54 protein-coding genes (1 of these 54 cut by a window edge) are annotated in these 57,671 nt (G+C 53.9%); 24 read left to right on the top strand and 30 right to left on the bottom strand.

What is annotated here, in order from left to right:
- The first annotated feature begins 168 nt into the window (after positions 1 to 168).
- Complete coding sequence (locus CWS43_RS19420; RefSeq protein WP_198555876.1) at positions 169 to 738, top strand: VOC family protein; 570 nt, start codon at positions 169 to 171, stop codon at positions 736 to 738.
- Here the strand turns inward: CWS43_RS19420 and CWS43_RS19415 are convergent.
- Positions 735 to 1,883: a MalY/PatB family protein gene (locus CWS43_RS19415; protein ID WP_101078721.1), complete on the bottom strand. Its 1,149-nt coding sequence runs from the start codon at positions 1,881 to 1,883 to the stop codon at positions 735 to 737. The two genes, CWS43_RS19420 and CWS43_RS19415, sit on opposite strands and share 4 nt — an antisense overlap.
- A gap of 112 nt (positions 1,884 to 1,995) precedes the next feature.
- Here CWS43_RS19415 and cutC point away from each other — a divergent pair, with 112 nt between their 5' ends.
- Positions 1,996 to 2,754, top strand: coding sequence for a copper homeostasis protein CutC (gene cutC / locus CWS43_RS19410; RefSeq protein WP_101078720.1), 759 nt, complete (start codon positions 1,996 to 1,998; stop codon positions 2,752 to 2,754).
- 121 nt (positions 2,755 to 2,875) lie between these two features.
- Here cutC and CWS43_RS19405 read toward each other — a convergent pair whose 3' ends face one another.
- The 7 genes from CWS43_RS19405 to CWS43_RS19375 all read right to left on the bottom strand — a co-directional run bounded on the left by CWS43_RS19405 (position 2,876) and on the right by CWS43_RS19375 (position 7,729).
- Complete coding sequence (locus tag CWS43_RS19405) at positions 2,876 to 3,121, bottom strand: hypothetical protein (RefSeq protein WP_101078719.1); 246 nt, start codon at positions 3,119 to 3,121, stop codon at positions 2,876 to 2,878.
- A gap of 426 nt (positions 3,122 to 3,547) precedes the next feature.
- A complete protein-coding gene (locus CWS43_RS19400) occupies positions 3,548 to 3,751 on the bottom strand; it encodes a hypothetical protein (protein ID WP_101078718.1) in 204 nt (67 codons plus the stop codon).
- A 167-nt stretch (positions 3,752 to 3,918) separates the two neighbouring features.
- Positions 3,919 to 4,890: a tRNA 5-methoxyuridine(34)/uridine 5-oxyacetic acid(34) synthase CmoB gene (gene cmoB / locus CWS43_RS19395; RefSeq protein WP_101078717.1), complete on the bottom strand. Its 972-nt coding sequence runs from the start codon at positions 4,888 to 4,890 to the stop codon at positions 3,919 to 3,921.
- A complete protein-coding gene (gene cmoA / locus CWS43_RS19390; protein WP_101078716.1) occupies positions 4,887 to 5,630 on the bottom strand; it encodes a carboxy-S-adenosyl-L-methionine synthase CmoA in 744 nt (247 codons plus the stop codon). Before cmoA ends, cmoB begins: the two co-directional genes overlap by 4 nt.
- Positions 5,631 to 5,756: 126 nt before the next feature.
- Positions 5,757 to 6,152 carry an MAPEG family protein gene (locus CWS43_RS19385; RefSeq protein ID WP_101078715.1) on the bottom strand — a complete coding sequence of 132 codons (396 nt, stop codon included), beginning with the start codon at positions 6,150 to 6,152 and terminating at the stop codon, positions 5,757 to 5,759.
- Positions 6,153 to 6,260: 108 nt separating this feature from the next.
- A complete protein-coding gene (locus tag CWS43_RS19380; protein WP_101078714.1) occupies positions 6,261 to 7,079 on the bottom strand; it encodes a DUF72 domain-containing protein in 819 nt (272 codons plus the stop codon).
- 74 nt (positions 7,080 to 7,153) lie between these two features.
- Entirely contained in the window at positions 7,154 to 7,729 is a 576-nt protein-coding gene (locus CWS43_RS19375) for a hydrolase (RefSeq protein WP_101078713.1), read from the bottom strand.
- Positions 7,730 to 8,068: 339 nt separating this feature from the next.
- Between CWS43_RS19375 and aspS the strand changes: the two genes are divergently transcribed.
- The 6 genes from aspS to ruvB all read left to right on the top strand — a co-directional run bounded on the left by aspS (position 8,069) and on the right by ruvB (position 13,429).
- Positions 8,069 to 9,865: an aspartate--tRNA ligase gene (gene aspS / locus CWS43_RS19370; RefSeq protein WP_101078712.1), complete on the top strand. Its 1,797-nt coding sequence runs from the start codon at positions 8,069 to 8,071 to the stop codon at positions 9,863 to 9,865.
- Positions 9,865 to 10,311: a dihydroneopterin triphosphate diphosphatase gene (nudB, locus tag CWS43_RS19365; protein ID WP_101078711.1), complete on the top strand. Its 447-nt coding sequence runs from the start codon at positions 9,865 to 9,867 to the stop codon at positions 10,309 to 10,311. Before aspS ends, nudB begins: the two co-directional genes overlap by 1 nt.
- A 25-nt stretch (positions 10,312 to 10,336) precedes the next feature.
- The gene (locus CWS43_RS19360; RefSeq protein WP_101078710.1) at positions 10,337 to 11,080 is read left to right on the top strand and encodes a YebC/PmpR family DNA-binding transcriptional regulator; all 744 of its coding nucleotides are present in this window, start codon (positions 10,337 to 10,339) and stop codon (positions 11,078 to 11,080) included.
- A gap of 109 nt (positions 11,081 to 11,189) precedes the next feature.
- Entirely contained in the window at positions 11,190 to 11,711 is a 522-nt protein-coding gene (gene ruvC, locus CWS43_RS19355) for a crossover junction endodeoxyribonuclease RuvC (protein ID WP_015696865.1), read from the top strand.
- A gap of 87 nt (positions 11,712 to 11,798) precedes the next feature.
- Positions 11,799 to 12,413 carry a Holliday junction branch migration protein RuvA gene (gene ruvA, locus CWS43_RS19350; protein ID WP_101078788.1) on the top strand — a complete coding sequence of 205 codons (615 nt, stop codon included), beginning with the start codon at positions 11,799 to 11,801 and terminating at the stop codon, positions 12,411 to 12,413.
- Between the two features lie 8 nt (positions 12,414 to 12,421).
- Positions 12,422 to 13,429, top strand: coding sequence for a Holliday junction branch migration DNA helicase RuvB (gene ruvB / locus CWS43_RS19345; RefSeq protein WP_101078709.1), 1,008 nt, complete (start codon positions 12,422 to 12,424; stop codon positions 13,427 to 13,429).
- Positions 13,430 to 13,493: 64 nt separating this feature from the next.
- Here the strand turns inward: ruvB and CWS43_RS19340 are convergent, their stop codons facing one another.
- Positions 13,494 to 15,872, bottom strand: a complete 2,379-nt coding sequence (locus CWS43_RS19340; protein WP_101078708.1) for a glycoside hydrolase family 3 N-terminal domain-containing protein — start codon at positions 15,870 to 15,872, stop codon at positions 13,494 to 13,496.
- Positions 15,873 to 16,150: 278 nt separating this feature from the next.
- Between CWS43_RS19340 and CWS43_RS19335 the strand changes: the two genes are divergently transcribed.
- On the top strand, positions 16,151 to 16,666 hold the full coding sequence (locus tag CWS43_RS19335) for an Rrf2 family transcriptional regulator (RefSeq protein WP_101078707.1): 516 nt from the start codon (positions 16,151 to 16,153) through the stop codon (positions 16,664 to 16,666).
- Between the two features lie 129 nt (positions 16,667 to 16,795).
- On the top strand, positions 16,796 to 17,452 hold the full coding sequence (locus tag CWS43_RS19330; RefSeq protein WP_101078706.1) for an FMN-dependent NADH-azoreductase: 657 nt from the start codon (positions 16,796 to 16,798) through the stop codon (positions 17,450 to 17,452).
- On the opposite strand, the gene CWS43_RS19325 is transcribed toward CWS43_RS19330, so the two are convergent.
- Complete coding sequence (locus CWS43_RS19325; RefSeq protein ID WP_198555875.1) at positions 17,446 to 18,351, bottom strand: LysR family transcriptional regulator; 906 nt, start codon at positions 18,349 to 18,351, stop codon at positions 17,446 to 17,448. The genes CWS43_RS19330 and CWS43_RS19325 overlap by 7 nt on opposite strands.
- 116 nt (positions 18,352 to 18,467) lie before the next feature.
- On the opposite strand from CWS43_RS19325, the gene CWS43_RS19320 reads away from it, so the two are divergent.
- The 5 genes from CWS43_RS19320 (at position 18,468) to ansP (ending at position 25,529) form a co-directional block, all read left to right on the top strand.
- Positions 18,468 to 19,262, top strand: a complete 795-nt coding sequence (locus tag CWS43_RS19320) for an SDR family NAD(P)-dependent oxidoreductase (protein ID WP_101078704.1) — start codon at positions 18,468 to 18,470, stop codon at positions 19,260 to 19,262.
- A gap of 296 nt (positions 19,263 to 19,558) precedes the next feature.
- A complete protein-coding gene (gene bglF / locus CWS43_RS19315) occupies positions 19,559 to 21,436 on the top strand; it encodes a PTS beta-glucoside transporter subunit IIABC (protein WP_101078703.1) in 1,878 nt (625 codons plus the stop codon).
- A 22-nt stretch (positions 21,437 to 21,458) separates the two neighbouring features.
- Positions 21,459 to 22,862 (top strand): glycoside hydrolase family 1 protein, encoded by a 1,404-nt coding sequence (locus CWS43_RS19310; protein WP_101078702.1) that lies wholly within the window; start codon positions 21,459 to 21,461, stop codon positions 22,860 to 22,862.
- Between the two features lie 104 nt (positions 22,863 to 22,966).
- Entirely contained in the window at positions 22,967 to 23,815 is an 849-nt protein-coding gene (gene bglG, locus CWS43_RS19305) for a transcriptional antiterminator BglG (protein WP_101078701.1), read from the top strand.
- 232 nt (positions 23,816 to 24,047) lie between these two features.
- Entirely contained in the window at positions 24,048 to 25,529 is a 1,482-nt protein-coding gene (gene ansP / locus CWS43_RS19300; RefSeq protein WP_101078700.1) for an L-asparagine permease, read from the top strand.
- Positions 25,530 to 25,602: 73 nt separating this feature from the next.
- Here the strand turns inward: ansP and CWS43_RS19295 are convergent, their stop codons facing one another.
- From CWS43_RS19295 to CWS43_RS19285, 3 genes are all read right to left on the bottom strand, one after another.
- Positions 25,603 to 26,292, bottom strand: coding sequence for a fumarylacetoacetate hydrolase family protein (locus tag CWS43_RS19295; RefSeq protein WP_101078699.1), 690 nt, complete (start codon positions 26,290 to 26,292; stop codon positions 25,603 to 25,605).
- 111 nt (positions 26,293 to 26,403) lie between these two features.
- Positions 26,404 to 27,306, bottom strand: a complete 903-nt coding sequence (locus CWS43_RS19290; protein WP_101078698.1) for an AraC family transcriptional regulator — start codon at positions 27,304 to 27,306, stop codon at positions 26,404 to 26,406.
- A 92-nt stretch (positions 27,307 to 27,398) separates the two neighbouring features.
- Positions 27,399 to 28,193, bottom strand: a complete 795-nt coding sequence (locus CWS43_RS19285) for an SDR family oxidoreductase (RefSeq protein ID WP_101078697.1) — start codon at positions 28,191 to 28,193, stop codon at positions 27,399 to 27,401.
- 130 nt (positions 28,194 to 28,323) lie between these two features.
- Between CWS43_RS19285 and CWS43_RS19280 the strand changes: the two genes are divergently transcribed.
- On the top strand, positions 28,324 to 28,770 hold the full coding sequence (locus tag CWS43_RS19280) for a helix-turn-helix domain-containing protein (protein WP_101078696.1): 447 nt from the start codon (positions 28,324 to 28,326) through the stop codon (positions 28,768 to 28,770).
- Between the two features lies 1 nt (position 28,771).
- On the opposite strand, the gene CWS43_RS19275 is transcribed toward CWS43_RS19280, so the two are convergent.
- The 6 genes from CWS43_RS19275 to CWS43_RS19250 all read right to left on the bottom strand — a co-directional run bounded on the left by CWS43_RS19275 (position 28,772) and on the right by CWS43_RS19250 (position 36,917).
- Complete coding sequence (locus CWS43_RS19275) at positions 28,772 to 29,719, bottom strand: hypothetical protein (RefSeq protein ID WP_101078695.1); 948 nt, start codon at positions 29,717 to 29,719, stop codon at positions 28,772 to 28,774.
- A 163-nt stretch (positions 29,720 to 29,882) separates the two neighbouring features.
- A complete protein-coding gene (locus tag CWS43_RS19270) occupies positions 29,883 to 31,910 on the bottom strand; it encodes a CocE/NonD family hydrolase (protein WP_101078694.1) in 2,028 nt (675 codons plus the stop codon).
- Entirely contained in the window at positions 31,907 to 33,550 is a 1,644-nt protein-coding gene (locus CWS43_RS19265; protein WP_101078693.1) for an ABC transporter ATP-binding protein, read from the bottom strand. The genes CWS43_RS19270 and CWS43_RS19265 overlap by 4 nt, the downstream gene beginning before the upstream one ends.
- Entirely contained in the window at positions 33,547 to 34,374 is an 828-nt protein-coding gene (locus tag CWS43_RS19260) for an ABC transporter permease (RefSeq protein WP_101078692.1), read from the bottom strand. Before CWS43_RS19260 ends, CWS43_RS19265 begins: the two co-directional genes overlap by 4 nt.
- Positions 34,375 to 34,386: 12 nt before the next feature.
- Positions 34,387 to 35,334 (bottom strand): ABC transporter permease, encoded by a 948-nt coding sequence (locus tag CWS43_RS19255; protein WP_101078691.1) that lies wholly within the window; start codon positions 35,332 to 35,334, stop codon positions 34,387 to 34,389.
- Complete coding sequence (locus CWS43_RS19250; protein WP_101078690.1) at positions 35,334 to 36,917, bottom strand: ABC transporter substrate-binding protein; 1,584 nt, start codon at positions 36,915 to 36,917, stop codon at positions 35,334 to 35,336. Before CWS43_RS19250 ends, CWS43_RS19255 begins: the two co-directional genes overlap by 1 nt.
- 218 nt (positions 36,918 to 37,135) lie before the next feature.
- Here CWS43_RS19250 and CWS43_RS19245 point away from each other — a divergent pair, with 218 nt between their 5' ends.
- Positions 37,136 to 37,417: a cyclic nucleotide-binding protein gene (locus tag CWS43_RS19245; protein WP_101078689.1), complete on the top strand. Its 282-nt coding sequence runs from the start codon at positions 37,136 to 37,138 to the stop codon at positions 37,415 to 37,417.
- A 118-nt stretch (positions 37,418 to 37,535) separates the two neighbouring features.
- On the opposite strand, the gene CWS43_RS19240 is transcribed toward CWS43_RS19245, so the two are convergent.
- A complete protein-coding gene (locus CWS43_RS19240) occupies positions 37,536 to 38,426 on the bottom strand; it encodes a LysR substrate-binding domain-containing protein (protein ID WP_101078688.1) in 891 nt (296 codons plus the stop codon).
- Between the two features lie 24 nt (positions 38,427 to 38,450).
- The gene (locus tag CWS43_RS19235) at positions 38,451 to 39,869 is read right to left on the bottom strand and encodes a PLP-dependent aminotransferase family protein (RefSeq protein ID WP_101078687.1); all 1,419 of its coding nucleotides are present in this window, start codon (positions 39,867 to 39,869) and stop codon (positions 38,451 to 38,453) included.
- A gap of 168 nt (positions 39,870 to 40,037) precedes the next feature.
- Between CWS43_RS19235 and CWS43_RS19230 the strand changes: the two genes are divergently transcribed.
- Positions 40,038 to 40,301, top strand: coding sequence for a DUF1127 domain-containing protein (locus tag CWS43_RS19230; protein WP_101078686.1), 264 nt, complete (start codon positions 40,038 to 40,040; stop codon positions 40,299 to 40,301).
- A gap of 65 nt (positions 40,302 to 40,366) precedes the next feature.
- Here the strand turns inward: CWS43_RS19230 and CWS43_RS19225 are convergent, their stop codons facing one another.
- Positions 40,367 to 41,521, bottom strand: a complete 1,155-nt coding sequence (locus tag CWS43_RS19225; RefSeq protein ID WP_101078685.1) for an iron-containing alcohol dehydrogenase — start codon at positions 41,519 to 41,521, stop codon at positions 40,367 to 40,369.
- Between the two features lie 64 nt (positions 41,522 to 41,585).
- Positions 41,586 to 43,658: a methionine--tRNA ligase gene (metG, locus tag CWS43_RS19220; protein WP_255414163.1), complete on the bottom strand. Its 2,073-nt coding sequence runs from the start codon at positions 43,656 to 43,658 to the stop codon at positions 41,586 to 41,588.
- 110 nt (positions 43,659 to 43,768) lie between these two features.
- Between metG and apbC the strand changes: the two genes are divergently transcribed.
- The 4 genes from apbC (at position 43,769) to asmA (ending at position 48,186) form a co-directional block, all read left to right on the top strand.
- Positions 43,769 to 44,881 (top strand): iron-sulfur cluster carrier protein ApbC, encoded by a 1,113-nt coding sequence (gene apbC / locus CWS43_RS19215; protein WP_101078683.1) that lies wholly within the window; start codon positions 43,769 to 43,771, stop codon positions 44,879 to 44,881.
- Between the two features lie 144 nt (positions 44,882 to 45,025).
- Positions 45,026 to 45,667 carry a uridine kinase gene (gene udk, locus CWS43_RS19210; RefSeq protein ID WP_101078682.1) on the top strand — a complete coding sequence of 214 codons (642 nt, stop codon included), beginning with the start codon at positions 45,026 to 45,028 and terminating at the stop codon, positions 45,665 to 45,667.
- A gap of 38 nt (positions 45,668 to 45,705) precedes the next feature.
- Positions 45,706 to 46,287, top strand: a complete 582-nt coding sequence (gene dcd / locus CWS43_RS19205) for a dCTP deaminase (RefSeq protein WP_101078681.1) — start codon at positions 45,706 to 45,708, stop codon at positions 46,285 to 46,287.
- Between the two features lie 45 nt (positions 46,288 to 46,332).
- Positions 46,333 to 48,186, top strand: a complete 1,854-nt coding sequence (asmA, locus tag CWS43_RS19200; RefSeq protein WP_101078680.1) for an outer membrane assembly protein AsmA — start codon at positions 46,333 to 46,335, stop codon at positions 48,184 to 48,186.
- Positions 48,187 to 48,262: 76 nt separating this feature from the next.
- On the opposite strand, the gene CWS43_RS19195 is transcribed toward asmA, so the two are convergent.
- A complete protein-coding gene (locus CWS43_RS19195; protein WP_101078787.1) occupies positions 48,263 to 49,852 on the bottom strand; it encodes a TerC family protein in 1,590 nt (529 codons plus the stop codon).
- A 464-nt stretch (positions 49,853 to 50,316) separates the two neighbouring features.
- Here CWS43_RS19195 and galU point away from each other — a divergent pair, with 464 nt between their 5' ends.
- Complete coding sequence (galU, locus tag CWS43_RS19190) at positions 50,317 to 51,210, top strand: UTP--glucose-1-phosphate uridylyltransferase GalU (RefSeq protein ID WP_101078679.1); 894 nt, start codon at positions 50,317 to 50,319, stop codon at positions 51,208 to 51,210.
- A 316-nt stretch (positions 51,211 to 51,526) separates the two neighbouring features.
- Complete coding sequence (gene gndA, locus CWS43_RS19185) at positions 51,527 to 52,936, top strand: NADP-dependent phosphogluconate dehydrogenase (RefSeq protein WP_101078678.1); 1,410 nt, start codon at positions 51,527 to 51,529, stop codon at positions 52,934 to 52,936.
- A 100-nt stretch (positions 52,937 to 53,036) separates the two neighbouring features.
- Here gndA and hisIE read toward each other — a convergent pair whose 3' ends face one another.
- The 6 genes in view from hisIE to hisC are tightly spaced (at most 23 nt apart) and all read right to left on the bottom strand, a layout consistent with a single transcriptional unit that may run on beyond the window.
- A complete protein-coding gene (gene hisIE / locus CWS43_RS19180) occupies positions 53,037 to 53,651 on the bottom strand; it encodes a bifunctional phosphoribosyl-AMP cyclohydrolase/phosphoribosyl-ATP diphosphatase HisIE (RefSeq protein WP_101078786.1) in 615 nt (204 codons plus the stop codon).
- Positions 53,652 to 53,674: 23 nt separating this feature from the next.
- A complete protein-coding gene (hisF, locus tag CWS43_RS19175; protein ID WP_101078677.1) occupies positions 53,675 to 54,448 on the bottom strand; it encodes an imidazole glycerol phosphate synthase subunit HisF in 774 nt (257 codons plus the stop codon).
- Positions 54,430 to 55,167, bottom strand: a complete 738-nt coding sequence (hisA, locus tag CWS43_RS19170; RefSeq protein WP_101078676.1) for a 1-(5-phosphoribosyl)-5-[(5-phosphoribosylamino)methylideneamino]imidazole-4-carboxamide isomerase — start codon at positions 55,165 to 55,167, stop codon at positions 54,430 to 54,432. Before hisA ends, hisF begins: the two co-directional genes overlap by 19 nt.
- Before the next feature lie 5 nt (positions 55,168 to 55,172).
- Positions 55,173 to 55,763 carry an imidazole glycerol phosphate synthase subunit HisH gene (hisH, locus tag CWS43_RS19165; protein WP_101078675.1) on the bottom strand — a complete coding sequence of 197 codons (591 nt, stop codon included), beginning with the start codon at positions 55,761 to 55,763 and terminating at the stop codon, positions 55,173 to 55,175.
- Positions 55,763 to 56,845 (bottom strand): bifunctional histidinol-phosphatase/imidazoleglycerol-phosphate dehydratase HisB, encoded by a 1,083-nt coding sequence (hisB, locus tag CWS43_RS19160; RefSeq protein WP_101078674.1) that lies wholly within the window; start codon positions 56,843 to 56,845, stop codon positions 55,763 to 55,765. Before hisB ends, hisH begins: the two co-directional genes overlap by 1 nt.
- On the bottom strand, positions 56,842 to 57,671 hold the 3' portion of the coding sequence (hisC, locus tag CWS43_RS19155; RefSeq protein ID WP_101078673.1) for a histidinol-phosphate transaminase. 304 nt of this gene lie beyond the right edge of the window; 830 of the gene's 1,134 nt are visible here — the last part of the coding sequence; its start codon lies beyond the right edge, outside the window; the stop codon is at positions 56,842 to 56,844. The genes hisB and hisC overlap by 4 nt, the downstream gene beginning before the upstream one ends.

Genomic DNA, 57,671 nt, shown 5'->3' with positions numbered 1-57,671 from the left:
GATTAACCGAAAATGATGCGTGTTTATATCATATTAGCCTTGCGGAGTCAGTATTGCCGCACGTCCGGGCAGCATGAAAGCGCGATTCTGCGGCATGTCTCTGGCAACCGGATGAAAGGCTGTGTAAATTACCCGCCCCGGAAGATCAGCAAACGAAAAAGAGATAGGATGCCTGCTATGAACCATGTGCCTGAGTTACAGGATTTAGTCGAGGATATGTCGCGTTTTGTCAGCGTTTTGAAGGCATTCGCGGCAAAGTTGCAGATCAATCTGGGCGAATTTCATGCTGATCACATTTCAGTGCGCTGCCATCAAAATACAACGGCAGATCGCTGGAGATCCGGGCTGGAAAAATGTGGCAGCCTGCTCAATGAAACCCTGATTAACGGGCGGCCAATCTGCCTCTTTACGCTTGATGAACCGCTGACTGTCGGGCCACTGAGCATTGACCTGGTTGAATTGCCTTATCCGGGGGATAAGCGCTATCCGCACGAAGGCTGGGAACATATTGAGATTGTGCTGCCGGGCGTTGAAGAAGAACTGTATACGCGGGCGCTGGCTTTGATTGCCGATGAAGCGCTGATGACGCCCGGAATAAAATTGAAACAAAGTTCGCCGAAGGGGGAAAATGAGCGTTTGCCTAACCCTACGCTGGCCATCACCGACGGAGCGGTCACCATCAAATTCCACCCGCACAGCTTGCGGGAAATTGTCGCCAGCGAAAGGGAAGAGGGTTAACGCCGGAATTTTTCCAGCGCGGCGTCCATCCGGTCCAGCGCTTTTTCCAGCAGGCTGCGCTGACAGCCGAAATTGATGCGCACGCACATCGGTGCGCCAAACTCGGCCCCGCCGGAGAAGCCCACACCGGCTTCGACAAAGAAACGGTAGGGATCTTCCACCGGCAATGCGCTGGCATCAATCCAGCCGAGATAAGTGCCTTCCGGTGCCAGCATGCGCAGACCTGGCATGGCGTTAATTCGAGAAGTTGCTAAGTTGCGATTTTCGCGCAAATAGCCGAGCTGTGCGTTTAGCCACGCTTCGCCGTCACGATAGGCCGCGGTCGCCGCGACGTATGCCAGAATATTGACGTGTGGCACAATGCCTTTGCTGGTGTCTAAAAATTTTCGGCGCAGTGACGGGTTCGGTATGATCGCCAGCGATGCGCCCAGACCGGCAAGGTTAAAGGTTTTCGAAGGCGAGATGAGAGTGATGGAACGTTGTTCTGCGTCAGCATTCAGTGAGGCAAACGGAATATGCTGCAGGCCGGGTTCGAGGATCAGATCACAATGAATTTCGTCTGAACACACCACCAGACCGTGGCGTTTGGCGAATGCCAGCTGTTCCCGTAATTCTTCGCGGCGATAGACCGTTCCGCCCGGATTATAAGGGTTACAGAGCATCAGCAGCTTTTCGTTGCCATCAAGACGACTTTCGGCGGCGGCAAAATCTGCCACCCAGCGTTGATGTCGTTTGACGACCGGAACGGATTTAAATTGCCGGCCTTCGGATTGTGCGGCCTGCATGAAAGGGGGGTAAATGGGCACCGGCATCAGGCTGCTTTCGTGAGGGGCAACGTTGGCGCACACGGCCACATTCAGCCCGCAGACCAGGCCCGGAAGCCAGACAATCCATTGCGGCTGAATCGCCCAGCCATAACGGTCAGCCATCCGTTTTACCACCAAATCAATCAGCTCCGGTGGCGTAATACCGTAACCAAAGACGCCTTCGGCCACGCGTTGTTGCAGTTCATTAATCACCTGGGGTGGAGACTTGAAGTCGGTATCGGCTACCCAAAGTGGAATGACATCCTGATTATTGTATTTATTCCACTTAACGCTATCACTGTGACTGCGGTCTACCCGCAAATCAAAATTGAGTGCCATAGTTAGCTTTCCTAAGCAGGCAGTTGGGCGGGAATGCTCATGTCAAAGCCTACGCGACATGGCCGGTTACAGACAAGTGTTGTAGCATAATGCCGTTATCAGGAGAGGTCACATGACTAAATTAGAAGTGTGCTGTTACAGCGTGGACTGTGCGTTAACAGCAGAGCAAGCCGGGGCAGATCGCGTTGAATTATGCGCAAGCCAGGCCGATGGCGGCATTACGCCGAGTTACGGCACCCTAAAACTGGCGAGGGAAAAAGTGACGATCCCTGTACACCCGATTGTACGTCCGAGGGGGGGTGACTTTTGCTATAGCCAGAGTGAATTTGACGTTCTGAAAAGCGATATTGCCTGTATTCGTGACATGGGATTTCCGGGGCTGGTTGTCGGCATGCTGGACGCGGAAGGGCACATTGATATGCCACGGATGTGGGAAATCATGGCGCTGTGTACGGATATGGACGTGACATTCCACCGTGCTTTCGACATGTGTCTGAACCCGAAGATTGCGTTAGAGCAGTTGACTCAGTTAGGGGTGGCGCGCATTCTGACCTCAGGGCAACAGCAAAATGCAGAAGTCGGTTTGCCGATGCTTCGGGAACTGAATCAACTGACGCGTGGTCCTATTATTATGGCGGGCGCGGGAGTGCGTCTGACGAACCTGCAAAAATTCGTGGATATCGGTCTGACCGAATTACACAGCTCGGCAGGGCGTCAGGTTAAATCTGCCATGCGTTACCGCAAAGCAGGTGTCACCATGAGTTCTGACACTGACTTTGATGAATTCAGTCGTTATTGCGTGGACGGCGATATTGTTGCCGCAATGAAAAGTACATTGCAGTTTGACGATGAAATATCCCGTACGGCGTGATAATCCAAATCGAAACGTCCTGAAAACAGTTTCAGGTTCAGACAGATTTAACCGGGTCACACGACCCTTATTGCGTCGCCCTGCGCAAGTACCAGGCCCCGTCACATTGGCGGGGCTTTTTTTATTCTACATTGCGGTTTTCAGAGGGTTTTGATGCTGTTTCAATCAGCGTGACCAGGTGTTCAATGGCGTCATTAGCCGGGGTCGGGTTATCGCTTCCGACTACATTGCGGCGTAAAGACTCGACAACTTCATTTTTTACATCGGGAAGACTGACTGAAATAGACGCGATGCTGAATGCAATTGCGGCTTCCAGGGCCTGTGCCGTGCGCAGAAGAACGTCCGGATTGTCGTGGGAATCAGACATTTTATAACCTTGTCATTAGTGTGGTTATAAAGAGTAGCATTTCTTTTACATTAAAAAAGGGTTTGGTGATTAAAAAACAGACAGGTGTGATGATTTAGTCAGAAAATCGTCAGCCCCAGGTAAGCAATGCGACGCCAAACATGCCCGCTTTTACCACCAGACACATCACAAAAAGACCTAAAACAATCACTGCACGATCAAAAAGAAATCGGATTCTTCGGCGCATACTTTTCTCCGCGACAGGTTCGCGTTCTGATGAATAAGTTTGGCCAAATTTATACACGAAATGCTATGAATCAATCCAACGATAACGCATGAAAACAGGAAGCTTTACAAAGGCCTGATGCGTTCAGGCCTCAGCCCGGACGAGAAGGGCTAAAAAGGTGAATAAATTCGGGAGGGGTATGTGAGTCAGAAGTGCGCTGGCTACTTTTCGTAGAAGTTTTTAATTTTGATGGCAACATCAATGTTGGCCCAGTGTAATTCATCTTCTCTATGCAGACTGCTGCTGCCATCTTCCCAGGAAACGTAATATGAGACGATTTCCTTGTCGGATTCAAACGTATTCATCACGGTGCCTTTGATATCGCCGGATCTGTGTTGAACGATACTACCTTTAGGGAATTTCATACATCCTCCCAAAACGTTAACCACGATCTCTGTCAGAACAAACAGATAGCCATTTCGAAAGGTTAGACCTTTTTAATCCCGAATGTACAGAGTGGCGGGGCAGAAAACCGGAGAAAAATGCAGCAGAAGGTTTCCGCCAGGCCGTGCGCCCGGCGGAGGAGACAGGCCTAAGGCTTGCGTGCGATAAGCAAGGCACGGCGCGGTGCCGGATACCCTTCAATGGTTTTGGTCGGATCGTTGGGATCGAGGAATTCGGCCAGAGATTCGCTGGTCATCCAGTCCGTACGGCGCTGCTCTTCCAGCGTAGTCACACTGACATCAGCAATCCGGACATCCACAAAACCACATTTAATCAGCCAGTCTTTCAACGCTTCGGCGGAAGGAATGAAGTAGATATTCCCCATCTGTGCGTAACGGTCACCCGGCACCAGCACCTGCTGACTGTCACCTTCGACAACCAGCGTTTCCAACACCAGCTCACCTTCGCTGACCAGTTGATTTTTCAGCTGATAAAGATGGTCCAGCGGCGAACGGCGGTGATAAAGCACGCCCATCGAGAATACGGTGTCAAAGGCGTTCAGCTCAGGGAGTTGTTCGATGCCCAGTGGCAGCAGATGCGCGCGCTGGTCGCCGCCCAGTAATTTACGCACGGCTTCGAACTGGCACAGGAAAAGTTGCATCGGATCGATACCGACGGCCAGATGCGCGCCCGCGCCAATCATGCGCCACATGTGGTAACCGCTGCCGCAACCGACGTCTAAGATCGTACGGCCCGCCAGAGAAGAAATGTGTGGAAGTACGCGATCCCATTTCCAGTCCGAGCGCCATTCGGTATTTATTTCAACGTCATACAGCGAAAACGGCCCTTTACGCCACGGCATCATATTGCGCAGCAGATTTTCAATGCCTTCTCGCTGACCAGCGGGCAGGGGAATTTCCATATTGGCGGAAACGCTGTGCAATAAATCCAGACGTTCAGGCTGTAACAGCGGCAGGCGGTCAACCGAGTTAAACCATAGTTTGAATTTACCGTGCAGCGACTCTTTCTGCCATGCAGTGAGTTGTGAAGGCAAAGTGTTAAGCCACGGGCTCAGTGGCCCTTTGGCAATCACACGGTAAAAATCACCAAAATCAATCATTCGGCTTCCCCGGCTTTCACGGCAATCAGTGAGCCGAAGTTAAAACACTGGAACCACAGTTCTGTATGCTGGAAACCGGCCTGATGCAGGCGTGCTTTGTGGGTTTCGACAGAATCGGTCAGCATGACATTTTCAAGCATGCTCCGCTTCTGGCTGATTTCCAGCTCGCTGTAGCCGTTTGCGCGTTTGAAATCATGGTGCATATTGAAAAGCAGTTCGCCGACATCTTTATCTTCGAAACTGAATTTTTCCGACAACACCAGCGCCGCGCCCGGACGCATCCCCTGATAGACCTGATTTAACAAGCGCTGGCGATCGGCCGGTTCGAGGAATTGCAGCGTAAAGTTCAGCACAACCATTGAGGCATTTTTCAGCTCAATATCCAGAATGTCAGATTCAATGACGTTTACCGGCGTCTCGGCGCGAAACGCATCGATATGACGGCGGCAGCGTTCCACCATGGCAGGAGAGTTATCGACCGCAATAATTTCACAACCCTGAACCTTAATGTTGCGGCGCATAGATAATGTGGCGGCACCCAGCGAACAACCCAGGTCATAAACATTTGTACCGGGCTGAACGAACCGCTCAGCGAGCATGCCAATCATCGAAATAATGTTGGAATAACCCGGAACAGAACGCTGGATCATGTCGGGGAAAACTTCAGCGACGCGCTCATCGAACGTCCAGTCGCCGAGCTTATCTATAGGTGCAGAAAAAAGCGTATCGTGGTTTGCCATAGTGGTGAGTCAGGCCAAAAAAAAGTGTAGGTAAAAAGTTGAGGGCAGATTTTAGCAGATACTGGCGCAGGCAGATACCTGCGCGGGAATGTTAACTGTAAACGACCGGAGGGAAACGCGGGGCGATCAGTCAAAGGCCAGAAATTGCGACCATGGCAGGTAGATAATATTGATGATAACCATCAGAACAAGCGAGATATACGTGGCGGCCATGCCATTGCGACGCCAGGTAAATTCGCGGTTTTTCAAACCATAATAATGGAATAACCGGCCCAGGATCAGCAGTGAACCACAGGCGTGTACTGTCCAGATTGCGGCACCGTTCATTTCCATAAACAGCAATAATAAACAACCGATAGGCAAATATTCTACGGCGTTGCCGTGTACACGGATGGCGGTTTGTAATTCGTAAGAACCGCCGTCGCCGGTCGCAATGCGGTATTGCATCCGCAGGCGGACAACATCGAAAGAGAGCTTAATTAAAAGTATGGCGGCAAGCACGACGTATAACGCGCTAATCATGGTGACTTCCTTGGTTATTCCCTGTGATCCGGCGGAACCGGGTTTTTCCGCTGCGCCGCTATGATAACGGGATGCCGTAAAACTGTCGTCAGGAAATCATGAAAATTCTCAGAACAAGGTGTCCTGCTCCGGCCAGTCTGGCTCAGGCTGAACGGTCGGGATTTTCGCCTGCAGCAGGGGCCACAGACTGCGAGCCTGCTGTGGTGCGTCGGTGCAATCTGGCGTGTGGATAAACAAATAAGGAGAAAGCCCCTGTGTTTCCCACGCCGCAAGTTTGTCTGCCCACTGTGAGAATAATGGCCGGTTATCGTCCAGAATATCACCGCCGATAAAACGCACGATAGGGCGCGTTGCAGTCACGACGGCGTGCAGCGGCAGGATCGGTTTTTTACGTTTTGCGTCAAGCACCGCTTCGGTCCGTGATTTTGAGCTGTGAACAGGGCGGCTGTCGAGAATGGTGCGGTTAATTCCGCGCTGATGTAATCCCTGATTCAGCGCCCGTTCGGCATCACCTTTAGCGAAAAAATCCTTATGACGCACTTCAACGCCGTAATCAAAACCGGCGGGCAGGGCATCCAGAAATTGCCATAAACGCTCGAGATGCACGGGAGCAAAGGTCGCCGGAAGCTGCAGCCAGAGCTGGCCGATGCGTTCGCCCAGCGGTTCCAGCGTGCGGTAAAACGTATCCACATCTTCCTGGCAGTTTGCCAGCGCCGCTTTATGGCTGATGGATGACGGGAATTTGAAACAGAACCGGAAGGATTCGGGCGTCATATCGCGCCAGCGCATCACGACGTCCTGTTTCGGCAACGCATAAAACGTGGTGTTGCCTTCGACACAATTGAAATACCGGGCGTAATCAGCCAGATCGCGAAGCCCGATGCGGGCCCACGCGTTGTGGTGCCATTGCGGTAAGCCAATATACATGCCGTGCTTCCTCTGATTTTTCCATAAAAAACGCCGCCCGGGAGGCGGCGTCAGGGATATCCGGCAGGGTAACGTTACTGCGGCAGTGCGGCAAGCACTTCGGCGGTTGAACGTACGCGGCTGATACGCGGGAAGATAAACTGCACGCTGGACTGATGATGGTCGTTGTTGTGCGCGCTGCACGCATCTTCGGCGATCACCAGCTCATAGCCGTGTTCCCAGGCGTTACGGGCTGTGGATTCCACACCGATATTGGTGGAAATACCGGCCAGCACGATGCTTTTAATCCCACGGCGGCGCAGCTGTAAATCCAGATCTGTGCCATAGAACGCGCCCCACTGGCGTTTTATGACCAGCAGATCTTTGTCAGTGACGCCCAGCTGTTCCGGGAATTCCCACCAGCTAGCGGGCAGGCCGCCTTCCGGTGCGGCTGCCGGGATATCAACCGGCTGTTTCAGCGCTTCGTCAAAAGAGTCAGACCAGCCCACGCGAACCATCACCACCGGAGAGCCCAGCTTACGGAAACGGTTTGCCAGCTCAGTGGCGTTGTCCAGAACCTGCTGCGCGGTGTGCGGGCCGCCGGCAAATGGCAGAATGCCTTTCTGTAAATCGATCAGCACTAATGCGGTCGTTTTAGGGTCGAGTTTCATGGTGTTTAGCTCCCGGTTATCAAAAGGGGTAAATAGAGGCAGGAATAATGAACTGCGTGTACAAAGGGGATAGCCGGAGTCTATGCTAACGCGTGGATCGAAATGGGGATAATTTTGTTAAATTATGTGTAGCAAGCAACAGGTGTGAATTTCCGCGCCAGCCTTGATGCGTTCGCACTTATCCTGCGGCGGAAATTCCTTTATAATAGCCGCCTTTTTTCGACCCGAATAAAACCCATTCCGCGCGCTGCACAGTTTTGCGGCGGGCGACCAGAGTGAATAACCGTTTCTGTACCTGTGTGCCATTAGGCCGGGTAGTGGGATCAAAAGGATACCGTTATGCGTACTGTATATTGTGGAAAGCTGAATGCGTCCAATGTGGGCCAGGAAGTGACATTGTGTGGCTGGGTTAACCGTCGCCGCGATTTGGGTGGTTTGATTTTCATCGATATGCGTGACCGCGAAGGTATCGTTCAGGTCTTCTTCGACCCGGACCAGGCAGAAGCTTACAAACTGGCTTCTGAACTGCGTAACGAGTTTTGTATTCAGTTAACCGGTACCGTGCGTGCACGTCCTGAAAGCCAGTTCAACAAAGACATGGCGACCGGTGAAGTGGAAGTATTCGCAAATCAGCTGAACATCATCAACCGTTCAGAAGCGCTGCCGCTGGACTCCAACCACGTCAACACCGAAGAAGCGCGTCTGAAATACCGCTATCTGGACCTGCGCCGCCCTGAGATGGCTAACCGCCTGAAAGCGCGTGCAAAAATCACCAGTTTCGTGCGTCGTTTCATGGACAGCCATGACTTCCTCGACATCGAAACCCCGATGCTGACCAAAGCCACGCCGGAAGGCGCGCGTGACTATCTGGTGCCAAGCCGTGTGCATAAAGGCAAGTTCTACGCATTGCCGCAATCCCCGCAGCTGTTCAAACAGTTGCTGATGATGTCCGGTTTCGACCGTTACTATCAGATTGTAAAATGCTTCCGTGACGAAGATTTACGTGCTGACCGTCAGCCAGAATTTACCCAGATCGACGTGGAAACCTCTTTCATGAGCGCTGAGCAAGTGCGCGAAGTGATGGAGAAACTGGCCCGCGAACTGTGGCAGGAAATCAAAGGCGTGGATCTGGGCGATTTCCCGATCATGACCTTTGCAGAAGCCATGCGTCGTTTCGGTTCAGACAAACCTGACCTGCGTAACCCGATGGAAATGGTTGATGTTGCTGACCTGATGAAAAACATCGAGTTCAAAGTGTTCGCCGATCCGGCTAACGACCCGAAAGGTCGCGTGGCGGCATTGCGCGTACCGGGCGGCGCACAGCTGAGCCGTAAGCAAATCGACGAGTACGCGAAATTCATCGAAATCTACGGTGCGAAAGGCCTGGCTTATATCAAAGTCAACGAAGTTGCCAAAGGTCTGGAAGGCATTCAGAGCCCGGTTGCGAAGTTCCTCAATGCAGATTTGTTGTCTGCTCTGATTGAACGTACCGGTGCGCAAGACGGAGACATGATCTTCTTCGGCGCAGCCAGCGCGAAAATTGTGACTGACGCAATCGGCGCACTGCGTCTGAAAGTGGGTCGCGACCTGAAAATCACCAACGAAGATATGTGGGCTCCGCTGTGGGTTATCGACTTCCCGATGTTTGAAGACACCGACGAAGGCGGTCTGAGCGCTATGCACCACCCGTTCACCGCACCGAAAGAAATGACGGCGCAGGAACTGGCGGCGAACCCGGTTTCTGCAATTGCGAACGCGTACGACATGGTCATCAACGGCTACGAAGTGGGCGGCGGTTCCGTGCGTATTCACCGCAGCGAAATGCAGCAGACCGTGTTCAGCATTCTGGGCATTAACGAACACGAACAGCGCGAGAAATTCGGCTTCCTGCTCGACGCCCTGAAATACGGCACACCGCCACATGCCGGTCTGGCATTTGGTCTGGATCGCCTGGTCATGCTCCTGACCGGTACGGATAACATCCGTGACGTTATCGCCTTCCCGAAAACTACGGCAGCGGCCTGTCTGATGACCGAAGCACCAAGCTTCGCGAATCCGGCCTCTTTGCTGGAACTCGGTATTGCGGTGGTCGCGAAAAAAGAAGTGACACCAGACACAAATACAGAGAATAACTAATGAGCTATAAGCGTCCTGAGTCGATACTGTGCGTCATCTACGCCAGAAACACCGGCAGGGTGCTGATGCTCCAACGAAAGGATGACCCGAATTTCTGGCAGTCGGTGACCGGCAGTCTGGAAGGCGAGGAATCCCCGAATCAAACCGCGCAGCGTGAAGTGATGGAAGAGGTCGGCATCGACATCGCAGGTGAAAACCTGCCTCTTCAGGATTGCGACCGCTGCGAGGACTTTGAAATATTTGCGCATTTGCGCCATCGCTATGCTCCCGGCGTAACCCGTAATAAAGAACATTGGTTCTGTCTGGCGTTACCCGACGAGCGTGATGTGGTTCTTACCGAACATCATGCGTTCCGGTGGCTCGGAAAAACGGAAGCGGCAGCGCTGACCGTCTCCCCGAGCAACCAGCAGGCGATTGAAGAATTTGTAAACTATTCGGTCTGTTAAGACTTTAGACTTTTTGGAGATATTTATGGCAGGTCACAGTAAGTGGGCCAACACCAAGCACCGCAAAGCGGCGCAAGATTCTAAACGTGGCAAAATCTTCACCAAAATCATTCGTGAGCTGGTTACCGCTGCACGTCTGGGCGGCGGCGATGCGGGGTCAAACCCACGTCTGCGTGCTGCAATTGATAAAGCACTGTCCAACAACATGACCCGCGATACCCTGAACCGTGCCATTGCGCGTGGCGTCGGGGGTGACGACGACACCAACATGGAAACCATCATTTATGAAGGTTACGGTCCGGGTGGTTCGGCGATCATGGTGGAATGTCTGAGTGACAACCGCAACCGTACCGTGGCTGAAGTGCGTCATGCCTTCACCAAAACTGGCGGTAATCTGGGCACTGACGGTTCCGTTGCGTATCTGTTCTCCAAGAAAGGCGTGATTTCTTTCGCACCGGGTCTGGATGAAGATGTGCTGATGGAAGCCGCGCTGGAAGCGGGCGCAGAAGATATCCAGTCTTACGACGATGGCGCCATCGACGTATTCACTGCCTGGGAAAATCTGGGCGAAGTGAAAGATGCACTGGAAGCTGCCGGTTTCAAAGCAGATTCCGCAGAAGTCACCATGATCCCATCGACCAAAGCCGACATGGATGCAGAAACTGCACCAAAACTGTTGCGCCTGATCGACATGCTGGAAGATTGTGACGACGTACAAGAGGTTTACCACAACGGTGAAATCTCCGACGAGATCGCAGAAACTCTGTAATCTCACCGCAGCCGGTGGTCTCCACCGGCTGGCTATTCTGAAATCCCTCAGCAGTTTATACTGTCCCCAACTTTCTCAAAAAAACGACAACACAAGGCGTTGAGCGGCTATGGCTATTATTCTGGGGATCGACCCCGGTTCACGCATCACCGGCTATGGCATTATCCGCCAGACAGGGCGTCAGCTAAGCTATCTGGGCAGCGGTTGTATCCGTACCGTCGTTGACGATATGCCGGGGCGTTTGAAATTAATTTATGCCGGCGTTTCGGAAATTATTACGCAGTTTCAGCCTGACTTTTTTGCCATCGAATCGGTGTTTATGGCGAAAAATGCGGACTCCGCGTTAAAGCTCGGCCAGGCGCGCGGCGCGGCGATTGTGGCCGCCGTGAATCAGGATTTACCGGTGTTCGAATACGCCGCGCGGCAGGTGAAACAAACGGTTGTCGGCACCGGCGCTGCCGAAAAATCGCAGGTTCAGCACATGGTGCGTTCTATCCTGAAACTGCCTGCCAATCCGCAGGCCGATGCCGCCGATGCGCTGGCGATTGCGATTACGCATTGCCACATGAGCCAGAATGCGATCCGGCTAAGTTCTGATAAATTGCAGATGGCGCGCGGACGTATGCGATAGACGCCGCAAGTCCATTAGGCTGGATATTCATCCAGCCTTTTTTATGATATAAACACTGCTGCTTTTGACCTGATAAGGAAAATGAACGTGATAGGCAGACTTCGAGGCATTATTCTGGAAAAACAGCCACCTCTGGTGCTGCTGGAAACCAACGGCGTGGGCTATGAAGTCCATATGCCGATGACCTGTTTTTACGAATTGCCCGAACTGGGTCAGGAAGCCATCCTCTTCACGCAATTTATCGTTCGCGAAGATGCCCAACTGCTCTACGGGTTCAATGATAAACAAGAGCGCGCGCTGTTCCGTGAACTGATCAAAGTGAACGGCGTCGGGCCAAAGCTGGCGCTGGCTATTCTGTCAGGCATGTCGGCACAACAGTTTGTCAGCGCAGTGGAAAAGGAAGAAATCACTGCCTTAATTAAATTACCTGGCGTCGGTAAGAAAACCGCAGAACGCCTGGTCGTGGAAATGAAAGACCGGTTTAAAGGATTAAACGGTGATCTATTTAACAATCATACTGATATCACGCTACCTGCATCGGCGTCGAAAACGAAAGAATCTGATGCCGAAGGTGAAGCAGTAGCCGCCCTGATATCCCTCGGATATAAACCGCCGGAAGCCAGCCGCATGATCAGCAAAGTGGCGAAGCCGGGTGCAGAATCCGAAACGTTGATTAGAGAAGCGCTGCGCGCGGCGCTGTGAGGTAAACGATGATTGAAGCTGACCGCCTGATTTCTTCTGAAGTGTTTAGTGAAGAAGAAGTCATTGACCGTGCGATCCGCCCGAAGCTGCTTAACGAATACGTCGGGCAGCCCCACGTGCGCTCGCAGATGGAAATCTTTATTCAGGCGGCCAGGCAACGCAAAGACGCACTCGATCACCTGCTTATTTTCGGGCCGCCGGGGCTGGGTAAAACCACGCTGGCGAACATCGTTGCTAACGAAATGGGCGTGAATTTGCGGACCACCTCCGGGCCTGTGCTGGAGAAAGCTGGCGATCTGGCCGCGATGCTGACCAATCTCGAACCTCATGACGTGCTGTTTATCGATGAAATCCACCGCCTCTCGCCGGTTGTCGAAGAAATTTTGTATCCGGCGATGGAAGATTATCAGCTGGATATCATGATTGGTGAAGGCCCGGCGGCGCGTTCTATCAAGCTTGATTTACCCCCGTTCACCCTGATTGGTGCCACGACGCGCGCCGGTTCCCTGACGTCTCCGCTGCGTGACCGTTTCGGTATTGTGCAGCGTCTGGAGTTCTACCAGGTCGCCGATTTGCAGCACATCGTCGGGCGCAGTGCGTCCTGCCTCGGGCTGGAATTGTCGGAAGAAGGGGCACATCAGATTGCCCGCCGCTCACGTGGCACGCCGCGTATTGCCAACCGCCTGCTGCGCCGCGTACGTGACTTTGCCGAAGTGAAAGGCGACGGCACGATCAACGGGGATGTGGCAAATGGCGCGCTGGATATGCTGGACGTTGATGCGGAAGGCTTCGATTATATGGACCGCAAACTGCTGCTGGCGATTATCGATAAGTTCACCGGCGGGCCGGTGGGGCTGGATAACTTAGCCGCCGCGATTGGCGAAGAACGTGAAACGATTGAAGACGTGATCGAACCGTTCCTGATCCAGCAGGGCTTTATCCAGCGCACCCCGCGCGGACGTATGGCGACTAACCATGCGTATAAGCATTTCGGTATTACGCGGGAAACTGAATAACAGCCTATCTGAACCCTGTAAAAACGGACGCTGATGCGTCCGTTTTGCTGTATGCCGTTAATCTTTACTGATTCACCTCGCACCGGCTGACCATGCGCCACTTGCCAGGCAGTTCGCGGGCTTCGCCTGCCAGAATCACTTTTCCCTGCGCATGGATATCCGCGCTGTTTGAACCGACCTGAACTTCAACAAATCCCGGTTCAACGATCCTTTTATGTGCATTGTTGGTGAAATTCAGCATGTCGGTTGGAATACTGAAATTCAGCGTGGCGGTTTCTCCGGCGTTCAGCTCAACGCGCTGAAACGCTTTCAGTTCGTGTACCGGCCGCACCAGAGAAGCCACGCAGTCGCGCAGATAAACCTGAATCACTTCGCTGCCTGCCCGCGGGCCGGTATTGGTCACCTGAATCTGCACGGAAATTTCGCCGTTTTCGATGGCAACCGGCTGCTGATTTAGCTGCAAATCGTGGTACCGGAACGTGGTGCCGCTTAGCCCGTAACCGAACGGGTATTTCGCGCCGAAGTGGAACGCAATCGGTGTTCCGCCACTTTTTAGTTTGTGATTGTAGTAATACGGCATCGCGCCCGCGCTTTTCGGCACGGAAACCACCAGCCGCCCGGATGGGGCTTCTTTGCCACTCAGAACATCGGCAATCGCCCGTCCGCCTTCCTGACCGGGCGCAAACGCCATCAGGAATCCGGCTACTTTTTCCTCTAAACCGCCCAGCGAATAAGGGCGCCCGCCGGTCATGACGACAATGGTCGGTTTGCCGGTTGCGACAACCTGCTCGAGCAGTTTTTGCTGAACGCCGGGTAACTGAAGGCTGTCGGTGTCAGAACCTTCGCCGACGGTACCGCTCTGGAACAATCCGGCCAGATCGCCGACAAACACCAGCGCCACGTCACTTTCCTGCGCCGCTTTGACCGCAGCGGCGATCTGCGCGGTGTCCTGAGAAACGGGTGAACTTTGCATTGGCTTACCGGCATCACCGGGGAAGACCGGCGCACCCGCTGTTCGTTTTTCGAGAATATGGCAGCCTTTCGCGTAACGAATATTCTGCTCGCCGTAGGCCGAACGCAATGCCTGAAGCGGCGTGGTGACCTGCCCGGTCTGCGCTTCCATCTCGCTGATAATCAGATGTACCGGGAAACTGTAACCGCTGAGTAATGCCAGCGGGTCGTCTGCCGTCGGGCCGATCACGGCGATTTTCTGATTAGAGGCAGGTTTCAGCGGCAGAATACCGTCGTTCTCCAGCAGTGTGATGGAGCGAACGGCCGCTTCCCATGCCAGTTCACGCGTGGCGATTTGCTGCATTTTGGGCTGTGATTCTGGCGCATACGGCTGCTCGAAAAGCCCGAGGCGGAATTTTTCCGTCAGAACACGGGCGACGATTTCATCGATTTTAGCCATATCAATCAGCCCGCGAGCAACTGCGTCGGCCAGATGCCGGGCGCAATCGCCTTTCGGTAATTCAATATCCAGACCGGCGTTGAATGCCAGCGCCGCCGATTCGGCATCATCGTGGCTGACGCCGTGATGCTGATGCAGCAGACTGACGCCGCCGTAATCCGCCACAATCAGGCCGTCAAAGCCCCATTGTTCGCGCAAAATTTCCGTCAGCAGGAAGTGATCGCTGTGGCACGGTTGCCCGTCGATATCGTGATAAGCGGGCATAACGGAACCGGCGTTTGCCAGCTTCACCGCCATTTCGAATGGTAACAGGAAGGTATCGTTGAGCTCGCGGAACCCCAGATGCACCGGGGCGTGATTGCGTGCGCCTTCGCTGAAAGAGTGGCCGACGTAATGTTTCAGCGTGGCGAGTAAATCACGATTTTCGCCCTGCAAACCGCGTACGTAGGCTGTCGCCATCATTCCGACCAGATACGGATCTTCACCGAAGGTTTCTTCCGTTCGCCCCCAGCGCACATCGCGCGAAACATCCAGAACCGGCGCTAAACCCTGATGGCAACCTATGCTTTGCGCCTCCTGCCGTATGGCGGCGGCGACCTTTTCCATCAGCTCAGGATCCCACGTCGACGCGTAGCTGAGTGAAGAGGGGAACAGCGTGGCATCCTTGCACAGTAAACCGACCAGACATTCCTCATGGAACATCGCCGGAATACCCAGCCGCGTTTCTTCGACCAGCGTTTTTTGCAGGCGGTTGAGTGCCCGGACGCCTTCTTCCGGGCTGACAACGTGCGTGCCCAGCGGGCGGGTGATTTGCCCCGCGCCATATGACAGCTGTTGCTCCAGGGCAATGCCCTGCTTATGTCCGGAAAAATCGTCGCTCAGATCGGTGCGTTCTTTGTGTTTACCATCGCTGTCGAGGATGAGCCAGAAAGCATGCATTTGGGCAAATTTTTCTGCGGGTGTCATCCGGGCCAGAAGGTCGGCAACGCGGGCAGAAACAGGCTGTGAAGCATCCTGATAAAGATGAGTCATCTCAGATCTCCTTGATTAAGCGAAGGGTTAGCAGCGCCAGAACAACGTATGAAAAGGTAAAGCATGGGCCAAAGTATTGTGAATGGGGCGCAGGTAAACAATTGAGGAAACGAATATACAATTTACGTTTTTTAATTTTGTTCTCTGTTTGTGAACAGGATCGAATTGTGGCTGAGTGTGGCGATAACGCGGGTGAAAAACCCAGTTTATATGTCAATTACGCATTATCTGGTGTTTAATTAGGAGTAATTCTGTCTTAGTTTGGAGCCGCACGTCGTATGTCCCATATCAGCGCTGGCGTTGAATACGCACTACATTGTTTGTTGTTTATTGCTAATCCGCAGGGAGATGTGACCGAGGCCAGTGTCCGGGATTTATCCGAGCTTCAGGGCGTTCCGTTTGACTACGTGGCAAAACTGTTCACGAAATTGCATAAGGCCCGGCTGATTATTGCTACGGAAGGTGCGAAGGGCGGGATCCGCCTGGCGAAACCGCCGCATGAAATCACCGTGCTGGAGGTTTTGGACGCTATCGACGGGCACAAAAAAATGTTCGACTGTAAGGAAATTCGCAACCGTTGCGCAGTGTTTGAAAACGATCCTCCTTCGTGGGCAAGTTCAGGCCTGTGTGCCATACATTCGCTGATGATCGACGCCGATAACAGCATGCGAGCGGTTTTAGCTGCACAAACACTTGCCGGATTAGCATCGCAGTTTGGTCGAAAATCTCCGCCAGAGTTCGGCCAGCAGGTTACCCGTTGGCTGGGCGATCGCGGTTCACGTCGTATTCTTTAATTCATCCTGCCTGAAGTTTTTTCTCAGTTACCTCTTGCCAGCGGGCCAGGGATCCGCGTATTTTTAACTACGACAAAGTTGGTCTTAGTTTTGATTGCAGTACTCTGTTAACACCAAAAAGGAAAAAACATGAAAGTATTACACGTTGATGCCAGCTCTAAATTTCACCAGTGGTCAAACTCCCGTGCGCTGGGGCGTTATTTTATTGAACAACTCCAGCACAACGGCGTTGATGTTGAAATTGACTATCTGGATGTCACGGAGGAAGTGCAGCCCCACGTTTCCGCTGAATTTGTGCAGGCCACCTATACGCCGCAGGCGCAGCGTACTGACCGGATGCGGGAAGTCCTGGCAGAATCCGATGCACTTTGTCAGCGCGTGATGGAAGCGGATGCTCTGGTTTGTGCGATGCCGATGTATAACTGGACGATTCCGTCCACATTCAAAACATTTATCGACAACATTATCCGTACGAATATTACTTACGACCTGCACGCAGACGGCAGCATTACCGGCAATCTCGGCGATAAAAAAGTGTTGTTTATCACCACGCGTGGTGCCGATCTCAGCGAAGGTAGCCCGTTTGCAAACATGGATGCGATGACGCCGGTGCTGAAGAATGCGTTCGGTTTTATCGGGGTAGAAAACCCGTGGTTTGTTGACGCTCAGCCCCTGCAGTTCTCCGATGAGGCCGCCCGCGAGGCCGGGCTGGCTAAAGCACGCAGCGAGCTGGATGCCGTCTCTTGTGAATGGGCTGAAAGCGTTGCAGTCACTGCGGATCACTGACCGGGCTGCGGCAAACGGAAGCTGTCGATCACCGCTTTCAATGCCGCAGGGAGTTGCCGGTGCCCGGGATAATAGAGAAAGAAACCCGGAAACGTGACAGCCCAGTCTTCCAGCACACGGACGAGTAATCCCTGTCCGACCAGTGCGTCATGCTCCGGGCTGCGGGCGGTGTAGACCAGCCCGATGCCGTCGAGGGCGATGCGCGTCATCATCGTTACGCTGTCGACAATGAGCGGGCCACTGACCGGCACCGCGATTTGTTTGCCTTCCTTTTCAAATTCCCAGCGGTACAAGGCACCTCCGGTGATCTCCCGGCGACCAATGCAGGCGTGATGTTGCAGGTCGGCAGGCGAAAGTGGTTTGGGATACCGGTTGAAATACTCCGGAGAGCCGTAAACCGCCGAATGAAAATCGTGCGTCAGCCGGACCGCGTTCATGTCTTGCTGAACGTCGCCACGGATACGGACTCCGGCATCAAACCCTTCACTGATGATATCCACGAAACCATCGTTAGTGGCCAGCTCCAGCTGAATGTCCGGGAATGCCTGATTAAATTGTTTCAGCCGTGGCATAAAGACGAGCTCTGCGGCAATGCGTGGCGTATTGATACGTACTGTCCCTTGCGGGATTTCTCTGTAGGTATTCACTTTCTCAACAGCACTGGCTATCGCAGAAAAAGCGGGTGCGATTTCGGCCAGCAAAGCCATGCCTGCTTGTGTCGGTGAGACGGTGCGTGTGGTGCGGTTCAGCAAGCGTACGCCCAGCCGCTCTTCCAGTGTGCGCAGGGAATGGCTGAGGGTTGATGCGGTTAAATTCAACCGTGCCGCCGCTTTACGGAAACTTTTCTCTTCTGCCACGGCGACAAAGGCGGTGAGTTCACCAAATTCGTTAGTCCGCATAACTTTCCCTATTGATGAATATGAACCAGTAAATCATGCGATATAAGGTGGCTTATCGGCAACAATTAATCCTCTTATAGTCAGGTCCTGGCCAACACATTTCATCAGAGGTTTATATGTCGCAGGAACTACATCCACAAAAACAATTACTTCGCCTGCATAACCGCGTGGCGCTGGTCACCGGCGGGGGAACCGGCATCGGTCGTGCTGCGGCGCTGGCCTTCGCGCGTGACGGTGCAAAAGTGGTGGTCGCCGGGCGTCGTGAGGCAGAGCTTTTGCAAACGGTGGCGCTGATCCACGAACAGGGCGGTGAAGCGCTCGCCGTGCCGGCGGATGTCTCAGACAGCCGTCAGGTCAGGCATCTGATTGCGCAAACATTGGCACATTTCGGGCGTCTGGACGCAGCTTTCAACAACGCCGGTGTGGAGGGTTTTGCGCCGGTCAGCGAAATGACGGAAGAAGAATTCGACCGCATCATTGCCATCAATTTGAAGGGAGTCTGGCTGTCAGTGAAATATGAACTGGAAGCGATGGTGGCCGCAGGTCGCGGTGGCGCGATTGTGAATACGTCTTCATGGCTGGCGCACGGCGCGAGTTTCGGGGCATCCGCGTATTGCGCCAGTAAAGGGGGGCTGGATGCGATGATCCGCGCCATTGCGCTGGAAACCGGCGCGCAGAAAATTCGTATCAACAACGTGAATCCGGGCATTATCGATACGCCGATGGCGCAGCGAATGGGGGCGAACGAAGAGACACTGAGGCCCTTTGTCCGCCTGACACCGGCCGGGCGCGTGGGCGAATCAGACGATGTAGGTGACGTGGTGGCGTGGTTGTGCAGCGACGAGGCACGGTTTGTCACCGGACAAAATCTGCTGGTGGACGGCGGTTTTACTATCGCCGGATTGCGCTAGCTCTGTGACGAATGCTCAGGGATGAGCATTCGTCGGCACAAAATCTGAAGCCGATCACAATTCCTTCATACGAAGAATATTACGACTTGTTTCTGCCAGCGATTCGCCAGAGAATCCGGTTTGAAAAGCAGGATTGTTACTGTCTGACAGGCAAAACCTAAACTTCTCGTTTTTTCGCACATGCGAAGAAACCGGAAGTTTAGGTTTTTTTTTGGCCTGAATTCAGGGGCCGGCCGCCCCGTAGAAATACAACGGCAATGTCGTGCACGACGCCATTACTCTGATGAGATAACACCATGGAATATAAAACATTAGCCGATGAAATTCTCCGCGGAGTAGGCGGAAGGGAAAACGTCACCAGCGTGGTGCACTGTGCCACCCGTTTACGTTTTAAATTGAAAAATGCCGCTAAAGCCGATGCCGCAGGGTTGAAAGAAAATCCGGGCGTGATCATGGTTGTGGAAAGTGGCGGGCAGTTTCAGGTAGTGATAGGCAATCACGTCGGTGCCGTGTATGAGGCGCTGGTGAAGGGCAGTGCACTTTCCGAAAGCGGTGATGATGATGAAGGCGCGGATAAAGGCAGCATGTTTGCCCGTGCTATTGATGTCATTTCAGGTATTTTCACCCCTTTTATCGGCATTATGGCAGCATCGGGGATCCTGAAAGGCTTTCTGGCGCTGGCACTTGCCTGCGGCTGGCTGGTGCCGGAAAGCGGCACCTATAAGGTCTGGTTTGCGGCCAGCGACGCCATGTTCTACTTCTTCCCGCTGGTTATCGGTTACACCGCCGGGAAGAAATTCGGCGGTAACCCTTTTGTGACGATGATGATCGGTGGCGCAATGGTGCATCCGCTGATGATTGCCGCATTTGATGCCCAGCAGCCGGGGGCGGCGTCTGAGCATTTTTTCGGTATTCCGCTGGTCTTTATTAATTACGCTTCATCCGTTATTCCGGTGATCCTGGCTGCGTGGGCTTCCAGCTGGCTGGAGAAACGGGCGATGAAAATTCTGCCTTCTTCGCTCCGTAACTTCATCACACCGCTGATTTGTCTGATGGTGATTGTTCCCCTGACTTTCCTGGTCATCGGCCCCGTAGCAACGTGGGCCAGCCAGCAGCTTGCCAACGGTTATCAGTTTGTTTATCACGTCAGCCCGATGATTGCCGGTGCTTTTATGGGCGCACTGTGGCAAGTGTGCGTCATCTTTGGCCTGCACTGGGGGCTGGTGCCACTGATGATTAACAACTTCAGCGTACTTGGCCATGACACCATGTTGCCGCTGTTACTCCCTGCGGTTATGGGACAGGTCGGGGCGGTCATTGGCGTCATGCTGCGTGCCAAAGATGCACGGACCAAAGCGCTCGCGGGTTCAGCCATCAGTGCCGGGATTTTCGGTATCACGGAGCCTGCCGTTTACGGTATCAACCTGCCGCGCCGCCGTCCGTTTATTTTCGGTTGCGTCGGTGGGGCACTGGGGGCGGCTATTCTCGGGTATTTTCAAACCACCGCATACTCATTCGGTTTTGCCAATATCTTCACTTTTACACAAATTATTCCACCGGCAGGTTTTGACCAGACCGTCGCCGCCGCGATTGCCGGTACGGCGTTAGCCATCGTATTTGCCGCGCTGGCGACTTATTTCTTCGGAACAGAGGAAAACGCGCAACCCACTGAGGGCAATCCGAAAATTGTGCCGGAATCTGTACAGGCACCGCGTGGGAAAACGCTCATTGCCAGCCCGATGACCGGTTCATGCATTGCACTTGACGATGTCAAAGACCCGACGTTTGCCAGCGGTTTACTGGGTAAAGGCGTGGCTATTGTGCCGACATCCGGCCAGGTGGTGTCACCTGTTGACGGCACCGTTGTCTCTTTGTTCAAAACGCATCACGCCATCGGCATTGAATCGGCAGACGGCGCAGAGATCCTGATCCATGTCGGTATCGATACCGTGAAGCTCGACGGCAAATTCTTTACGCCACACGTCGCCGTGGACGCCGTGGTGAAGCAGGGCGATTTGCTGCTGGAATTCGACATATCAGGCATCACTGATGCCGGTTACGACCTGACGACGCCGGTGCTGATTACCAACAGCGATGACTATCTTGACGTCATTCCGGCTGATATCGGGCAGACCGTCAGCGAACAAAATCCTTTACTTACTTTATTACGATAATGACCAGAGCCAGGAGGTTCATATGAACAAGCAATTCCCAGACGGATTCTTATGGGGCGGCGCAGTGGCAGCCAACCAGGTGGAGGGCGCATACCTGACAGATGGTAAAGGATTATCCACTTCTGATCTGCAACCGCAGGGCGTTTTCGGGCAGGTGCAGGAACGTGTGGAAGGTGATTACGGCGTGAAAGACGTGGCGATCGATTTCTATCATCGTTACCCGGAAGATATGAAACTCTTCGCCGAAATGGGATTTACCGTGCTGCGGACGTCTATTGCCTGGACACGCATTTTCCCGCAGGGCGATGAAACTCAGCCGAACGAAGCTGGCCTGGCATTTTACGATCGCCTGTTTGATGAAATGGCGAAATACGGCATTACGCCGCTGGTGACGCTTTCCCATTATGAAATGCCATACGGTATCGTGAAAAAGCACGGTGGCTGGGGCAGTCGTGACACCATCGGGTTCTTTGAAAATTATGCCCGCACGGTATTTACCCGTTACAAAGATAAGGTCAAACACTGGCTGACCTTCAACGAAATCAATATGTCATTGCACGCGCCGTTTACCGGTGTCGGGTTACCGGAAGACAGCAGCAAACAGGCAATCTATCAGGCTATTCATCACCAGCTGGTGGCCAGTGCGAAAGCGGTTAAAGCCTGCCACGAAATCATTCCGGACGGCAAAATCGGTAATATGTTACTCGGCGGAATGCTGTATCCGCTGACCTGTAAACCGGCTGATATGATGGAAACCTTGCAGCAAAACCGCGACTGGTTGTTCTTCGGCGATGTGCAGGTGCGCGGCGCGTATCCGGCGTATATGCAGCGTTTCTTTAAAGATCGCGGTATGGAAATCACGATTACCGCTGAAGACAAAGCCGCACTGAAAGAAACCGTCGACTTTATTTCCTTCAGCTATTACATGACCGGCTGTGTGACCACGGACGAAGAGCAAAATATCAAAGCGCGCGCCAATATATTAAATATGGTGCCTAACCCGCATTTGCAAAGCTCTGAATGGGGTTGGCAGATTGATCCGCAAGGCCTGCGTTTCTTAATGAATGAACTTTATGACCGTTATCAGAAACCATTATTTATTGTGGAAAATGGTCTGGGTGCGCGTGATAAGGTTGAAGCAGACGGCAGCATTAATGACGATTACCGTATTCAGTATATTAACGATCATCTGGTTCAGGTGCGCGAAGCCATTGAAGACGGTGTGGAAGTCATGGGATACACCAGCTGGGGGCCAATTGATCTGGTCAGCGCGTCCAAAGCCGAGTTCTCTAAACGCTATGGTTATATCTATGTGGATCGCGACGACCAGGGGAACGGTTCGCTGGAACGCCGCCGTAAGAAAAGTTTCTTCTGGTATGCCGGCGTGATTAAATCCAACGGTGCTTCATTAACACGCGTTGAGTGAATAATCTGACCTGATAAAATTGTCAGGCAGAAAATGGGCGTCTGCGGCAGACAAAACCTGATCTTCTTTATGGATGATCGGGTTTTTCTTTTCAGGGAGTTACAATGAAAATCGCCAAAATACTGAATAATAATGTGGTGGTGGTTGTCAATGATCAGCAGCGGGAACAAGTCGTCATGGGCTGCGGACTGGCATTTATGAAAAAAGCCGGGGATGAACTCGACGACGGCAAAGTCGAGAAAATCTTCGCCTTACAAAATGACGAACTGAACGCGCATCTGACGGAGTTACTTTCACATATTCCGATGGAAGTGATGACCACCTGTGATCAGATCATCTCACTGGCGAGAACCCGCCTGGGAAGCTTGCAGGAAAATCTGTACATCGCGCTGACCGATCACTGTAATTTTTCCATTGAGCGGCAGAAAAAAGGCGTGCCCATCAGTAATGCCTTGTTGTGGGAAACCCGCCGCCTGTATCCGAAAGAATATGCGTTAGGCGTAGAGGCGCTGGACATTATAGACGCGCGTCTGGGTGTGCGCCTGCCGGTGGATGAAGCCGGTTTTATCGCCCTGCATCTGGTCAATGCTCAGCTGAACGGCGAAATGCCGGAGGTGGCGCGTATCACCCGCGTGATGCAGGAAATCCTTAATCTGGTGAAATACCAGCTGCGTCTGGAATATGACGAAGAGTCGCTGAGCTATCAGCGGTTCGTCACCCATCTCAAATTCTTCGCTCAGCGGATGCTGAACCGGACCGTGGTTGCCGACGATGATATGACGCTGCATGTGGCCGTAAAAGAAAATTATCCGCAGGCCTGGCTGTGCTCAGAAAAAATCGGGGAATACCTCGCCACGCAGTATCAGCGAGGCCTGACGACGGAAGAAATTATGTACCTGTCGATCAACATCGAGAGAGTGCGCAAAGAGAGTAAACCGCAAAATCGTGCATGAAATCACCGCTGTGTGCGTAATTCACGCTGCGAATTATGTCTTATCACAATATTTAAGTACGGTTTTTTTTGCCTCAGTTAATGAGAACAGGTAGCATCCTTCGCCGTTATTGCATCAAAAACAGTTCCGGCTAAAAAAACTACAGTGGGTCAACCACGTAAACGTTGTGGCTTGCAATCGTTTGCTTGCAGCACCGGCGTCAGGTGAAGGTTATTTTGGAGAACAAGATCGAATGAAGTCTCATAAAAAAACGACAGAGGCAAAGCACGCGGCAAAACGGCGCTGGCTGGATTCACATGAAAGCGGTTATCACAAGAGCATGGGCAACCGTCAGGTTCAGATGATTGCCATTGGTGGCTCGATCGGTACCGGCTTATTCCTCGGTGCCGGTGCGCGTTTACAGATGGCTGGCCCGGCGCTGGCTATCGTCTATGCGGTGTGTGGTATTTTCTCATTCTTTATTTTGCGTGCGCTGGGCGAGCTGGTTTTGCACCGTCCGACCAGCGGCAGTTTCGTATCCTATGCCCGTGAGTTTCTGGGTGAAAAAGCGTCGTACGTAGCGGGCTGGATGTACTTTCTGAACTGGGCGATGACCGGCATTGTCGATATCACCGCAGTGGCTCTGTACATGCACTATTGGGGAACCTTCGGTGATGTTCCGCAGTGGATGTTTGCTCTGGGGGCGCTGGCGATTGTCGCCACGATGAACATGATTGGCGTGAAGTGGTTCGCTGAAATGGAATTCTGGTTTGCGCTGATCAAAGTCGCGGCTATCGCGATCTTCCTGGTGGTCGGCGTGGTGTTCCTCGGCACCGGCAAGCAGCTCGATGGCAACACTACGGGTCTGCATCTGATTACCGATAACGGCGGTATCTTCCCGCACGGCCTGTTACCGGCGCTGGTACTGGTGCAGGGCGTGGTCTTCGCCTTTGCGGCGATCGAACTGGTCGGTACCGCAGCAGGCGAAACGAAAGATCCGGAGAAAGTGCTGCCGAAAGCGATTAACAGCGTGATCTGGCGTATCGCCCTGTTTTACGTGGGCTCCGTTGTTCTGCTGGTTCTGTTGTTGCCTTGGAATGCGTATCAGGCCGGTCAAAGCCCGTTTGTGACCTTCTTCAGCAAGCTGGGTGTGCCGTATATCGGCACCATCATGAACATTGTGGTGCTGACCGCCGCGCTGTCGAGCCTGAATTCCGGCCTGTATTCCACTGGCCGTATTTTGCGTTCTCTGTCGATGGGCGGATCTGCACCTAAATTCATGTCGAAGATGAGCGCACAGCAGGTGCCTTACGCGGGCATTCTGGTGACGGTGGGGATTTACGTTATCGGTGTGGTGCTGAACTACTATGTGCCTTCACAGGTGTTTGAAATTGTCCTGAACGTCGCATCGATCGGCATCCTCAGTTCCTGGGCATTTATCATTGTCTGCCAGATGAAGCTGCGAACCGCGATTAAAGAAGGCCGCGCTAAAGACGTATCCTTCAAAATGCCGTGGGCACCGTTCACTTCCTGGCTGACGCTGGCCTTCCTGGCAGGGGTGCTTATTCTGATGGCGTTTGACTACCCGAACGGTACTTACACCATCGCGACCATTCCGGTCCTGATAATCCTGCTGGTGCTGGGCTGGATTGGCCTGCGCAAACGCGCTGCTGAAGTGCATGCTGAACAGGCGGCACACGAAGAAGCGCATCAGGAAAGCCTCGGCACGAAATAATGGCGTGATGATGGTCCGGTAAAAAATGGCCTTCCTCTTTGCAGAGCGAAGGCCATTTTGTTTTTTCAGAGGGTCAGACGAGGGTAAAGCTGAAATCGCTCAGGCCTTCAATGCCGCCGGTGATCACATCGCCACGCACCACCGGGCCAACGCCGGCAGGCGTACCGGTGTAAATCAGATCGCCGGGTTGCAGCTCAACCGCCTGTGACAGATAGCTGATGACGTCTGCCACCTGCCAGATTTGATCGCTTAAATCACCGCGCTGGCGTTTTTCACCGTTCACATCCAGCCAGATTTTGCCGGTTGCCGGATGGCCGGTCTGGCTGACGGGCAGCAGAGGATTAGCGGGCGCTGAATTATCAAAACCTTTCGCAAAATCCCACGGGCGGCCCATTTTTTTGGCCTGGGCCTGAATATCCCGGCGGGTTAAATCGACACCCACGGTATAGCCCCAGACATGTGACAGCGCCGCTTCGGCAGGGATGTTTTTTCCGCCTTTGGCAATCGCCACCACCAGCTCCACCTCATAATGCAGGTCTTCTGTTAACGTCGGATAAGGCACATTGCCGCTGGCCGGGATCACCGCATCAGCCGGTTTGCCGAAGAAAAACGGCGGCTCGCGGTCAGGGTCATGCCCCATTTCACGGGCATGTTCGGAATAGTTACGGCCCACGCAATACACGCGGCGCAGTGGAAAACGTGCACTCTGGCCATCCACGGCGAGAGAAGGTGTCTGTGGTGCGGCAATCACATATTCGGTCATCGTCTTCTTCCTAAGTTGCCTGGTTTTCGATTTTGAGTACCGGTTCAGTTTGCCAAATTAACGTGCGAAAGGAACTGGACAGATCCACACGTTTTCTGGACAAACGCAGCATTATTTTACTGATGCACTTTGGCGGAATTTACCGGGAGGCATTCCATGTGCCTGACGGAAGCGCCGTGAAAAATAGGCGTCATCCGTATAACCGCACTGGCGGGCGATATCGCCGATACTGTCTGTGCTGCTCACCAGCCGGGCGCGCGCCAGCCGCATGCGCCGCTCAAAGACCAGTTCGGAGAAGGTTTTGCCAATGGTTTTGCGTAAAAGATGCGTCAGGTAATTGGGGGAGATGAACGTTGCTGCCGCAGCCGTCGTGAGATCCAACTGCGGGTCAGCAATCTGACGGCGGATATAGCGCAGCGTGCGGTGCAGCGCCGCCTGTTGCCCGCGTTTTTCTGCATGCTGTGCTGCCATTTCGCTCAGCGGTGCGGCGAAACGATGGCAAACCAACCCGAGCAGCTGCAACAGATAACCCCGCAGGCGCAGTTCATCGCCAAACTCACGCTGGCGGTCACACTCGTGCATGTTATCCACGAGAAGCGTTATTTCGGCGAAATCCTCAGCGGACATCACGAAGTCGAGATACTCCTGGAAACGGAAAAGCGCGAGCTCCGGGGCTTCAGCCAGAGGAATATCGTCAAGATCCAGCGTGTCTGTCGTGGTGTTGCGCAGCAAAAAAGGCGCAGACACGTTGATCACCCTGAAACGGCCATCGGGAGGATGAGGAATAAAATGCAACCGGTGCGGCTGAATAAACGCGATCGTCTTGCTGACGAACGGCCTGATCGCGCCACCGATGTGCTGCACGGTATCGCCCCCGAAATTCAGCTGGATTTGAAAATAATCATGGCGATGTGGCTGCATTAATGCGGGACGCTCCGACTGGTCGCGGATGTAAAAATCCGGACGGTCGCTGCGCTGGGACATCCCGTAAGTCACGCTGTGAGAAGAGGCCATACTGAATGCGTCACAAAGTTAACATATTGTTATCTTTGCAAAGCCAGACTGAGATGACCAGCGAATTTATTTCGCTGGTCATCTTCCGGAGATTACGCCTGGTAACGCGGTGCCGGATGTGACTGGCTGAATACCGGAACCATCACGCTGCGGCGCGCTTCGAAATCAATCCATTGCTGCTCATCCTGCAACGGAGGAATGGTGATTTTTTCTTTGCGGTCAAAGCCCAGCAGCGCGGCATCAACCAGTTCACCGACTTCCATCACGCCGGAAATTTCGTCGATATTCTTACCGGAGCGTTCCCAGATTTCAGTGCGCGTTGCCGCAGGCAATACCGCCTGAACGTACAACCCCCGTTCTTCAAGTTCGAATTGCAATGTCTGGCTGAAGGTCAGCACAAAGGCTTTTGTTGCTGAATACACCGCTGCGCGTGCTTCAGGCATCAGCGCCATGACGGAGGCGATATTGATAATCGCGCCGTCTTTATGTTTGAGCAGGCCATCGAGCGCCACGCGGGAAAGACGCGCTACGGAGGTGACGTTCAGGGTAATCAGGTTTTCAATAGCATCAGCATCGCTGTTGTCAAAGCCGCCTTTTAAGGACGCCCCCGCGTTATTGATCAGCAACGTAATTTGCGGATTCGCGCGGATGAAATCTTCGACGCGGGCCAGGTCTTCTGAGCGGGTTAAATCGGCAGGCAGCACGGTAACGCCCGTGTGGTATTCCTGTTGCAGACGCTCTGCCAGCGCATCCAGCCGTGCAACGTCGCGCGCCACCAGAATCAGGTCATAACCGCGTTTTGCCAGGCGGTCGGCATAGGTTGCGCCAATGCCACTGGATGCGCCGGTGATTAACGCGACGGATTTTGAAACGGTTGAATCAGACATGGTCAGAACCTCTTATCGGTGAGAATAAACTATGTGGTTTAATTATGAAACCAGATGATTTTTAGCATCAGTGGTTTTATAATGCAACCAGATTCTTCGGATCAGCCAAATTTGGTAAACAGGAAAGCTTATGAAACGTACCCGTCTGGAAAATACGCCTTGCCCGGCTGGCCGCGCGCTGGATTTAATCGGTGACTGGTGGACGCTTCTTATCGTCCGTGATGCGATGCACGGTGTTTCCCGGTTCAGCGAATTCCAGCGCAGCCTGGGCGCGGCGAAAAACATTCTCAGCACACGCCTCAAAGCGCTGGTGGCCGAAGGCATCATGAAAGTGGAACCCGCCGCCGACGGTTCGGCCTATCAGGAATACATCCTGACAGAAAAAGGCCACGCGCTGCGGCCCGTGCTGATCGCGTTAGGGCAGTGGGGAAGTGAATATCTGTTCGAAGAGGGCGAAGCCTGCACACTGATGGTGGATATCAAAGACCGCCAGCCACTGCGCAAAATCGAACTTCGCGCTCAGGACGGGCGGGTACTTGAAGATAACGAGATTACCGCGATAGTGCCTGGAATGTGATCTACTGGCCGGATGCGGATTTCAGCATCGTGGCGTATTCGTCATCCAGCACTTTTAAACAGGCTTCGCCGCGACGGCGTATTTTCAGTAAAGCCGTGCGGGTTTTCTGGTAATAGCCCGTCAGCGTTTTGTTGCTGGCCTCCGGGAAGGGCATGGCGCACAGGAGTTCCGTGTCAAAATGCCCCTCGGCGGCCTTAAGCGTCTCTCCGGGGTTTACGGTCAGCGCAGAAGCCAGTGACGTCAGCAGCATCGCGTGAGTTTGCGGGTTTGAGGCGGGGGCAAGCGTATCGGCAATCAATAACCATTCCCGGTCACCTTGTGATATCGACTCGCCGATAAACTGGTGCTGTTTGGTGGAAAGCGTGCTGGCGACCTTCTCAACACCGTCCTTGTCTAATGCTTGCCACAGTAATGCTGGCGTGAGCGTTTTACGGTTCAGTGAATATTTCTGACGGCTTTGCGCATTGTTACGCAATTCTGCAAAGGCCTGGTCTAACTGATTCAGGCATGACGCGACCGGTTTACCCAATTTTTTCAGCGCTGGCTCAGTTTGCCGGTAGTAGCGGGTCAGCGAGGTCTCATCGTCATCAGGAAACGGCATCGAACAGAGTGCGTCACGCCCCGTCCAGCCGGACATTTCGGGTGTGGAAACGCTGTTGAGCACGGCGGCCGGGTTTTTAGCTAATCCCCGCGCCATTGCCTCCACTATCGCATCGGCATTTCCGCCCTCCATGGCCGGTGCCAGTTTGGGCACCAGCGCAAGCCAGTCCGGGGCCGCATTTGCAATCCCTTCATTTAGCTTGCCGAAATCTTTTTCATTCAGGCTACTGATGGTGCTGGCTGCTCCATTTTTCGCAATGGATGCCTGTAAGCTATCCGGCGTCACCGGCGTTGATGCGGCGTTCGCGAGAAGAGGGAAACACAAAAGTAATCCGTAAAAGATTTTCATATCCAATTCCTTTGGAAGAGTGCGGGTGTCGGGTGAAAATGCTGCAACAGGATACGGGAAAACGCAGGGGAAAATCGGAAGACTTACATGAGCAATATCAACCTGACGCCAGATAATTCAGGATCTGCAAATGCAGATCCTGTTGCCGGGCTATACCGCAAAATCAACGCGGAATTCTTTCATGCCAGTATTTGGTGAACTCTTCTTCACCGTTCAGGCTGACCACCATGTCGCCGCTGACGATAAAGTGTGTCAGATCACTGCGCAGTTCGAGCGTAATTTCCGCCTCCATCCACCAGCCTTCACGCCCCATTTTCATGGTTTGTGTCAGCAGATAGCGCGCGGAAAGCGGGTCACTGTTGCTCACCGTCAGCTCGCGGCGTAAACCGTGATCGACCGTCGTATCGATATCATCGAAACGGTAAACGCCTTCGCCGAATACGCCGCCCACGCCGTGGGTCACGCTGGTCCAGCTGTCAGTCAGGAAATCATAAGTGATGTTGCGGTCAACGCGTCCTGGCGACAGCACAGTCTGCGGAGTGAGCGGGGCGCTTTGCGGTTCGGCGATCGGGCCATCAATGGATACCGGTTGTTCGCAAACCGGCAAACTCAGCTGCGCGCTGTGCAGATCTACCGTCAGCGTTGCGGCTTCTGCCATAGGCCAGATCATCGGCCAGAACGTGGTTGCCAGCGAGAGTCGCAGACGGTGCCCGGCGGCAAAGCGGTGAGCGATGCCATCCAGCTGTACCGGTACTTTGACTTTTTGCCCCGGTACGAGCGGTACAGATTTATCGTGGCCGTGCAGGTGTGCCAGATTCAGCCAGCCGTGCGTGACGCGGTTTACCGCGCCTTCCGGTGAAACGTCGGAAAGGCGCACGTAAAGCATCGCAGCCGGTTTGTCACTGCTCAGTTCCACCGTGAATTCCGGGAAGCCGAAGATGGACAGCGGTTCGGCCAGCGGTTCGCCGTCAAAGATTTCCGCCATACCATCGTCAACGCGCTGATCCGGCGGCATTTCACCAGGCACGCCTGCGCCCATCCATTCACCGGCCATCAGCCCGTGATTCTGAGGCGTACAAATATTGATGACACCTGCACCGGCGTCTGGCTGAGTATTCAGCTGGCCGCGCGAAAGCCAGCGGGGCATATAATTAATATTGCTCGCGGTGCCGCGATCAAAACCGACCCATTCACCTTTGCTGACCGGACGCATCGCCGAAGGCGGCTGGCTGTCCTGCAACCAGGTCTGAATCATCGGGCCTTCCATCGCGCCGTTTTGTTCGCCCTTCAGCCAGTGATCCCACCAGCGAACTGCTTCCTGCAGGAAACCGATCGCCGGTTCCGGCGTGCCGTCCTGCGGATAAATATGCGCCCACGGGCCGAGAATGGCGCGGCGCGGAACCTGTAAATTATCCATCAGGCGGAAAACGGCATTGCTGTACGCATCAGCCCAGCCGCCAATCGCCAGCACCGGGCATTCAATGGCTGACCAGTCTTCACACACCGAACCGTGCTGCCAGTATTCGTCGCGCAGCGGATGTTCCATCCACAACGCCGGGAAAAACGGCATGTTCTCCAGGCGGTTAAGCCAGTCGCCATACCAGCTTTCGCCGACCAGCGCCGGATCGGCCGGGCGGCTCTGGTACGCCAGCATAATGCCGCCCCACCAGAGATTATCGTTAAGCAGGCAGCCGCCTTTGTAATGGATGTCGTCGCGATAGCGGTCGTCGGTGGAACAGACGGTGATGATGGCTTTCAGGGCGGCTGGACGGCGTGCGGCGACCTGCAATCCGTTAAATCCGCCCCAGGATTTGCCCATCATGCCGACGTTGCCGCTGCACCAGTTTTGCCGGGTGATCCATTCGATGACTTCCAGCGCGTCGTCCTGTTCCTGCAACAGATATTCGTCAGCCAGCAATCCGTCGGATTCACCACTGCCGCGCATGTCAACGCGTATCACGGCGTAACCGTGACCGGCAAAGAAGCCGTGCATCGGCTCGTCACGCGTGCGGGTTCCGTCGCGTTTGCGGTACGGGATGTATTCGAGAATGGCCGGAACCGGCTGGCTTGCAGCGTCGTCCGGCAGCCAGAGGCGGGCGGCGAGGCGCGTGCCATCGCTCAGCGGGATCCACAAATGTTCGGTCACGGTGACGGCGTGAGGGAATTCGGTCACGATGCGTTTGGTGCTCATAAGGCTCCTGTCGAAGAAAGGGCTGCCGCAGGGAGCGCGGTGCCGCGCAGGGCAAGAACGTCGTCCAGCCAGCTGGTGCGCATTTCCGGTACGGACGTCAGCAGTTTTTCGGTGTAGCTGTGCATTGGCGCGCTGAATACTACGTCGGTATCGCCGCTGGCGACAACCTGGCCCTGATACATGACCGCGACCTGATGGGCAATGCGTTTTACGGTGCCCAGATCGTGTGTGATGAACAGGTATGACAGCCCGAGCTGTTCCTGTAAACGGCGCAGTAAATTCAGTACTTCTTCCGCCACCAGAGGATCGAGCGCGGAGGTGGCTTCGTCACAGATAATCAGTTCCGGCTGTGCTGCCAGCGCGCGGGCGATACAAACGCGCTGTTTCTGCCCGCCGGAGAGTTCGCCAGGGCGACGGTCAATCAGCTTTACCGGCAGCTCGGTCAGGCGCAGCAACTCTTCCACGCGTTCGCGAACCTGCTTTTTGTTCATCCCGAAATAGAAACTCAGCGGGCGGCCAATGATATCCAGCAGCGTCTGGCGCGGATTGAGCGCCACGTCGGGAAGCTGATAAATCATCTGCATCCGGCGCAGGGTTTCTTTGTTGCGCTTCTGGTAATTGTGCGAAAGCGCCATGCCGTCGAAATCCACCGAGCCTCCGGTGTCCGGTAACAGACCCACCAGCGCCCGCGCCAGCGTACTTTTTCCGCTGCCGGATTCACCGATAATCGCCAGCGTTTTACCGCGCGGGAGTTGCAGACTGACATCATGCACCACCCGTTTGCCATTATAACCGGTGCTGAGTCTCTTCATGGTCAGCAGCGGCTGGCCGGAAGATTCATGGCCGCCGGTCAGCGGCGTCAGCGCGTGTTCACGCTCCGCGACCAGCCTGCGGGTGTAATCCTGCTGCGGGTTTTCCAGAATAGTTTGCGTGCTGCCGGTTTCCACTTCCTTGCCGTGACGCAGCACCATAATGCGGTCGGCGAGCTGTGCGACAACGGCCAGATCGTGCGTGATGTACAGCGCGGCGGTGTTGAACTCACGCACCAGTTTACGCAGCATCACCAGCACTTCAATTTGCGTGGTGACGTCCAGCGCCGTGGTCGGTTCGTCCATGATCAGCAAATCCGGTTTACAGGACATCGCCATCGCGGCCATTGCGCGCTGAAGCTGCCCGCCGGAAAGCTGATGCGGATAACGCTTGCCGATGTTTTCCGGATCCGGCAAATCCAGTGAGCGGAACAGCGAAATTGCCCACTGACGGCTTTCTTCTTTGTTCATCAGACCGTGGCGGATCGGGCCTTCGCAAACCTGTTTTTCGATGGTCAGCGCCGGGTTAAACGAGGCGGCGGCGCTTTGTGCAACATACGCCACGCGCTTGCCGCGCCATTCGCGTTTAACGCGTGAAGGCTGAGAAACGATATCGGTGCCGTCGAGGATCACTTCGCCGCCCGCAATCCGGCAGCCCTGACGCGCATAGCCCAGCGCTGCCAGCCCGATGGTGGATTTCCCCGCGCCGGATTCGCCAATCAGCCCGAGCACTTCGCCCGCCGCCAGCGTCAGGGATATATCCTGAACCAGCGGAGAGCCGTCGAGAGTTTCGATGCGCAGGCCGCGCATTTCTAAAATCGTCCGGGTCATGCTTCATCTCCATGCGGCAGGCTGTTACGTGCCAGCAGCCAGTCAACCACCAGATTGACGCCAATGGTCAGCAGCGCAATCGCCGCCGCCGGATAAAGGGGCGCAAACTGGCCGAAGTTAATCGCCTGCGCGTTATCCCGCACCATGCTTCCCCAGTCCGCGTACGGCGGCTGAATGCCCAAGCCTAAGAAACTCAGGCCCGCGATAAACAGGAACGCGAAGCAAAAACGCATACCGAATTCGGCAAGCAACGGCGGCAGGGCGTTCGGCAGAATTTCCCTGAACAGCACCCAGCGCAGGCCTTCGCCGCGCAGACGCGCCGCTTCGACATATTCCTGGCAGACAATCGCCTGCGCCACCAGCCGCGCGAGACGGAACACGCGGGTGGCGTCGAGCAGGGCGATCGTCAGCACCAGAACCGGAATCGAGGTGCCCATTACAGACAATACGATCAGCGCGAAAATCAGCACCGGAATCGACATCACGGTATCGACGATGCGCGAAAGCACGGTATCCACCCATTTGCCGTAAATCGCGGCGGTGAAACCGGTGACGATGCCGATGATAAACGAGCTGAAGGTGATGGTCAGGGCGATGGCAATTGTCGTGCGCGCGCCAAATAAAATGCGCGAAAGCATGTCGCGCCCGAGGCTGTCGGTGCCAAACGGCGTGGCGGCAGACGGCAGCAGCCAGATATCGCCGACCTGTTCGGTTTCGCTGTGCGGCGCAAGCCACGGCGCGAAAATGGCGGCGAAGAGATTCACCGCAATAATCACAATGCCAATCCAGGCCGACAGCGGGATGTTAATGAAATACCGGTTCATGCTGTCCCTCTTTTAGCGCGCATGGCGCAGGCGTGGATTACACCAGATCGCCAGTAAATCGGCGGTGGTGTTGAGAAAAATGTAGGTGCCGCCAAACAGCAGGCCGCAGGCCTGAACCACCGGCAGGTCGCGCTTGGTGACGGCGTCCACCATGTACTGGCCGATGCCCGGATAAACAAACACCACCTCGACCAGAATGACGCCGACCACCAGATACGCCAGATTGAACGCCACGACGTTGATGATCGGCGCAAGGGCGTTGGGCAGGGCGTGTGAGACCACAATACGCCAGCGCGGAATGCCCTTGAGCACCGCACTTTCGATGTACGGGCTGGACATCACCGCCGTCACCGACGCACGCGTCATGCGCAACATATGTGCCAGCACGACCAGCGTCAGGGTGAGCATCGGCAGTGTGCAGACGTAAAGCCGGTCGAGGAACGAAGATGAACTATCAACCATCGCCAGGCTCGGGAACCACGTCAGGCGGATAGCAAAGGCGATCACCAGAATGTAGCCGACGAAAAATTCCGGCACGGAAATGCTGATGAGCGTGAGGGTATTTGCCAGCCGGTCGAACACGGAACCACGCCAGATGGCAGACGCAATTCCTAAACCGACCGCCAGCGGAATGGCGATCACGGCGGCATATCCGGCCAGAAACAGCGTATTCGCCAGACGTGGCAACAGCTCATCGCTGATGGCGCGGCCATTGGCCAGCGAATGCCCGAGATCCCCGTGCATAATGCCCGCCAGCCAGTGCAGATAACGCAGCACCGACGGTTCATCCAGCCCCAGTTGCAGACGCAGTGCCGCCACAGTTTCCGGCGTCGCGCTTTGCCCTAAAATCGCGGTAGCGACGTCGCCGGGCAGCATTTCTGTGCCGATAAATATCAGCACAGAGACCAGCCACAGCGTGATAATGCCCAACAGGACCCGCTGTAAAATCCGTTTTTTCATCATGCCTCCAGCCAGACGCGCTCGGCCAGACGACCACCCATGAAGTTGAACATCGGATGCGGTTTAATCCCGCCGACTTTTTTGCTGGCGGCATCAAGATAATCACCAAACAACGGGATCATCGCGCCGCCGTTGTCGCGCACGATGCTTTGCAGTTCGCCGTAGATTTCCGCGCGTTTGCTTTCATCCAGCAGTGAACGTGCCTGAAGCAGCAGTGTGTCGAACTTTTCATCTTTCCAGTGCGTGTCGTTCCACTTGGCGGTGGACTGGTACGCGGTAGAAAACATCTGGTCAGCTGTCGGCCGTCCGCCCCAGTAACCCATGCTGAACGGCGCTTTCATCCACACATCGTCCCAGTAACTGTCGGCAGGCTGGCGCTTGATGTTGACCTGAATGCCGCCCTTCTGCGCCTGACCCTGGAACAATGCGGCGGCGTCGAGCGCACCGGCAAAGGCGGCGTCAGACGAAGACAACTCGATTTTCAGGTCGGTTAATCCGGCTTTTTTCAGGTAGAACTTTGATTTGTCCGGATCGTAAACACGCTGCTCGAGGCTGTGGTTGAAGAAACGGTCGGTTTTCGGGATCGGGTGATCGTTGCCCAGCGAGCCGTAGCCGCGCAGCACGGTATCAAGAATTTTCTGGCGGTCGATGCCGTGTTTAATCGCCATACGAACATCGTTGTTGTTGTACGGCGCGACGCTGCAATCCATCAGGAACGTAAAGTGCTGGCCGCCGGAGGAACGGATGATGTTCAGGGCCGGGCTGCGTTTGAGGAAATCGACGGTTTTGAAATCGACGCGGTTAATTGCGTGAACCTGACCGGAAATCAGGGCGTTGGTGCGCGCGGTCGGGTCGTTGATCACCAGTACTTCCACGGCGTCAACAAAGGCGCGATCCGGCTTCCAGTAATTCGGGTTACGTTTGAACAGCGAGCGCACGCCCGGTTCGTACTGATCAAAGATAAAACCGCCGGTGCCAATCGGGTGCGACCAGTCGGTGAAGCCCGCGGGCACGACCACCAGATGGTAATCCGCCAGCAGGTATGGCAGGTCGGCGTTGCCGCCGTCGAGCGTGATCAGAATCTGGTTGTCGCCCTGTTTGGTCAGGCCGGTAATCGGTGCCAGCTGCGTTTTGATGGCGCTTTTGGATTTGTCGCCGCGGTGCAGGTTGATGGAGTAAAGAATATCGTCGGCGTCCAGTTTTTTGCCGTTGTGGAAGGTGACGCCATCACGAACGGTAAACACCCATTCGGCTGCGCCCGGTTTGGCTTCCCACGCGGAGAACAGTTCCGGCGTGGCTTTGTTATTTTCATCAATTTCAATCAGGCCGTTCATCAGCATATATGCCTGGTTGAGCGGCACCCAGTCGCTGAATAACGTCGGGTCGAGCGTATCACTGGTATTTCCGCCTGACATACCCAGTTTTAATATGCCGCCTTTTTTCGGTTCAGCGGCGAAAACAGAGAAAGGAGAGAAACCCATGGCACTGGTAATACCCACAGCGGAAGCGCTGGTAATAAAGCCGCGACGGCTAAGTTGTGCATCCTGCATTAATTTCGTCAAAGGGGAATTATTATCTTTCATTAATTTTCTCCATAGTACGTGCTGGAATTTTATAGGTGCAGGCGAAATACTCCGGGTGTTTCAAAATGGCGAAATGAATTGCCTGAATGATTTATATCAAAACCCCCCGTGGAACTTGCATGAGAATTTATCATGAGAGTATGCGAAAAATGCGCGGCAGAACACCCTGAAAAGCTTTATTTTTCTGAGCTATCAATGTTTGGAAAGGGAAGTGGCCGGTGGAAATGCATACGGTTGTCGGCTTAATTGGCGTGTTTTGCTACCTCCTGGCTTATGCGCTGGTTCAGATGCGCAGGCTAGCGGTTGATGCTAACAGTTACGCGTATCTTAATATAATCGGCGGTGTATTTGGCCTGTATTCATTAAGCCATGATTTTAACCTTGCATCCTGTATTTCGCAGTCATGCTGGCTGTTGTTTACATTAATTGGTATGAATTCTGCGAGAAAACGCAGGATTATGGAGAAAAATAAAATCCCACCTGCAGATGTCAATTCATAATATTTTATTATGACGTCAGATTATTATTATTTTTTATAAATAGTGTGACGGCACTCTCGTCAGTTCTGCTAAATATTGATTGCCAGACCAGATATCTGAACTCTGGCAATTCCCTTTTCTACGGCTGTTTCAGCCAGTTAATGACTTTGTGTACGATGGGCTTCAGGTATCTGTCCTGCGGCGTCAGCATGTAGCATTTTCCGGCTGCGGCGAGTTTACCCGGATGCGCGGCGACCAGTTGCCCGCTGTTGATGTAATCCTGCACCAGACCTTCCCAGCCCAGAAGAATGCCATCGCCCAGCACCGCCGACTGCACCAGAAACGGATAGTTGTTGGCGCGCCATGTCCGGCGCGGGGTGACGAAAGTGACATCCTGCGAAGCAAACCAGTCGCGCCAGCCGGTCCATTCCCGCTGCGGATCGTCCTGAATCAGCAGGGTTTGTTCGAGTAAATCCGCCGCACTGGCACCCGGCGGCAGACGGCTGAAAAATGCCGGCGAGCACATCGGATAACAGACTTCATCAAAAAGCGCCTGCACGTGATAGCCGGGTGGTGGCTCGCGAAGATAGAAAATAGCCAGATCAAATTCTGATGACTTGAGCTCAGAAAAACTGTCGGAAATTTTCATCTGGATTTGCAGATCCGGCATCAGCTGGCGCAAAGAAGACAGGCGCGATGACAGCCACAGGCCGCTCATGGCGCTGGTGCAGGCCAGCGTCACCTGCGGCAAACCGTTCCAGCCCATGACTTCTGCTGTCGAAAGCGAGATATCGCCGAGCAGTTTTCGCACCTGATGTGCGTATGTTTCGCCGCGTGGCGTCAGCGTTGTTTTACGCTGCGCGCGCTGGAAAAGTTTGCAGCCGAGCATTTCTTCAAGCTGAATAATCTGGCGGCTGATGGCGCTTTGCGTGAGGTTCAGCTCGTCGGCTGCCCGGGAAAAACTGCAATAACGCGCCACACATTCGAAGGCCACCAGGGTGTTGAGCGGCGGTAACGGTTCTATCTGCACAGTGATGAGTTCTCCGGGATGCGTTTAACAGCTTTCCAGCATATGTGAAACCATCTGCCCGACCTGCTGGACGGCGCGTTCGGTTTTGGCCGCCAGAGGCTGCGCATAGTTGATGCGCAGACAATTGCGATATTTGCCTGAGGCAGAGAATATCGAACCGACGGCAATTTGCACCCGATGTTCTTCCAGCAGGCGGTTCAGGCGCTGTGTATCAATGCGTTCATCCAGCTCAATCCACAGCAGAAAGCCACCCTGGGGCCGGCTGACCCGCGTGCCGCACGGGAAATATTTCATCACCCAGTCGGTCATGGTGCACAGGTTGCGCTGGTACTGATTGCGCATTCTGCGCATGTGCAGAAGGTAATGGCCCTGTTTGATGAAATCCGCGATGGCAATTTGCGGCAGCGTGGCCGACGCACCGGTGGTGATGTATTTCATGTGCAGTGCCCGGTCGTGATACCGGCCCGGCGCAATCCAGCCGACGCGTAAACCGGGCGCCAGCGTTTTGGAAAATGAGCTGCAAAGCAGCACGCGACCATCTTCATCGAACGACGTAATGGTGGCCGGTCTCGGGTACTGATACGCCAGTTCGCCGTAAACATCGTCTTCAATAATGGCGATATCGTAACGCTGCGCCAGGCGCAAAAGCGATTTTTTACGGTCATCCGGCATATTGTAGCCGAGCGGATTATTGCAGTTTGGCGTGAGCTGAATGGCTTTGATGGGCCACTGTTCCAGTGCCATTTCCAGCGCTTCCAGGCTGATGCCCGTCACCGGGTCAGTCGGGATTTCCAGCGCTTTCATACCAAATCCTTTCAGGGTTTGCATCGCGCCGTGAAAACTCGGGGAATCAACCGCCAAAATATCGCCGTGCTCGCAAACGGAACGGATGGCGATAGACAGCGCTTCGTGGCAGCCGGTGGTGATCAAAATATTACTGGCATCCATATGGCTGCCGCTGTCAATCATCAGGCGCGCAATCTGTTCACGCAGATCTTCCGAGCCGTAGATGCTGTCATAATGGAATGCGTTGAGGTTCTGATGTTGTCCGGCGCGCCCCATCAGGCGGCTTAGCGGTTTGAGCGTGGCGGCCGTGACGTCCGGTGTGCCTCGCCCAAGCTGAACAAAACCGGGAAGATGCGGCGAGGTGATCAGCTCCAGCACCTGATCCCACTGTGAAATTTCTACCGGGCGCTGCGTCGGGCGGCAAACGGCAGGCAGTGCCGCCTGCAAGCGAGCTTCCCTGACGAAGTAACCCGATTTTGGTCGTGCTTCCACCAGCTGTTTTTCTTCCAGCACGCGGTACGCCTGCTGAACGGTGCTGACGCTGACGCCGTGCTCGCTGCTTAAGACGCGCACCGACGGCAGGCGGATCCCCGCCGGATACAACCCCTGTTCAATGCGATCGCTCAGCACGTTCGCCAGATTTTCGTAACGGTTCATTTTCATTTCCTCAACGCCTGCGCAATAAGAGCAGTACAGATGCGTCTAATCTAACGCCTGATCTGTCATCTGATCCAGATCTGTATGGTTGAAATATAAAAAAACTGAATCTGTAATGTTTTTGCCGAATGTTAGATCCTGATCACAGGTCGTTAACAGGGGCAGAAAATGAAAAATACTATTGAAGAACGGCAGTTTGCCGCGTGTGAGTCAGTGCGTTGTGCCGAAATTGCCGCACCGGTACAGATGCCGGTTAAGCAGGGCGGATGGGTGAAACAGGTGTTCAGTGCTTTGCATGACTGGAATGAGCGCCGCATCAGCCGCAAACTTCTGCATGCGCTGAGCCCGGAGCAATTGAAAGATATCGGGCTGGCAAAATCGGATATCGATAAAGAGTATCCGCGCAGCGTCTGGCCGAACTGGCCGAAATAAATGAGATGGTATGAAAAAGGGGAAACGGTTTCGCGTTTCCCCTCAGATTTCTTCAGCAGGGCCTTTTAGTAGCTCAGGCTGAGAATGCGGCGGGCAGCCACCAGATCAATATCTTTGTGTTCGCCCATCGGCAGCAGGTTGAAGCGGGTCAGATTCTCCAGCACTTCTTCAATGACTTTTTCCGGCACGCCGTACGCGCTGATGCGCGTTTTCACACCCATATCATCAAAGAAATCGCGGGTTTTATCGATGGCCGAGGTGATACGGGTTTCTTCATCACCTTCGGTCAGCCCCCAGACGCGCTCTGCGTATTGCAGCAGTTTGAGACGTTTGGTTCCGCGTTGTACCTGAAGCAGCGAAGGCAGCAGAACGGCCAGCGTTTCCGCATGATCCAGATGATACAGTGCGGTCAGCTGGTGGCCGATGCGGTGCGTTGCCCAGTCCTGCGGTACGCCGACGCCAATCAGACCATTCAGTGCCAGCGTTGCAGACCAGGTGACGGTTGAGCGAACGTCGTAATTTTCCGGGTCAGTCAGCGCTTTCGGGCCTTCTTCGATAAGCGTCAGCAGCAGGCCTTCGGCAAAACGATCCTGTACTTTGCCGTATACCGGATACGTCAGGTATTGCTCAATCACATGCACAAAGGCGTCAACCACGCCGTTGGACACTTGTTTGACCGGCAGCGTGTAGGTTTTTCGCGGATCCAGCACGGCAAACTGCGGGTACAGATGGGCGTCGCTGAAACCCATTTTTGCGCCCAGCGCGACGTTGGTGACCACGGCGGTCGGGTTCATTTCCGAACCGGTCGCCGGTAACGTCATGATGCAGCCCAGCGGCATGGCTTTTTCCAGCGGCAGGCGTTTCGACCACATATGCCAGACGTCGCCTTCGTACAGTACGGCAGCGGCGATGAATTTGGTGGCATCCACGACAGAACCGCCGCCAACGGCCAGCAGAAAGTCGATTTTTTTCTCTTTAACCAGCTCAACGGCAACCATCAGGGTTTCGAAATGCGGGTTAACCTCAATACCGCCAAATTCGAAAATTTCGCGGTCACCGAGAGCTTTGCGCGCTTCATCAATCGTACCGAATTTTTTCGCGCTGCCGCCGCCGTAGGTAATCAGGACGCGGGCGTTGGCAGGAATGTACTGGCCGATATCGGCAATACGCTGTGTACCAAACAGAACGCGGGTGGGATTGTAGTAATCGAAGTTAAACATAGCAGGAACTCCTTGAACCTCCCCTCAGGGATGAGGGGAGGGGCTTGCTGAGAAACGCAGTGGCTTATTTCACCTGCATGCCAGGTTGTGCGCCGGAATCCGGGCTGAGCAGGAAGATGTCTTTTCCGCCAGGGCCTGCGGCCATCACCATGCCTTCGGAAATGCCAAAGCGCATTTTACGCGGCGCAAGGTTCGCGACCATGATGGTCAGGCGGCCTTCCAGCGCTTTCGGATCCGGATAGGCAGAGCGGATGCCGGAGAAGATCTGACGGGTTTCGCCGCCCAGATCCAGTTGCAGACGCAGCAGTTTGTCGGAACCTTCCACGAAATCAGCGCTTTTGATCAGCGCGATACGCATGTCGACTTTGGCGAAATCATCAAACGTGATGGTTTCCTGAATCGGGTCATCCGCCAGCGGGCCGGTTGCAGGGGCTTTCGCCGCCGCAATGTCTTCTTTTGATGCGTCAACCATGGCAGTCACTTTATCCAGTTCGATACGGTTAAACAGCGCCTTGAACGGATTAACCTGATGAGATAGCAGCGGTTGTGCAATCGCATCCCACTCAAGCGTGGTGTTCAGGAACGCTTCGGTACGTTCAGACAGTGAAGGCAGAACCGGTTTCAGGTAGGTCATCAGAACGCGGAACAGGTTGATGCCCATTGAGCAAATCGCCTGCAGGTCAGCGTCGCGGCCTTCCTGTTTTGCCACAACCCACGGCGCCTGTTCGTCAACATAACGGTTAGCCAGGTCAGCCAGCGCCATGATTTCACGGATTGCGCGGCCTGATTCGCGGCTGTCGTACGCCTGCGCGATGCTTTCTGCCGCATCGGTGAAGGTTTTGTACAGCGCTTCGTCCGCCAGTTTATCCGCCAGTTTGCCGTCAAAACGCTTGGCGATGAAACCGGCATTACGTGAAGCCAGGTTGACCACTTTGTTCACGATGTCTGCGTTCACGCGCTGCACGAAATCTTCCAGATTCAGGTCGATATCGTCGATACGGGAAGACAGTTTCGCGGTGTAGTAATAACGCAGGCAGTCCGCATCCAGATGGTTCAGATAGGTGCTGGCCTTGATGAAGGTGCCGCGTGATTTGGACATCTTCGCGCCGTTCACCGTCACATAACCGTGAACAAACAGGTTGGTTGGCTTGCGGAAGTTGCTGCCTTCCAGCATTGCCGGCCAGAACAGGCTGTGGAAATAGACGATGTCTTTACCGATGAAATGATACAGCTCGGTGGTGGAATCTTTTTTCCAGAACTCGTCGAAGTTCAGGTCGCTGCGGCGGTCGCACAGATTTTTGAATGAACCCATGTAGCCGATTGGCGCATCCAGCCAGACATAGAAGTATTTACCCGGAGCATCAGGGATTTCAAAGCCGAAATACGGTGCGTCGCGGGAGATATCCCACTGCTGCAGACCGGATTCAAACCATTCCTGCATTTTGTTCGCGACCTGTTCCTGCAACGCACCGGAACGGGTCCACGCCTGTAACATCGCGCTGAACTCCGGCAGGTCGAAGAAGTAGTGCTCGGAATCGCGCAGCACAGGCGTCGCGCCGGAGACCACTGATTTCGGCTCGATCAGTTCGGTCGGGCTATAGGTTGCGCCACACACTTCGCAGTTATCGCCGTACTGGTCTGGCGATTTACATTTCGGGCAGGTGCCTTTGACGAAACGGTCAGGCAGGAACATGCCTTTCTCCGGATCGTACAACTGAGAAATGGTGCGGTTCTTGATGAAACCGTTTTCTTTCAGACGGCCATAAATCAGCTCCGACAGCTCACGGTTTTCGTCGCTGTGCGTGGAGTGATAGTTGTCGTAGCTGATGCCGAAGCCGGCGAAATCTTTCTGATGCTCCTGGCTCATTTCGGCAATCATCTCTTCCGGCTTGATACCGAGTTGCTGCGCTTTCAGCATGATCGGTGTGCCGTGCGCATCGTCCGCACAGATGAAGTGCACTTCATTGCCACGCATTCGCTGGAAACGGACCCAGACGTCAGCCTGGATGTGCTCGAGCATGTGACCGAGGTGGATGGATCCGTTGGCGTACGGAAGTGCACAGGTTACCAAAATTTTTTTCGCGACTTGAGCCATAGTAAGAGCTTGCTTTCTGTAGTTGAAATCAGGGGTATTGATGTTAACCGAAAGCGCCGCCCCGCGTAAACAAACGGGGGGATCTCCTTACGGGTGTTCTGTTATGCTATTACACAGATAAATAGTCTGATAACCAGTTTCAAGGAGCCGGGATGACATCTCAATCCCCACAGCAGTCCTCACCCGCAGGGCTGCGCGCACTAGTGACCGGCGTACTGGCCACCTTCCGTCATTCAACCCTGCAAAAAGATTTGGCTGCAATAAAAGCAGTGCATCATTGCGTGCTGATGGACGAGGTTTTGCATATCGATCTGACGCTGCCCTTCGCGTGGAACAGCGGTTTCGACGTTTTAAAAGAAGAAACCAGCGGCGAACTGCTGCGGGTGACCGGCGCTTCGGCCATCGAGTGGAACCTGCGTCACGATATTGCCACGATGAAACGTGCTAACGATCAGCCCGGTATTAAAGGCGTGCGCAACATTCTGGCCGTCAGCTCAGGCAAAGGCGGCGTGGGGAAATCTACCACGGCGGTGAACCTGGCACTGGCGCTGGCCGCTGAAGGCGGAAAAGTCGGCATTCTGGACGCGGATATTTACGGCCCGTCAGTGCCGAACATGCTGGGCACGGAAGAAGAGCGCCCGACGTCGCCGGATGGCGTACATATGTCGCCGATTATGGCGCACGGGCTGGCTACCAACTCCATTGGTTATCTGGTCACCGACGAAAATGCGATGGTGTGGCGCGGCCCGATGGCCAGCAAAGCGCTGATGCAGATGTTGCAGGATACGCTGTGGCCGGATCTGGATTATCTGGTGATTGACCTGCCACCGGGCACCGGCGATATCCAGCTGACGCTGTCGCAAAATATTCCGGTGACGGGTGCCGTTGTCGTGACTACGCCGCAGGATATTGCGCTGCTCGACGCCATGAAAGGCATCGTAATGTTTGAGAAAGTGCACGTACCTGTGCTAGGCATTATCGAAAATATGAGCATGCATGTATGCAGCAACTGCGGGCATCATGAGCCGATTTTCGGCACCGGCGGCGCACAGCGTCTGGCCGAGAAATACCGTTGCGAATTACTGGCTCAGTTACCGCTGCATATTTCACTGCGTGAAGATTTGGATCGCGGCGAACCGACCGTTGTCTCTAATCCTGAAAGCGAGTTCACGGCGATTTATCGCGAACTGGCGTCAAAAGTGGCGTCACAGCTGTACTGGAAAGGCGACGCCATTCCGACAGAAATCGCTTTCAGGGCGGTTTAATCCTCCAACTCTGCGAATTATTGCCCGATGTCAGCGATTACACCGCCTTAACGCTGGCATCGGGTAGTGTGTTGTACTTATAATTGGCGCGTTCAAAGCACACGCTGTGCTTGCCTTCCAACTTCCAATCAGGTCTTTAATTTTATGTCTGACAAATTCCATCAGTGTGTCATCGTGGGTATCGCTGGCGCATCTGCTTCGGGAAAAAGCCTCATCGCAAGCACTTTATACCGTGAACTTCGTGATCAGGTAGGTGATGAGCATATCGGGGTGATCCCGGAAGATTGCTACTATAAAGACCAGAGCCACATGACCATGGAAGAGCGGGTCAAAACCAACTACGACCATCCCAGTGCGATGGATCACAATTTATTGTTCCAGCACCTGCAGGCAATGAAGTCAGGCCAGGCGATTGAATTACCGAGCTACAGTTTTATTGAGCATACGCGGCTGCCTGAGACAGTGACGCTTAAGCCGAAAAAAGTCATTATTCTGGAAGGGATACTTCTGCTGACGGATGCGCGTCTGCGCCAGGAAATGAATTTCTCCATTTTCGTCGATACGCCTTTGGATATCTGCCTGATGCGCCGTATGAAGCGTGACGTTAATGAGCGTGGCCGTTCTATGGATTCCGTGATGGTGCAGTATCAGAAAACTGTCCGCCCGATGTTCCTGCAATTTATCGAACCTTCAAAACAATACGCAGACATCATTGTGCCGCGCGGCGGCAAAAACCGGATTGCGATTGATATTCTCAAGGCGAAAATCAGCCAGTTCTTCAATTAATTGCGGAACAATCCGTAGAAAATCACACCGGAGAGACGATGAGACTTTGCGACCGAGATATAGAGGCCTGGCTGGACAGCGGCAAATTAGGCATTTCACCCCGCCCGCCGGTTGAACGAATTAACGGTGCGACCGTGGATGTGCGTCTGGGGAACGGGTTTCGCGTTTTTCTGGGGCACAATGCCGGTTATATCGATCTGAGTGGCCCGAAAGACGAAGTCAGCGCAGCACTTGATAAAGTGATGAGTGATGAAATTGTTTTGCCGGAAGGCGAGGCCTTCTTCCTGCATCCGGGCGAACTGGCGCTGGCGGTAACGCTTGAATCGGTCACAATCCCGGATGATCTGGTGGGCTGGCTTGACGGGCGCTCCTCGCTGGCGCGTCTCGGCCTGATGGTGCATGTCACTGCACATCGCATCGATCCGGGCTGGCAGGGGCGTATTGTTCTCGAGTTCTATAATTCAGGTAAGTTGCCTCTGGCGCTGCGTCCGGGAATGCTGATTGGTGCGCTGAGTTTTGAGCCGTTGTCCGGTTCTGCGGCGCGCCCGTACAACAGCCGTCAGGACGCGAAATACCGCGACCAGCAGAGCGCGATTGCCAGCCGTATTGATAAAGACTGATTCTGTTTTTTATCCATTGTTTACGGATAAAAACGTGGGGAAGGCATGAGAAGACTACTGACAACACTGGTGATTTTACTGGTGGTTATCATTGCCGGCATGACTTCGCTGGTGTTTCTGATCAACCCGAATGATTTCCGCCAGTACATGGTGGAAAGGGTTGAGGTGAAAAGTGGCTATCATCTGGCCATTAATGGCTCTTTACGCTGGCATGTCTGGCCGCAGCTCAGCATCATTGCCGGGCAGACGTCACTGACGGCGCCGGGTGCCAAAGAGCCGGTCATCAGCGCTGAAAACATGCGGCTGGATGTCAAACTCTGGCCTCTCATTTCTCATCAACTCGCGGTGAAGCAGGTACTGCTGAAAAATGCAGTCATCCGGCTCACGCCGGATACGGAAGAGGATCAGCCTGATGCGCCTGTTGCCCCTTCCACGCCAACGCCCGTTGCTCCTGGGGCTTCTGAGCTTGAAGCAGGCTGGAAGTTTGATATTGATAAAATCAGTGTTGCAGACAGTTTGCTCATCTGGCAGCGCGGCGATGATGAGCAGATTAATGTGCGGGATATCAATCTGGAGATGGAAAAAAATGATAATCGCCAGGCGACTATCCAGCTTTCCAGCCGCATAAACCGCAATCAGCGTGACCTGGCATTCAGCATGAGTGCGGATCTGGATATGCAGCATTATCCGCAGGCTATTTCTGCCCATATCAGCAAGTTCAGTTATCAGCTTAACGGTGCGGATATTCCGGTTAAAGGCATTCAGGGTAACGGCTCAGTGCAGGCCAGCTACCAGCGCGATAATGATTCACTGACGCTCAGCCAGTTAGCATTGTCTGCTAATGATAACCAGCTCTCGGGCACCGCTTCTGCGACGCTGGGCTCGGACGTTGCGGATTACCAGCTGAACCTCACGGCGGACAAACTCGATCTTGATGCGCTCTCCGGCTGGCAGCCGAAAACGGCGGATAAAACCGCGGCCGTTTCTCAGGCAATCACGTCAGCGCCGGTCATTGCCCGCGATGTCGACGATCAGCCGAACGGGTTAAATACTTTACAGACGTTCAATGCACGACTGGCTCTGAATGTTGCGGATCTCACTTATCGCGGTATGAAAATCCACAATCTGGTATTGAACGCCGTCAACCAGCAAGGCCGGGTTGCTTTCCCGACGTTCACCGCTGGCATGGGGACAGGGAACTTCTCGCTGCCCGGCACGATGGATGTGACGGGCAATAAAATTAAGGTTCATCTTTCTCCGGACGTGAACAAAATTGAGCTGGGCGATCTGCTGACCGCTTACGGCTTACCGCAGGCACTGACCGGCAGCTTCTCAATGAAAGGGGATGTCAGCGGCGAAGGATTGTCTGCTGCTGATTTCGCGCGCCGCTGGCAGGGCGATGGTCAGCTTTCGATGGATAATGCCCACCTGAACGGCATGAATATTCAGCAACTGATCCAGCAGGCTATCAGCCGTAATACCAGCAATGTTCAGGGGCTTGAACAGTATGAGCATTACAGCCAGATAGATACGCTGAGAGCCGCAGGCCACCTGGAAACCGGGACGCTGGCACTGAATAACCTCGAAGGCCAGTCGCCAATGATTTCCGCAAAAGGTGATGGCACCATTGATCTGGCCGGACAGCTGGTTGACATGAACTTGCTGGTTCGCGTGACCGGCGGCTGGAGAGGTGACAGCGGCCTGATCAACACGCTTAAAGCGACGGACATTCCGCTGCGGGTGTATGGTCCGTGGTCTCAGCTGGGTTACCAGTTGCAGGTGGATCAGATTCTGAGGCGCTCACTTGAGCAAAGCGCCCGGAGCGCAATCCAGAACTGGGCGGATAAGCAGAAAAGCAGCAAAGAGGGCGGAGAAGTCCAAAAACTGCTGAATAAATAATTCCTGATTTTCGAAATACGGTTGAAACGGGGTGCACTGCAAAGGCACCCCGTTTGTTTTTCATCAGCCCGTGCTATCAGACTTCGTAATCATCTTCAGGCTCTCTGGCTGGGGGGGTAATTTTCACTTTCAAAATACGGTGACTGCTGACTTCAAGTGGCTCAAACAGATAATCGTTGATTGATATCTGTGCGCCGACCTGCGGAATGCTTTGAGTATATTCCATCAGCAAACCAGCCAGCGTGTGATATTCCCGCTTCTCATCAACCGGCAGCGAGATATACATCACCAGATCTTCGAGCGGCATATAGCCGTTGGCAATCCAGCTCCCGTCCTCCTGCTGCTGTATATCATGCCGTGCATCCGGTGTTTCATCCGATTCAGGCAGATTACCGGCGATGGTTTCCATCACATCTGTCAGGGTCACAATCCCTTCGACGGAGCCAAATTCATCCACAACAAAAGCAAAGTGTGTTTTTGCCTGCCGGAACTGCTCAAGCGCCATCAGCAATGAAAGTTGTTCCGGGAATATCAACGGCTGGCGGATCAGCGCCTTAAGATCCAGTTCATTTTGCACAAGTTGTTGTTTGAGCAAATCCACCACGTGAACAATCCCCAACGGTTCATCGGTAGAGCTGTCTTCTGTCACCAGAATGCGGGTGTGCTGATTGTCGGCTATCTGCTGTTTCAGAACCTCGATGGGATCGTTTAGCTCAAGATTATCGACGTCATGCCGGGATGTCATCACGCTGCTCACGGTGCGTTGCCCCAGCCCCAGCACACGTTCAATCATATGGCGCTCCTGCTGATTGAAAATGGCATCTTCTTCGTCCGAGCTGTCCGCAATCATATTTGAAGAGTGGGCGTCTAGCTCCGCTTCTTCATGTTTGCCGCGTAACACGCGCAAAACGGTTTCTGCTGTACGTTCACGTAAAGAACGGCGTGAGGATAAAAAGCGTTTCCGGTTAAATTGTGCCAGCTGATTCAGCCCCTCAATAATGACGGAGAAACCAATGGCGGCGTAAAGATAGCCTTTCGGAATGGCGTAGCCAAAGCCTTCGGCGACCAGACTGAACCCAATCATCAGCAGGAAGCTCAGACACAATATGACGATAGTCGGGTGTGCATTCACAAAGCGGGTCAGCGACTTGCTGGCCAGCAGCATCAGGCCAATGGCAATGCAGACTGCCGCCATCATCACGGCCAGGTGATCGACCATCCCAACTGCTGTGATCACGGAATCGAGTGAGAATACCGCATCGAGCACGACGATTTGGGCCACCACGGGCCAGAAGCGGGCGCCGCTTTGCTGGTGACTTTGCTCTTCATCTTTACCCTCCAGCCGTTCGTTCAGCTCCATCGTGGCTTTGAACAGCAGGAACACCCCCCCGGTAAGCATAATCATGTCGCGTGCGCTGAACGGATGTCCGAGCAACGTGATAAGAGGGCGGGTGAGGGTCGAGAGCCAGGAAATCGATGCGAGTAACAACAAACGCATTACTAATGCCAGCATTAAACCGGTCACACGGGCTTTGTCGCGCTGACGGCGTGGGAGCTTTTCCGCCAGGATGGCGATAAAAATAAGATTGTCTATCCCCAGGACAATTTCGAGAACAACCAGGGTTGCCAGCCCGGCCCAAATCGACGGATCGGCGATCCATTCCATATTGCGTTTTTCACCTTTAGTCACACGGCGGTTGCCGCAGGTTGAATAATGGGCGTCAGTGCCGGAAATTTCAAATTTAAAACAAGGCCCTGGCGTCATTAATTGCCTGCCAAACGGTCTGGCAGGGAAGGGCGGAACGGGGCGGTGTGAGGGTGATTTGGAAAGCAGCAACTTATGATTATAAAATCGCCGAACAGGTTCAACATTCCTAAAATTAAGCCTTTAGCTTACCGTTTAGTACGGCTTACTGGTATCGTAAAGGCATAGGCAAAATAGTGCCGGAGTCTGAAAGTCGGCAGTATGTTCTCCCTAAACGAAATGACAGGGACTATACTCACTGGAAGAAATAGCGTACCGGGAAAATAATTTGTTTTTAGAATTTCAGCTCAGTGAAGGCCGTGACATGTTTGGATTCTAACTGACTGAATTTACACACCAATAGGTTTCAAGGAGTATCCTTTACAATGTTAAAAGCTGTTATCCCTGTTGCCGGTCTGGGCACACGTATGTTGCCAGCGACGAAAGCCATTCCAAAAGAAATGCTGCCTATCGTCGATAAGCCTTTAATCCAGTACATTGTTAATGAATGTGCTGCCGCAGGCATCAAAGAAATTATTCTGGTCACGCATTCTTCAAAAAATGCGATTGAAAACCACTTCGATACCTCTTTCGAACTGGAAAGCATGCTGGAATCGCGCGTTAAACGTCAGTTGCTCGAAGAAGTGCAGTCTATCTGCCCGAAAGGTGTGACGATCATGAACGTGCGTCAGGGCCAGTCAAAAGGCCTGGGTCATGCCGTTCTGTGTGCTAAACCGCTGATCGGCAACTCGCCTTTTGCTGTTATTCTTCCGGATGTTCTGATGGATGAATCCACCAGCGATCTGCGCAAAGATAACCTTGCTGCGATGCTTCGCCGTTTCCAGGAAACAGGCAACAGCCAGGTTATGGTTGAAGAAGTTCCTCAGAAAGACGTGTCTAAATACGGTATCGTAAACTGCAACGGCGTTGAAGTTGAGCCGGGCGAAAGCGCACCGATGACCGCTATCGTTGAAAAACCTGAACTGAAAGACGCGCCTTCAAACCTCGCGGTTGTGGGTCGTTATGTATTGTCCGAAGCTATCTGGCCTCTGCTGGCAGTGACTCCGTACGGTGCAGGCAATGAAATTCAGCTCACCGACGCCATCGCAATGCTGATGAAAAAGAACACTGTTGAAGCATTCTCAATGACCGGACGTTCACATGACTGTGGCGATAAACTCGGTTATATGAAAGCCTTTGTTGAGTATGGCTTGCGTCACCCAACACAAGGTGAAGCTTTCTCTGAATGGCTTCAGTCTAACTACGACTGTAAAGCTTAAGCGATTGTAATAGCGCTGCGAAACCTAAAAAACCGGGTGTTATCTGACACCCGGTTTTTTGTGTAATTAAAAGCTCTTTTTCACCCGCAATGCTTGCATGTTACCGGTAAAGTGAAGCCGGCATTGAGAAGGGGAAGAGGGCCGGTAGCAGACCTTCGGAATCCGGGCATTTGTTATAGCTGCAATAGGTTCACCCTTTGCCATTCTCATGTACAATGCTTGTGTTCATTTGTATAGCTCAGTGCGGTTAAACTCACTGTTTACAGGGGTTTAGGTCAAAAACTGGGCGATCAACTATTTCAGACAGGAGTTGCTAATGTCCAAACAACAGATCGGCGTTGTCGGTATGGCGGTAATGGGCCGTAACCTCGCGCTTAACATCGAAAGCCGTGGTTATTCCGTTTCCATTTTTAACCGTTCAGGCGACAAGACTGATGAAGTCATCGCTGAAAATCCGGGTAAAAACCTCGTTCCGCACTACACCGTCGAAGAGTTTGTTGACTCGCTGGAAAAACCACGTCGTATCTTGCTGATGGTGAAAGCCGGTGAAGCAACTGACAAAACCATCGCATCCCTGACTCCGCATCTGGATAAAGGCGACATCCTGATCGATGGCGGCAACACCTACTATAAAGACACCATTCGCCGTAACCGCGAATTGTCTGAGCAGGGCTTTAACTTCATCGGCACCGGTGTTTCCGGTGGTGAAGAGGGTGCCCTGAAAGGCCCGTCAATCATGCCTGGCGGTCAGAAAGAAGCGTACGCACTGGTTGCGCCAATTCTTGAAAAAATCGCAGCACGTGCTGAAGATGGCGACGCTTGCGTAGCTTACATCGGTGCTGATGGCGCGGGTCACTACGTTAAGATGGTTCACAACGGTATCGAATATGGCGACATGCAGCTTATTGCTGAAGCGTATTCCCTGCTGAAACAGTCCCTGAATCTGAGCAACGAAGAGCTGGCTACCACCTTCGCGGAATGGAACAAAGGTGAACTGAGCAGCTACCTGATCGACATCACTAAAGACATCTTCACCAAGAAAGACGAAGAAGGTAAATACCTGGTCGACGTGATCCTGGATGAAGCCGCGAACAAAGGCACCGGTAAATGGACCAGCCAGAGCTCTCTGGATCTGGGCGAACCGCTGACTCTGATCACCGAGTCTGTGTTTGCACGTTACCTGTCTTCTCTGAAAGATCAGCGCGTTGCGGCTTCTAAAGTGTTGTCCGGCCCGGCAGTTAAGCCTTTCGCTGGCGACAAAGCTGAGTTCATCGAGAAAATTCGTCGTGCTCTGTATCTGGGTAAACTGGTTTCTTACGCGCAGGGCTTCTCACAGCTTAAAGCGGCTTCTGACGAGAACAACTGGAGCCTGAACTACGGCGAAATCGCGAAGATCTTCCGTGCTGGTTGTATTATCCGTGCTCAGTTCCTGCAGAAAATTACCGATGCTTACGCTGAAAACGCGTCCATCGCTAACCTGTTGCTGGCACCGTACTTCAAAAACATTGCTGACGAATATCAGCAAGCGCTGCGTGACGTGGTGTCTTATGCCGTTCAGAACGGTATCCCGACGCCAACCTTCTCTGCTGCGATCAACTACTATGACAGCTACCGTTCAGCGGTTCTGCCGGCTAACCTGATCCAGGCACAGCGTGACTACTTCGGTGCACATACTTACAAACGCACTGATAAAGACGGCGTATTCCACACCGAATGGTTGGATTAATCTGTTTAACGGTGTGCTGAAAAGTGCACCGTTGCTGACGTCATAAAAAAAGCCGCCGATGCATCTGCAAAGGCGGCTTTTTTACGCACGTACGATAGCGTTATTTCTTATGGCGCTGACGCAGATTCTCGATAACGGCGCTCAGGTTTAAATCCTGATCTTGTAATAACACCAGCAGGTGATACACCAGATCCGACGCTTCGTTTTTCAGCTCAAAGCGGTCGTTAACGGTTGCCGCCAGCGCGGTTTCCACGCCTTCTTCACCGACTTTTTGGGCAATACGCTTGGTGCCGCTGGCGTACAGTTTTGCCGTGTAGGAGCTTTCCGGATCGGCAGTTTTGCGCGATGCCAGCAGTTCTTCCAGCTGGTACAAGAATGCCCAGTCGGTTTCAGCGGGGTGGAAGCAGCTGTTATTGCCTTTGTGGCAGGTCGGGCCGACCGGATTGACCAGCACCAGCAACGTATCGTTGTCGCAGTCAGGCGTAATGCTCACGACATTGAGGTAGTTTTCAGAGGTCTCGCCTTTGGTCCATAAACGTTCTTTAGTGCGGGAATAGAACGTCACTTTACCGGAGGACTGCGTTACGCTCAGCGCCTCCTGATTCATATAACCGAGCATCAGCACTTCGCCAGAGACGGCGTGCTGGATGATGGCTGGCATCAGATTATCGACTTTTTCCCAGTCGAGCTGGCTGATTTGTTCTCCGGTCAGCAGACCGGTTTTAACTTCCTGATTACTCACAAGCGGATCTCCACGCCATTTTCAGCGAGATAGCTTTTCAGCTCGCCAATATTGATAATTTGTTTGTGGAACACCGAAGCGGCCAGTGCGCCATCCACGCCAGCCTCGCGAAACGCGTCGAGGAAGTGCGGCATTGTGCCTGCGCCGCCGGAAGCGATGAGCGGAACATGGCAAACTTCGCGGATCATCTTCAGCTGTTCCAGGTCGTAGCCGTTACGTACGCCGTCCTGATTCATCATGTTCAGCACGATTTCACCGGCGCCACGTTCCTGGACTTCTTTCACCCAGTCGATGGTCTGCCAGGTGGTGATTTTAGTCCGTGCTTCGTCGCCGGTAAATTGATGCGCCTGATAAGTCCCGGTCGCCGCATCATGCCAGGTATCGATACCCACCACGATGCACTGTACACCATAACGATCAGCCAGACGGCTGATCAGCGTCGGGTCAGCCAGTGCCGGTGAGTTAATGGAGATTTTATCTGCACCGAACTGCAAAATCCGGCCTGCATCTTCCAGGCTTTTGATGCCGCCAGCGACGCAGAAAGGAATGTCGATCACCTCTGCCACGCGCGATACCCAACTTTTATCGACTACGCGGCCATCGCTGGAGGCGGTGATATCGTAGAACACCAGTTCGTCGGCACCTTCTTCGGCGTAGCGTTTCGCCAGAGGAACGATATCGCCAATGATTTCGTGATTGCGGAACTGTACACCTTTGACGACCTGGCCATCTTTAACGTCGAGGCAGGGGATTATCCGTTTTGCCAGCATGAAATTGCCTCCGTCACATTAAATTTACCGTCGAGCAATGCACGCCCGACAATCACGCCTTCAACGCCGCTGTTGCGCAGTGCTGCGATATCATCGAGCGAACCAATACCGCCAGATGCCTGAAACGCCACCTGCGGATAACGCGCAGTCACTTCCCGGTACAGCTCAACGTTAGAACCGGCGAGTGTGCCATCGCGGGAAATATCGGTGCACAGCACATGTTTCAGGCCAAACGGCAGATACTGTTCGACTACCTGTTCCAGCGTTGCGTTGGAATTTTCCTGCCAGCCGCTGATCGCGACACTTTTGGTGCCTTCCGCGTCAATACGCACATCGAGCGCCAGAACCAGCGCATCAGCGCCGAAACGGCTGAACCAGCCCTGCACGGTTTGCGGATCTTTTACTGCTGTTGAACCGACGACCACGCGGGTTGCACCGGCATTCAGCAAAGCTTCAACGTCCTGTTCGGTGCGGATGCCGCCGCCGACCTGAACCGGCACGGAAACGCCAGCCAGTAATTTCTGCAATAAAGGGATCTGACGCGCAGCCGGATCTTTCGCACCGGTTAAATCCACCAGATGCAGAACTTGCGCGCCTTGCTGCTGGTAATCCTGCAAGCGAGGCAGCGGATCATTACCGTAGTCGCGCTGCTGGCCGTAATCGCCCTGATGCAAACGCACCACGCTGCCTTCGATCAAATCCAAAGCGGGAATAATCATGCTGTTTACATCTCCAGAAAGTTTTTCAGCAACAGTGCGCCTGCAGCACCGGAACGCTCGGGATGAAACTGCACACCGAAGAAATTGTCTTTTTGTACGGCGGCGCTGAAGGGCTCGCCGTAAAGCGTCTGAGCGATAGTGTTCTCGCATACCGGCATCGCGAACCCGTGGACAAAATAGAAGTAAGCATTTTCATCTATGCCGCGAAATAAACGGCTGTCAGCGTTTGCGATAACCTGATTCCAGCCCATATGCGGCAGAGGCAAACCGAGATCCTGCATGCGTTGTACCGGCGTTTCGATAATGCCCAGCGTATCAATGCCGCCGTTTTCTTCGCTGGAAGAGGCGAGAAGCTGCATACCCAGGCAAATACCCAGCACCGGCTGGGTACAGGCTTTAATCAGCTCAATCAGTTCACGTTGTTCAAGCTGTTCCATTGCGGCCTGCGCCGTGCCCACGCCTGGCAAAAACAATTTATCAGCGTGCAAAACAATCTCCGGATCGCGGCTTACGGCGGGCTCAAAACCCAGACGCTGTACGGCGTATTTCACGGAAGAAAGATTGGCACAGCCGGTATCGAGGATAACGACATTCATCACAGCACTCCTTTCGAGCTCGGCAGGGTGTTGCCCTCTACGCGGATGGCCTGACGCAACGTACGGCCAAAGACTTTGAACAGACTTTCGACGCGATGGTGATCGTTCTTGCCTTTAGTGCGCAGGTGCAGGGTGCAACCCATGGCATAAGACAGCGAACGGAAGAAGTGTTCCACCATCTCGGTACTCAGGTCGCCGACGCGCTGATAGTTAAATTCGGCTTTATACTCCAGGTGCGGGCGTCCGGAAATATCCAGCGCACAGCGTGCAAGGCATTCATCCATCGGCAGTACGAAACCGAAACGGCCAATGCCACGCTTATCACCCAGTGCTTTATTCAGGGCTTCGCCCAGCGCCAGCGCCGTGTCTTCCACGGTATGGTGATCATCAATATAAAGATCGCCTTTTACCTCGATGTTCATGCGAAAACCACCGTGGGTACAAATCTGATCCAGCATGTGGTCGAAGAAACCCACACCGGTGCGGATTTTGCTGCCGCCTTCGCGATCAAGCCAGACATCGACATCAATGGCAGTTTCACGGGTGACGCGATTCACGGCGGCATGACGGTCGCGGCGGGTCAGCTGTTCGGCAATGGCCGCCCAGTTGAGGGTATCGCGCTGGTAACGCAGACCGGCGATGCCCATATTGGCCGCCAGCTGAATATCGGTCTCACGGTCGCCAATCACATAGCTGTTGGCCGTGTCCAGCACGCCGCTTTCCAGATAAGCCTGCACCAGTTTGGTTTTTGGCTTACGGCAATCGCAGTGGTCAGCCGGCAGGTGCGGGCAGATCAGCACTTCATCGAAAACGATGCCCTGAGACGACAGGATCTGCATCATCAGGTTATGCGGTGGATCAAACGTTTCCTGCGGGAAGCTGGCGGTGCCCAGACCGTCCTGATTGGTGATCATCACCAGTTTGAAACCCGCAGTTTGCAGCGCGAGCAGGGCAGGGATGACACCCGGCTCCAGCGCCAGTTTGTCCAGACGATCAACCTGAAAATCCTCCGGTGGCTCGGAAATCAGGGTGCCGTCACGGTCGATAAACAGTACTTTTGGGGATGCAGGACTCAGGCTCACATGTGCTCCTTGCGGGGGGTATTTTGTTTTTCATTAACAGACATCGCGCTGGTACCCGGTAACGGTCGCAGGGCGTCAATCACGCGCTGCAATTCCTGGCGTGTGCCGATAGTAATACGTAAGCAGCCGGAAAGCCCCGGTTGTTTATTCTGATCGCGCAGGATAATGCCCTGATCCCAGAGGCTTTTGAATACGGAGCTTGAGGCACTAAAGCGGGCCAGAACATAGTTGGTGTCGCTGGCGAATGCTTCTTCAACACACGCGCAACTGGCCAGCTCTTCCATCAGCCAGTTGCGGTTTTCTGTCACTTCCGCCACGCGCTGACGCATTACCGCCAGCCCTTCCGGGCTCAGTGCCTGTGCGGCGATGTCCGCCACCGGTGTAGATAAAGGATAAGGCGCGATCACTTTCATCAACAAACCAATCAGTTCGCTGTTCGCTAAAGTGAAACCACAGCGCAGGCCCGCCAGCGCAAAGGCCTTAGACAGTGTGCGCAAAATAGCAAGATGCGGATACTCTTTCAGCCAGCCGGAAACGGTAGCCTGAGGGCAGAATTCGATATACGCCTCATCGACGGCCACAATCGCGCGACCACGTGTCATTTCCAGCACGGCGCGGATTTCTTGTGGATCGATAATATTACCGGTCGGATTATTCGGGCTGCACACATAGACCAGTTTTACGCCGTCGAGTGCGGCCTCAATGGCCGGAATATCCAGCGACCAGTCATCTCTGGCCGGAACGGTACGACCCTCAACGCCGATGGTTTCTGCACTGACGCTGTACATGCCATAAGTCGGCGGGCAGTAAAGGATGGCGTCTTTAC

This window comes from Rahnella sp. AA, from assembly GCF_002834385.1.
Taxonomy (GTDB): Bacteria; Pseudomonadota; Gammaproteobacteria; order Enterobacterales; family Enterobacteriaceae; genus Rahnella.
This window is presented reverse-complemented; position numbering and strand designations above follow the sequence as displayed.

Bases quoted from the DNA above. Each gene is read 5' to 3' on its own strand.
- CWS43_RS19225 (WP_101078685.1), bottom strand. From the start codon at position 41,521: ATGTTTAACTTCGATTACTACAATCCCACCCGCGTTCTGTTTGGTACA.
- CWS43_RS19420 (WP_198555876.1), top strand. From the start codon at position 169: ATGCCTGCTATGAACCATGTGCCTGAGTTACAGGATTTAGTCGAGGAT.
- cmoA (WP_101078716.1), bottom strand. From the start codon at position 5,630: ATGGCAAACCACGATACGCTTTTTTCTGCACCTATAGATAAGCTCGGC.
- aspS (WP_101078712.1), top strand. From the start codon at position 8,069: ATGCGTACTGTATATTGTGGAAAGCTGAATGCGTCCAATGTGGGCCAG.
- CWS43_RS19330 (WP_101078706.1), top strand. From the start codon at position 16,796: ATGAAAGTATTACACGTTGATGCCAGCTCTAAATTTCACCAGTGGTCA.
- gndA (WP_101078678.1), top strand. From the start codon at position 51,527: ATGTCCAAACAACAGATCGGCGTTGTCGGTATGGCGGTAATGGGCCGT.
- CWS43_RS19275 (WP_101078695.1), bottom strand. From the start codon at position 29,719: ATGAAAATCTTTTACGGATTACTTTTGTGTTTCCCTCTTCTCGCGAAC.
- CWS43_RS19265 (WP_101078693.1), bottom strand. From the start codon at position 33,550: ATGACCCGGACGATTTTAGAAATGCGCGGCCTGCGCATCGAAACTCTC.
- CWS43_RS19415 (WP_101078721.1), bottom strand. From the start codon at position 1,883: ATGGCACTCAATTTTGATTTGCGGGTAGACCGCAGTCACAGTGATAGC.
- ansP (WP_101078700.1), top strand. From the start codon at position 24,048: ATGAAGTCTCATAAAAAAACGACAGAGGCAAAGCACGCGGCAAAACGG.
- CWS43_RS19290 (WP_101078698.1), bottom strand. From the start codon at position 27,306: ATGGCCTCTTCTCACAGCGTGACTTACGGGATGTCCCAGCGCAGCGAC.
- udk (WP_101078682.1), top strand. From the start codon at position 45,026: ATGTCTGACAAATTCCATCAGTGTGTCATCGTGGGTATCGCTGGCGCA.
- cmoB (WP_101078717.1), bottom strand. From the start codon at position 4,890: ATGATTGATTTTGGTGATTTTTACCGTGTGATTGCCAAAGGGCCACTG.
- CWS43_RS19340 (WP_101078708.1), bottom strand. From the start codon at position 15,872: ATGACTCATCTTTATCAGGATGCTTCACAGCCTGTTTCTGCCCGCGTT.
- nudB (WP_101078711.1), top strand. From the start codon at position 9,865: ATGAGCTATAAGCGTCCTGAGTCGATACTGTGCGTCATCTACGCCAGA.
- bglF (WP_101078703.1), top strand. From the start codon at position 19,559: ATGGAATATAAAACATTAGCCGATGAAATTCTCCGCGGAGTAGGCGGA.
- CWS43_RS19325 (WP_198555875.1), bottom strand. From the start codon at position 18,351: ATGCGGACTAACGAATTTGGTGAACTCACCGCCTTTGTCGCCGTGGCA.
- CWS43_RS19255 (WP_101078691.1), bottom strand. From the start codon at position 35,334: ATGAAAAAACGGATTTTACAGCGGGTCCTGTTGGGCATTATCACGCTG.
- ruvB (WP_101078709.1), top strand. From the start codon at position 12,422: ATGATTGAAGCTGACCGCCTGATTTCTTCTGAAGTGTTTAGTGAAGAA.
- CWS43_RS19380 (WP_101078714.1), bottom strand. From the start codon at position 7,079: ATGTATATTGGCTTACCGCAATGGCACCACAACGCGTGGGCCCGCATC.
- CWS43_RS19195 (WP_101078787.1), bottom strand. From the start codon at position 49,852: ATGGAATGGATCGCCGATCCGTCGATTTGGGCCGGGCTGGCAACCCTG.
- CWS43_RS19260 (WP_101078692.1), bottom strand. From the start codon at position 34,374: ATGAACCGGTATTTCATTAACATCCCGCTGTCGGCCTGGATTGGCATT.
- CWS43_RS19310 (WP_101078702.1), top strand. From the start codon at position 21,459: ATGAACAAGCAATTCCCAGACGGATTCTTATGGGGCGGCGCAGTGGCA.
- CWS43_RS19230 (WP_101078686.1), top strand. From the start codon at position 40,038: ATGAAAAATACTATTGAAGAACGGCAGTTTGCCGCGTGTGAGTCAGTG.
- CWS43_RS19280 (WP_101078696.1), top strand. From the start codon at position 28,324: ATGAAACGTACCCGTCTGGAAAATACGCCTTGCCCGGCTGGCCGCGCG.
- dcd (WP_101078681.1), top strand. From the start codon at position 45,706: ATGAGACTTTGCGACCGAGATATAGAGGCCTGGCTGGACAGCGGCAAA.
- CWS43_RS19335 (WP_101078707.1), top strand. From the start codon at position 16,151: ATGTCCCATATCAGCGCTGGCGTTGAATACGCACTACATTGTTTGTTG.
- CWS43_RS19295 (WP_101078699.1), bottom strand. From the start codon at position 26,292: ATGACCGAATATGTGATTGCCGCACCACAGACACCTTCTCTCGCCGTG.
- bglG (WP_101078701.1), top strand. From the start codon at position 22,967: ATGAAAATCGCCAAAATACTGAATAATAATGTGGTGGTGGTTGTCAAT.
- CWS43_RS19360 (WP_101078710.1), top strand. From the start codon at position 10,337: ATGGCAGGTCACAGTAAGTGGGCCAACACCAAGCACCGCAAAGCGGCG.
- CWS43_RS19235 (WP_101078687.1), bottom strand. From the start codon at position 39,869: ATGAACCGTTACGAAAATCTGGCGAACGTGCTGAGCGATCGCATTGAA.
- CWS43_RS19385 (WP_101078715.1), bottom strand. From the start codon at position 6,152: ATGATTAGCGCGTTATACGTCGTGCTTGCCGCCATACTTTTAATTAAG.
- apbC (WP_101078683.1), top strand. From the start codon at position 43,769: ATGACATCTCAATCCCCACAGCAGTCCTCACCCGCAGGGCTGCGCGCA.
- CWS43_RS19320 (WP_101078704.1), top strand. From the start codon at position 18,468: ATGTCGCAGGAACTACATCCACAAAAACAATTACTTCGCCTGCATAAC.
- hisA (WP_101078676.1), bottom strand. From the start codon at position 55,167: ATGATTATTCCCGCTTTGGATTTGATCGAAGGCAGCGTGGTGCGTTTG.
- CWS43_RS19270 (WP_101078694.1), bottom strand. From the start codon at position 31,910: ATGAGCACCAAACGCATCGTGACCGAATTCCCTCACGCCGTCACCGTG.
- asmA (WP_101078680.1), top strand. From the start codon at position 46,333: ATGAGAAGACTACTGACAACACTGGTGATTTTACTGGTGGTTATCATT.
- CWS43_RS19250 (WP_101078690.1), bottom strand. From the start codon at position 36,917: ATGAAAGATAATAATTCCCCTTTGACGAAATTAATGCAGGATGCACAA.
- galU (WP_101078679.1), top strand. From the start codon at position 50,317: ATGTTAAAAGCTGTTATCCCTGTTGCCGGTCTGGGCACACGTATGTTG.
- cutC (WP_101078720.1), top strand. From the start codon at position 1,996: ATGACTAAATTAGAAGTGTGCTGTTACAGCGTGGACTGTGCGTTAACA.
- ruvC (WP_015696865.1), top strand. From the start codon at position 11,190: ATGGCTATTATTCTGGGGATCGACCCCGGTTCACGCATCACCGGCTAT.
- hisH (WP_101078675.1), bottom strand. From the start codon at position 55,763: ATGAATGTCGTTATCCTCGATACCGGCTGTGCCAATCTTTCTTCCGTG.
- hisF (WP_101078677.1), bottom strand. From the start codon at position 54,448: ATGCTGGCAAAACGGATAATCCCCTGCCTCGACGTTAAAGATGGCCAG.
- CWS43_RS19375 (WP_101078713.1), bottom strand. From the start codon at position 7,729: ATGAAACTCGACCCTAAAACGACCGCATTAGTGCTGATCGATTTACAG.
- CWS43_RS19400 (WP_101078718.1), bottom strand. From the start codon at position 3,751: ATGAAATTCCCTAAAGGTAGTATCGTTCAACACAGATCCGGCGATATC.
- CWS43_RS19285 (WP_101078697.1), bottom strand. From the start codon at position 28,193: ATGTCTGATTCAACCGTTTCAAAATCCGTCGCGTTAATCACCGGCGCA.
- CWS43_RS19405 (WP_101078719.1), bottom strand. From the start codon at position 3,121: ATGTCTGATTCCCACGACAATCCGGACGTTCTTCTGCGCACGGCACAG.